Below are 56,846 nucleotides of genomic sequence, written 5' to 3'. Positions count from 1 at the left end.
CGATAAACGCTGCCACTAACCACAACCAGCCATGCAGGCTGCCCGAGGCGATGCCGCTGAAGTACGCGCCAATATTGCAGCCGTAGGCCAGACGCGAACCGTAACCGAGCAGCAAACCACCGATCACGGCTGCGAGCAGCGAGCGCGCGGGGATTTTCAGGCTTGGTGCGAAACGCCCGGCCAGCCCGGCGGCCAATAGCGCACCCAGAACAATGCCGATGTCCATGACGCTGGTGATGTCTTCCCACACCGGTGCGGCCAGGGCTTTGGCGTTGCCCGGGACCTGCCAGAACACCCAGCTAGCGACATCGATACCCAGCCCGCTGGCAACCTTGGCTCCCCACAACGCGAACGCCGAAGTAATGCCCCATGGCCGGCCCGCCAGCGCCAGGGTGGCGTAGTTGAGCAAGGCCAGTGCAATCGCCCCCCATACCAACGGCCACGGTCCGCGCAGGAAGCGCCGCAGGCCCTGGTGCTCGCTGGTCACGCCCGCTTCAAGCTGACCGTGACGGCCCTTTTCCAGGCGCACGGTCACCGCGGCGATGATCCCGAACAAGGCCAGGCTTGCGAGCATCGCCGGCACCACACCGAAGCTCTTGACGATGGAAATCGCCGGGAACGATGGCAATGCAAACCACCAGTCAACGTGCTGGGTGGCGATCAACGAACCGCAGATAAAGAACAACAGGGTCACCAGCATGCGTGCATTGCCGCCGCCCACGGTGAACAGGGTGCCTGACGCACAGCCGCCGCCCAGTTGCATGCCGATGCCGAAAATGAATGCACCGAACACCACCGAAATTCCGGCCGGCGCCACCAGCCCGACCACCGGCTGGCCGAACAGAGTGCCCGCCCCCAACGCGGGGAAGAACAGCACCACAGCCAACGCCAGCATGACCATTTGTGCGCGTAAACCTGCGCCCCGCCGATCAGCTATGAACACCCGCCAGGCCGAGGTAAAGCCGAAGGCTGCGTGATAAAGGGTCAACCCCAGTGCCGCGCCCACCACCAGCAACAGCACCTGGCGCGAGCCGACGCTGTTTTGCAGGAAGGCGGCGCCAAACACCAGCAAGACAAAGGCCACCAGCGGCGCAAACGACTTGCGCGCGGGCGTCATAGAGAGAGAACTGCTCATGAAGAATCTCGGTCCGTTTGATTACGATTAATTGCGAGGGCGCCGAGTATAAACCCGGGCGCGGCTCCGATCTTCGGGTAATTGGTGCCGGGCACCCAAGGCCTGTGCCCGGACAGGTTCAAACCGCAGCGGCTTCAACCCCTGTCAGGCGCCGAATGTTTTAGCCAGCGCGGTTGCTCCCCTGGCGGTCAGGGTGAGTGCCCTGGAGTCGAGATGACGGCTCACCCAGTCGCGTTTGAGCATCAGTTCCAGCAGTGCGGCCCCCAGCGCGCCGCCCATATGCGGCGTGCGCTCGCTCCAGTCCATGCAGGGATAGGCCAGGCGCCTGCGTTGCTGCACCAGGTAATCCACCTCAATCCCCAGTCTGGCCAGCAGCTGCGCACCTTTCTCGGTGAGGTCATAGTCCTGGCCCTGGATCTGGATCCAGCCCTCTGCGAGCATTGCGTCATGCACCTTCACCGCGATTTCGCCGGCGCAATGGTCGTAGCAAGTCCTTGCCTGTTTCAACGCCGAAGGCGTACTGGGCCTGAATACCGTCGCTGCGCGATCGGTGATCGACAGCAGCGCTTCCAGCGCCCGGGCCACTTGCGGACTGTTGAGCCGGTAGTAGCGATGACGGCCCTGCACATGCATCTGCACCAGCCCCTGCTCACGCAGCCGTGCAAAATGACCGCTCGCAGTGGACGCCGCAATATCGGCCAGTGCCGCAAGTTCAGTGGCCGTGCGTGCGCGACCATCCAGGAGCGCGCACAACATTATCGCGCGCGACGGATCAGCAATTGCCCCCGCCACCGCCGCCAGGGAAAGATCCGCAGCTTCAACATCCATAGTTCACTCAATCCCGAAGTGTTGATGTACCGGAGCGCCATACTGAGGCCAAATACCCTGAAGCGATAGATCGATGAGTCAATCAGGGTTCTTTGGCCACAAGGTGGTAGCGGCGACGACTTCGGCACCCTGTTCTGCAGCATGTTCGGCAACCGCTACCAGGACATGCCGCCGCCGGCCAGAGAAGTCATCAGCCAGGTTAAACAGGTTGGGCTGCCTACTAATCTGTAGTGAAGCAATACTAAATATGACAAATTGCCCGAGGATCAAAGAACCTGCGCCATCTGTCCGCAGGCTGCGCTTTCTGGCCATGTATGCGTCAGGCCAGCGCGCACCGAGCCCACCTTCCAGTTGCCAGCGAGGCCTGTCATGAGCACAACCCCTGCCGATAACCGCCCGGTTTACCAGGCTGCCTGCCATTGCGGCACCGTACGTTTCGCGCTACGGCTGAGCGATGGCCTGAACACGGTACGCCGGTGCAATTGTTCCTACTGCCGTATGCGCGGTGCGGTCGCCGTGTCGGCCAATCTGGCAGACATCGAGATAGTGCAGGGCAAGGATGCGCTGACGCTCTATCAGTTCAACAAGAACGAAGCCCGGCATTACTTCTGCTCGCGCTGTGGCATCTATACCTTTCACCAGCGCCGCTCTTCCCCCCATCAATACGGCGTGAACATTGCCTGTATCGAACACATGAGCCCGTTTGATTTCGCAGAAGTACCGGTGCTCGAAGGCCGCGCCCACCCCAATGACCGCGCGGACAAAAGGCCTTTGGTGGCGGGCTGGTTGCGCTATGAAGAGAATCGGCAGGTAACGGGTGATTGACGGCTGCCGGCCAGAACGGCAGTAGCAGCGCTACGGCTGGCGGCTTGCACGACCGGGTCGGCAAGCCTTGAGCCCGGCCCTAGCGCTGAGGCAATAGGTTAACGTCGCCTTTGGCCCGGGTTTCGCGCAGGTACTCGTCCATCGAGTCATCCAGCGCCTGCAACCAGCGGGTATGGTGCGGGACCGCCGCCGTGCCGGTGATCACCGAACGATAGGACTTGTCGCGATAACCCATGATGTCGTGCTTCTTGTCGGTCTTCCACTTGAGAAAAATCCGGTTCACGGCATCGATATCGAAACTTGGATAGTCGGTCTGCTCGATCAGGTGCTTGATGTAACTGCCCTGGAATTCGTACATCGAGGCCGTGGACTCCAGGCTTTCTTCCCGGGCACGCCAGCGGGCGCTGTCGGCCTTCATGGCCGCCGGTGCAGGCAGGCCAATGCGCCCGAGCATGTAGTCGCGGGCATACCAGGCCTGGGCGTCGAACAGGTTGAAGCTGTACCAGAGGTCCTGCATGCCGAGGTAGATCAACTGCGGATTGTCTTCCCATATCACCCCTTGATAGAGCTCTGCGGGCCACAGCCGGTTGCCCGTCTTCAGGGTCAGTTCCTCGGACAGAAAGGGGAAATGGTGCTTGTAGCCGGTGCAGAGGATTATCGCGTCCACCCGCTTGCTGGAGCCGTCGATAAAGTACGCCATGTCGCCGTCCACTTTGCTCAGTTGCGGGCGCTCCTCCCAGTTTTTGGGCCACTTGTAGCCCATGGGCTGGGTGCGGTAAGCACTGGTTATCGAGCGCGCACCGTACTTGTAGCACTGCGAGCCGATGTCCTCAGCCGAGTAGCTGCTGCCCACGATCAACAGGTCCTTGCCCTTGAGCTCGGTGGCTTCGCGGAAGTCGTGGGCGTGCATGATGCGCCCCGAAAAGCGCTCAAAACCTTCGAAGGCTGGCACATTCGGGGTCGAGAAATGGCCGCTGGCAACCACCACAAAATCGAAAACCTCAGTCTTGCTCTGCTGCAGGCTGTAGTCATGGGAAGTGACGCTGAACTCCCGCGTCGCCTGGTCGAAGCTGACATGTTTGACCGCCGTATTGAAGCGAATGTAATCGCGCACACCGGCCTTGTTCACCCGGCCCTGGATGTAGTCCCAAAGCACTTCACGGGGCGGATAAGAAGAGATCGGACGACCGAAATGCTCATCGAAGCTGTAGTCGGAAAACTCCAGGCACTCTTTCGGGCCGTTGGACCACAGGTAACGGTACATGCTGCCATGGACCGGCTCGCCGTGCTCATCAAGCCCGGTGCGCCAGGTGTAGTTCCACATACCGCCCCAGTCGGCCTGCTTCTCGAAGCAAACCACATGCGGCATGGAAGCGCCTTTGGCATGGGCGGATTGAAAGGCACGCAGTTGCGCCAGGCCGCATGGACCGGCACCGATAATAGCGACACGAATAGACATCTGATTCCCTCGACAGTTAAACGCAGAAAAATAAAACACCGCCCCGGACGGCTAAAGCCGCAGGCAACGGGAGAAAGAGTTCAGGCGTTAAGCTGCAGGTGGCGGGAACGAGCGCTTGCGTTTGAATGCCACCAGCACGTCGTGGGGCAGCATTGGCTGGTATTGATAGCGTCTGGAGAGCTGTGCATTGGCACAAGGAGAAGCCATGAACCGAGCGGATTTCAGGTTAGGCCCATGGCCATCACTGCGTTGCGCAGGACGGGGGGCCGAAAAGCGAAAGATACGTGTGTTCTCATGCATGGGGGCTGATCCAGCCTCTTTTAGTTATGAATGCTCTGTAGCTATAAGGGATTGAAACGTTGATTGCAAGAATAAAACCCGTAGCGCCAGCATGGGTAAGTGCCGGCCCGGGACGCTTGGGTTTATGCGGGCAGCCCTGGCAAGGGGCTGCCCGTCAGCACCCGAAACCGCCAAGGGGCGGCTGCCGAGCGACTAGCTGCGCGCGTCGAAGTCACTGGCATCGTGACGCTCGGGCAACTGCTGCGAAGGGTCCCCCGAAATCCGGTTGACCCTGCGTCCTCGCTGGACCGCAGGCCGCGCCTCAACGGCATCCGCCCAGCGCTGGACATGCTTGTAATCCTGCACCGAAAGGAACTGCGCGGCCTCATATAACCGGCCTTTGAGCAGGCCGCCGTACCAGGGCCAGATCGCTATGTCGGCGATGGTGTATTGATCGCCGGCGACGTATTCGTTCACCGCCAGCTGCTTGTCCAGCACGTCCAGTTGACGTTTGACTTCCATGGCAAAACGGTCGATGGCGTACTCGATCTTGATCGGCGCGTAGGCATAAAAATGGCCAAACCCGCCCCCCAGATACGGCGCGCTGCCCATCTGCCAGAACAGCCAGGACAGGCATTCAGCCCGGGCCGCCGGTTCGGTGGGGACAAACGCCCCGAACTTCTCGGCCAGGTACAGCAAGATCGCTCCCGACTCGAAGATGCGCACGGGCTTGGGCCCGCTGTGATCCATCAGCGCCGGAATCTTGGAGTTAGGGTTTACCGCGACGAAGCCGCTGGAGAACTGATCGCCTTCACCAATCTTGATCAGCCAGGCATCGTACTCGGCCCCTTGATGACCGAGGGCCAGCAACTCCTCCAGTAAAATGCTGACCTTCTGCCCGTTGGGCGTGGCCAGGGAATACAGCTGCAGCGGATGACGCCCCACCGGCAATTCCTTGTCGTGGGTGGCGCCGGCCACCGGCCGGTTGATGCTGGCGAAAGTCCCGCCGTTTTCCTTGTTCCAGGTCCAGACCTTGGGTGGTACGTAATCAGTCATGCTTGATACTCCCGGGATTCAATTGCGCGGTGGACCAGCCAATATAGATAACGCTGCAACCGTGCAGTTCAGAACAGACGAAAAACTCGACCATACACCTTCGAAGAGCGCCGGAGTACCGACGGCTTGCAGCGCTGCAAGCCGGCCCGGACCTTGACCCGCAGACTGGCTGAATCTTCCAGCGTTGATATTTTTTCCAGTTAGCTGCATCCAGTTGCTTCTCCCGTGGGTAGTACAGGTAGTAGCCATAGCTGCTGAACTGATTACCTTTCTGGAGAGATTTGCATGAACGCTAAACGATTCCTGGGCATTGTCAGCACTACGCTTGCGGCTACCTGCTTGTTGGTCACAGTGCCAGCTGCGTATGCCCAAACAGATTTGCCCGACAGCATCAAGGTTCCTGACGGTCACAAGGTCGCCCTGGAGACTGTGGGCGTAGGCGAAATCACGTATGAGTGTCGCGACAAAGCGAACGTCGCAGGTCAGACCGAATGGACTTTTGTCGGGCCCAAAGCAGTGCTTAATGATCGCAGTGGCAAACAGGTCGGCACCTACTTCGGACCACCTGCCACCTGGCAAGCCAAAGACGGCTCTAAAATCACCGGGACGCAACTGGCGGTTGCAGACTCAGGTACTGGTGACCTTCCCTATCAGTTGGTCAAGGCCAACCCTGCGCAAGGCAACGGCGCGATGAGCAATGTCAGCTATATCCAGCGAGTGGCCGTAAAAGGCGGCGTAGCCCCCATGACCGAATGCACCGCTGCAAACAAAGGCAAGCGCGAGGTGGTGAAATATCAGGCTGACTATATTTTTTGGGCAGCTAATTAAGCCAAGGATTCAGAACAGGCGGTTAGCGCGCAAAGTCGTCTACTCTCCTTCGACGAAACCCCGGCCCGATGGCTGGGGTTATTTACCAACTGCCGGCGGCTGAAAACTTTGTCTCTACCTGAACCCTGTTTTGACTATGAAGCCTGTCTGGCTGCTTGCGCCCGAGGCGAGCAGCAGGCATTGCAGGACTTGTATCAGCAGGAAAGTGCCCGTCTTTTAGGGGTTGCCAAGCGAATCGCTCGCGACAACGCCCTGGCCGAAGACATCGTGCACGATGCCTTTATCAAGATATGGACTCGTGCCGCCAGTTTCGATCCTGCACGAGGTTCTGCACGTGGCTGGATCTTCATCGTGACACGGCATTTGGCGCTGAACTTCATGCGAGATAACGCCCGGGAAGTGCAGGTCAGCGAGCACAGCGAAATGGCACTGCACGATTTAGCGTCCATGCAGACATCGTCAGGGAATGTGGACAGCTTCGATTATCGAGCCCGTTCAGGACGTATTTATGTGTGCCTTGAGCAACTGGAGCCGGCGCGGCGCAACTGCATTCTTCATGCATATGTCGATGGCTATTCGCATTCGCAAATATCGCAGAAACTGGGCACCCCGCTGGGGACTGTCAAAGCCTGGATCAAACGCAGCCTGGTGGTATTGCGGGAGTGCATGGGATGACCAGAAGCCCTGAGGGTGAGAGTCCCGACAACATTGATGAATTGGCGAGTGAGTATGTGCTGGGCACGTTGCCGGCCGAGCAACGCATCAAGATTAAAAAGCGTCTCGCTCAGGACGCCGATTTGCAAACAGCTGTCGATGCGTGGGAACAACGCTTGCTTGCCTTGACCGAACTGGCTGAACCGCAGCCCCCCTCTGCCCTGCTCTGGAGGCGAATCGAGCGCAGCGTGAACAGCACTGACCGGCGAGCATCAGGAGTGGCAGCCACCGCGAAGCCAACTTCATGGTGGAACCTTCTTCCTCTATGGCGTGGGCTCGCGGGAACAAGTCTTGTCGCAACGCTGTTGCTCGGATCAATACTCCTGACACGAACAGCTGTGGTAAACCCGACCACCTACCTGGTCGTTCTGGTAGCTCCGCAGAACCAGGCGCCCGGCTGGGTTATTCAGGCGAGCAACCCCAGGGAAATCCAACTGATACCTTTGGAGGTAGCGCAAGTCCCGGCTGATAAAGTACTTCAGTTCTGGACCAAAGCGGACGGCTGGCAAGCACCGGTATCCCTTGGCCTGGTCAAGCCAGGGCAAACGTTTTCAGTCCCTTTGGATAACCTGCCCCCTCTGGAACCCAACCAGCTCTTTGAGCTGACTCTGGAGAATCCCAATGGATCGCAGACCGGAAAACCCACAGGACCGATTCAGTTTATTGGCCGGGCCGTTAAAGTGATCTGAACAGGGGTTGAGTCGCCCCAGGTTCCGTGGACACCTTCGAGACACTGCCTGTAACCGAGAGCTGTCACTCCACTATCCAAGATGCATGAGAATCATTGAGACAGTTTTTCAGACTTGCAACACGACTGGTTTCAGATAGAGGCTCGTGGCAATGACGGTCTCTGAACGATCCAGTGAGCAAGGCCTGGAGAGCAAAAGGGCCTAGGGCTCAATCATCTTCTCATCGATGGCCATTGTTCTTTGGCCAGGCGAATGATCTCAAATCCGTATATGGCTGCGCGCGTCCCTCATTCGCAATGACAAGTACGCACTCAGCCTTTATGGAGCGGGTATGAGAAAGCGCTGGATTAACATTGTCGAACGCCGCAGATGCAAAGCCTATGTCTGCAAGGGTCTGCTCCAAAAGCAACCGAGCTACTGGATGTCTTCAATGCAGAACATTAATCGGTAGAAATTCCAGAACAGGCGATACGCATAAAGTTAGCCAGCTATATCCGGTAGCGTGGTATAGGCTCATCGCTCGAACGTTTCACTTCATGAGAGAAACACACAATGCGCCTGGCAGATTTCATCCTACAAAACATGGAGCCAATCCTTCAGCATTGGGAAGACTTCGCCAAGACGCTGACGCCTGCCGCAGAGGGGATGGATGCGCTGGCTTTGAGGGATCATGCTGAGCACATGCTGCGGACCATTGCTGCTGACCTCCAAACCTCTCAGAGCCCTGAAGCAAGAATTTTGAAGTCTCACGGAAATGCGCCTCAATCGAACAGTATTACATCAGCGGAAATACACGCGGATCTTCGCCATGCTTCGGGCTTTACCATAGGACAAGTGATTGCAGAGTACAGAGCCTTGCATACCAGCGTACTTGCGTTGTGGCTGCCGCCTGATTACGTGTCCAATGATCAGGAAGTTTCCGATATTATTCGATTTAACGAAGCCATTGATCAGGCGCTCGCAGAGTCGGTGGTGACATATACCAAAGCTGTAGAGACAGCGAGGAACGTGTTTCTCGGCGTGCTCGGTCACGATTTGAGAAGTCCGTTGGGGGCCGTATTGCTCAGTGCTGAAGTTCTTATGCGCGCCGGAGATCTACCGCCCAAACCTACCAAGAATGTGTCGCGTATTTATATGAGCGCGAAGCGGTCTATAAAGATTGTGGGTGACCTCCTGGATTTCACACGTACTCAGCTAGGTTCGGGAATTCCGGTTCGCATCGAACGCGACGATCTGGCGCTGACATGCAAGGGAATGGTGGAAGAAGCTACAGTCCATCATCCGCATCGAAAGATTGATTTTCTGTCGGAAAATACGCTGCCCTGGAACTTTGATAAATCCAGGATGGAACAGGTAATTGCCAATCTCATTGGGAATGCAATTCAACACGGTGAGGCCGATACCCCAATCACCGTTACTCTAAAAACCGTCGATGAACGTGCTTTATTGTCTGTCCATAACTGTGGCCTGCCAATTGAAGACAGTGTAAAGGCGAGCCTCTTCAACCCTTTGATTCGACATCTGCAAGGCGGCGTGGAGTACGGCGCTGAAGCGGGGCTCGGGCTCGGCCTCTACATAGCTTCAGCCATCGTAAGCGCTCATCAAGGTAGCATCGAAGTCGAGTCTGAAGCCGGCAGGGGAACCACTTTTACAGTCCGCATTCCGTCGGTCGCCACCTGAGTGACATAGGATGCAAGCCTGCGGGCGAGTGGCTGTACAGGGTGGCGACGCATAGCTGAGCATTGCCACAATGGGATTGCCACATGGCTCCTCAGCTACCAGATAATCAATGCCCAAGGACAGTGCCATGTCATCCAGAAAAGCAGTGTTGAGCCATGTTGCGAAAACGTTCGATATCCAGCCTGATTACCCCTGGATCAAATTCCCGAAATACGCCGTCCTGAGGCACCCGGGATCTGAGAAATGGTTTGGAATAGTGATGAACGTACCCAAGGAAAAGCTGGGGCTCGCAGGCGAGGGAGAGGTTGATATTCTGGATGTGAAATGCGATCCGGACAAAGCGGGTTCACTTCGTCAAATGGAGGGTATTCTTCCGGGTTACCACATGAACAAAGAGCACTGGATCAGTGTGGTTCTGGACGGCTCGGTAGCAATCGAACACATACACGAACTCATTCAAGATAGTTACGCGTTAACTGAGTAGCGGTTCGAACTGACGAATCATGGTTATTCGGTTGCACAGATTTTATCTGCGCTCCCCCATCGGGTGGTGTTTGGCTATTTTGACCGATTGCAACCTTGCACGAACGTCTGCTCCTGGCCGATTGTAGTCCTTCGCGACAGGCTGCTATCGGCCAGAAGCTGCCGCTCGACGGAGTCCTGGTCTTGAGCGATTCGCCTGTTGCAGGTACTAAGTAAAAAGCCCCCACACTTAATCAAAATGTGGGGGCCTTCTTTGGCTAACGTCTCTCTCTGCGCACCATCGACGCTGATTACATCCAGAGCCAAATGGCACCGGCAGCAATGAGCAAGGTCGACACAATAATTACGATTACAGAACCGCGCTTTCCGCCTTGCAGTGTCTCTCCCACCCCCATATCCATGATCAGGTGCCGCACGCCCGCCACCAAATGATAGATCAAAGCTGAATACAGCACCCACACGATCAGCTTGCCAAGCGGCGATAACAGCATCCCTTTGATCTCGTTGAAACCTTCTTCTGAGCTCAATGACTTGCCCAATGCGTAAAGCATCACGAACAGGCACAAGAAAAGCAGGATCCCGGACAGACGATGCAGGATCGAGGTGAGTGCCGTCACAGGGTATTTCATTGAACCCAAGTCGAGATTGACTGGTCGCTTCTTGTTCATTTTCACTCCAAATCCGTAATTTCACGTCAGGCCAAACACTGTCAGCTGACAGCGCGGTCGGTTGGCAAGTCCTAAGGCATGCCAGCGTCGGATTCTAAACTAAACCACCTGGTCTAGTTTAGCTTTTGGTACGAAGCTGACGACTGATGGACTAGGATGGGCAAACTTTTGAACGAGGCCGCTTATGCGAACGAAATCCGAGGCACGCCGATCAGCGATCTTAATGGCCGCCGGGCAGATTTTTCATGACCAAGGATTTGAGGGCGCTTCCATGGCTCAAATTGCAATGAGTCTCGGCTGCTCTAAAGCAACACTCTATGCGTATTTTGAATCTAAAGAGGTGCTGTTTTACGAAGTGCTGATGACGGCGGCAGGGTCGCAAATGCGCGAAACGTTTAATGCCATTGAGAACCTGTCACTGCCAATTCGTGAAGCTCTTCAGATCTTGGGGGAGCAAATTATTTCTTTGCTTTACTCAGAAGAGGTTATGGCTGTGCGCCGGTTACTTTTGTCCGCAGCTGGCCGCAAAGCAGGGTTGGGCAAAGCTTGCTATGAAGCCGGACCAGCACAATTTTTAGAGGCGACATCGCTTCTACTCAAACATTACATGGACACAGGGAAACTTCGCCAATCTGATTCACGGGTCGCAGCTTTACACTTGCGCGCACTGCTGGAGTCCGAATGGATTGACCTATTCCTGTTTTCCACCATGCAGGGTTTCGACCAGGCCTTCTGTAAAGAAACGGCTACCAGAGCGACAGATGCATTTTTAGCTGCGTACAGCCCAACACAGTAATCCCCCTCTAGCAGCGCTGCTTGGCCAGCGATAGCCCATTACGAAGTTAACGCAAGCAGGCGAATACAGCATAGGGCCGGTTTCAATCTATCTCCAAGGTCCGCTAAGGGGCGGAAACGGTCGCATATGAGTGACTGCTTCTGGCCGATTGCTGCCTGTCATAGGGGCAGCAAAGAAGCGTCGTCATCCATCCTGTAGTGCGGCACCTGCCAGCCACAGCAGGAAAGCATTCACATGCACCTGCCGCTCCCACCCTGGCACGCACACAGCAACATAACGCGGCCCGGGCAGGCTTACTTCTGGTCTATAGGTCACTAATTTTCCATGCCTGAGGCTATCGGCCACCAGTACATTGCTTGCCAGCACCAGTCCATGACCCGCGATAGCAGCGCTCAAAGCAAAATGCTCATCGTCTAACTCACGCATCTGCGCCGTTTCAAGCCAGGCCTGGCATTCTGCGGCCGCGCACCAGCTTTCCCAGTTGATTGAAAATACGCCCGGAGTTTTCCAGTGCACGTTGATCAGTTCGATCTGATTTACGTTTAGCGAGGCAACCAGATTCGGGGCACCGTAAACCGAAAATTGCTCGTTCATGAGTTCCTGACGGAACAACTTCGGGTCATCGCGGCTGACCGAGCGAATAGCAAGATCGATACTGGAATCACGCAGCAGATCGACTAGTTCGTTACGTGTATCAAGCCTCACATTGTATTGTGGAAAGCTCCGATAGAAACCACCCAACCGTGGAATCAGCCAGGCTGCCGCCAAGCCCGGAGTAGTAGAAATGGTCAGGGTTTGGGGAGCAGTGTCCGGATAGAAAGCCTCCAGACTGCGGCGAATGTCTGATAATGCGCGATGAGTCTGGCGATATAGCATCTCGCCCTCTTCGGTCAACACCACACCTTGTCCAGATCGCATGAACAGCATTGCTCCGAGGCGGGCTTCCAGTGTCCTGACCTGATGGGAAATGGCCGCGGGGGTGACTGAGAGCTCCTCAGCTGCCGCTTTAAAGCTACCCAGTCGCGCAGCCGCCTCGAAGGTGCGCAGCGCGTTGAGTGGAAGAGTCGAAAACACGCCTAGTTTCCTGGATGAATTGAATTGATGAGTATTAAATTTATCTCATTTTCCGTGGTGCGTACGGAGCGATACCGTCGCAGATATTCGATCCACTGACCCTTCGGAAAACACCATGCAAGGACCTTCGCGGAAAATTCTACAAGCCATCCTCTATGAATCAATCGCTGTTGCGGTGCTGTCGCCCAGCATCTCGTTTATATACGACGAAGGTCTGGCTCATGCGGGTGCGCTGTCGTTGATGTTGTCTGTATGTGCGCTGCTGTGGAACGTGCTGTTTAACTATGCTTTTGAGTTCTGGGAAGCGCATCAGCTACAGCGTGCTCGCACGTTGGGCAGACGTTTGCTCCACTCACTGGGTTTTGAGGGGGGGCTGGTTCTGCTGTTGGTGCCACTGGTGGCATGGTGGCTGAAGATTTCTTGGTGGGCTGCACTGGTCACCGATCTGGGGCTGTTCGTTTTCTTCTTTTTTTACGCGCTGGTGTTTCAGTGGGTCTTCGACAGAGTATTCGATGTACCAAACTCCGCGAAGGGGGAAGCTTCGGTTAACCCATAATCCGCTCGGAATTCCGATTAGCCTACCTGTAGCAAGACTAGGATTTGAGTATGAATAATGCCACTAAAGCGATTGAACACTACATCTTCGGCAAGGACGGAAATCGGCCTGACTTGTTGCGGCATGCTTTTAGTCTGGACGCATCTCTTAACGTGAGAGTGCAGACAAGCACCATCCTGTTTCCCCCTTGCGTCAGCGGGCGCGAAGCTATTGCTGAAGTACTGGTGCGCAGCTTTAGCCAGCAATATGAGAACGTTTATACATTCTGCTTCGGAGACCCTCCAAAGCCCGAGGCAAATGTTCATAAGTGCAAATGGCTGGTTGGCATGTCAACAAAAGCGACTGGAGAGTTACGTGTAGGCTGCGGGGAATATCATTGGGTCTTTTCACCGCAAAGCGGCCTGGCCATTCAACTGTCCATCACTATCGAACACATGCTGGAGTGCCCTTCTGAACATAGGCGAAAAATAATGGATTGGCTTCAAGGTCGCAGCTATCCATGGTGTGAGTCTACCGACATGCTTGATACGGCACCTTCGCTCAATTGCCTCCAGCCGGTTCTTGTCTACGTTGCTACTTGACCCCTATCAATGTAAGCGTGCGCGAGCATACGTGCTTGGCCGAGAACTGCCCATCACGAAGGGCAACTCGCGGCCAATAGCGGTCATTCAGCACAGCTGAAAATGGCCGGGAGCTGCCAATCGCAGCCCCATTGGCCTTGCTTTACGAATACGGGATTTTGGGTAGTTGCAGGCCGTGCATACAGTCATTGGCAACGTTGATGCACAGCGGTTAGCCAACGGGAAACTACCTCTAACTCCTTGTCGGTAAATTCTTCCGTCAATCTCGCGTTCAATGGGCCTAATTCGGTCGTCGCCAATAATGCTGCTTCTAATCCTGCCTCTGTTAGCCAGAGCCGGTAGCTGCGCTTATCTTGTCCATCGACTCGACGATCGATCAACCCTGACTTCACCATTCGATCCGCTAACCCCGTCATGGCCGATGGCGCGATATCCAAGGCAGATGCCACTTCTCCGCTAAGTGCCCCATCTTGGGCGCGGATTACAAACAAAGCTCCGGCTTGAGTTGCACTGATGCCTGCGGTATTGGATACGTGCCGCTCAATATGCCTGGATAAACTTTTTTGAGCTGAGTTCAATAGATAAATGTAGCGACGATCATGTCTCATATTGATTTTCCGGCAATTGGGTATTCAGCCAAGCGACTACTATCGGCCACAGTTTGTCAGCATGCCGATGACGGAAGAACCCCAAATGGCCGATAGAAAATCCTTCACTGTCTTCGGGGCCTAATTGGCGGCGTTCAACAGTGCACTTAGTTAGATGCCCCATCATCAGGTCGATAGCTTGCGCCGGTGCCCAAGGATCATCATTGAAACCTAACGCCAGAATAGGTAACGAAGGTCGAGAAAATCTGGCAGCTGCGTTAACTGATGGGTCATCAAAAAAGTAATTGCGAAGGCTTGTCCAGCGTGACCACTCGAGCATGACATTCGCAGGAATATCCTCTCCGAGGCCCAGTCTGCGACCCGGAACGTAACCGAAGAGTTTGGCGGTTAGAGGCCCTATGATTTTCAGCAGAACCGATACTTTCAAGCGCTCCATGCCTGGCTTTATAAATCTGAGACAGCCTGCATGTGAGCATATAGTCACAGCTGCACGCAGCTTGCGACTGCTAGCACTCAACCCGATGGCGTGGCCACCAAAGCTGTGGCCTACAGCCAAATGGGCAAGGCTTGGGTAATGCTCAGACACCCACTGCGTTACGGCCTCGACATCGTTGTCAGCCCACGACGTAAATCCGGCTTTAACATCCTTCGGATGTGGCCCATCCCTACCGACGCCCCGGTAGTTGTATGTGATGACAGTGAAGCCATTCTCTGTCAAAAATTGTGCAAAAGCGAAATACATTCGTTCGGTGACAGCCGTCGCAGGATTGATTTGAACGACTGCTTTAGCAGCGCCAATCGCCTCGTGAACATGGAGCTTTACAGGACTACCATCAGGGCAAATAGCTGTGTTTTGTACTGGGCTCATAGGATTATTTCGCATGTGAAATAATATACTTAACATGCGAAATACACACTCATCAAGCCATTGCTACATGTCGCGCTTGTCTTAGGGCTGTGGCAAGTTAGATCTGGCTAGTTTTTCTCACGACGGTTGCCGTTTGAATTGATCGCGGAAGGGCGTTGGTGACCGCTTCTGGCCGATTGTAGTCCCTCGAGACAGGCTGCTATCGGCCAGAAGCAGCCATTCGGTGCGCCTACAAAAGCAGGGTCGATTCAGTAACTCCAACCCCGTTTCAAAATCCGGTCGCTAATGTTGAAAAATAATGGTGAGATTACGGTTTGGCCAAAAGTGTTGACCTGAGCAAACAAACTAAGGATGGCAATGAACAAAAGTACAGTCCGTTTTGCACCGTGGATCGGCCCCCACTATGAGCGCGGCATTCACGGTCTACGCATTCTCGTTGTCTGCGAATCTCACTATGGGGCCAAAGAACATGAACGCCCGACAGTCACACCCGAGGTATTGAAGGCCCTAGCCTTAGGTCAGAAACACCCTCAAGCCACAGCTAAGCTTCGGCAACATGCACATTTCACCAAAATAATGGCTTCTATCCTGAATGCTAGAAAGCACTTTTCCAAAGCAGATAGGAGTGAATTTTGGCATAGCATTGCCTACTACAATTTCATCCAAGAGTTTTTACCCAGCATCCGCAAAGCGCCGTCGGGCGCAGTTTGGGAGAAAAGTAAGCGATCGTTTACTGAAGTCTTGGAGGTGTTGGCACCAGAGTTGATCGTCTGCTTCAGCAAACGAAACGGAGATCGAGTTACCGCGCTAGCGGGTGGTGTGCCTGTGGCAGTGGTTAATCACCCGTCTTCGCAGTTTGCTTACTCCGAAGTCAATCCCATTATCGCTGAACAGATCGAGCGGGCATTGGTGCGCAAGGCGCAAGTAGCAGATTTCGCTAATACCAGCGTTTTGTATTCACGTTGGTGCGAGGCCACAGCTTCCGCCTTGCCCACACCAGGAAAACATCTTTCGGGTTCAGACAGGCTTAAGCTAATTACGAAGCGGATGGAATCGATGGCTGCGGTCGACGAAGCTGCACTGGCGTAGGTCAGCTGACTAAGCGTGGGACGCTTTAACTGTTAAAGCTACTGCTACCACGTAGTTATCGCGTGGATTTGTTCCGGCGCGAGCGACTTTCATAGTCAGAAATCGGCAAGAAGCGCCCCCTCCCCGCACGGCGACTGCTCACGGCCCGTCGCGGCAGTCAGTAAATCGGCCATTCCACGCTTTCTTATCACGGTTCGACGCCCACCACCTCTCAAGGCACACATTTCGCCAGTGCCGCCCATCCTCGTCTAGCTAAGAGCCACCGGTGGAAAAACTAGTGGCAAATAGATAGCGTCCATCGCGGCAAGAGACGTGACATAGCAGTTATGTGTTCAAAAAATCATCTACCGATGGGTTGAATAATTGAAAATGAACTACCAAAAAAGCGTCGAGTTGGCCCTAGCTCTTGGGTATGAGGGGATACCTGACGAGAGCGCCTACAAAGGTATCTATTACAGTAAAAATGGATTGATATGGATTCATGACATTGAAGCGTTGAAGGCGTCTTTGGGTTCGACTTCTAGCGAAGAACTGGAGAGTCTTAACTACGACGTTGATGCATATAACAAGTACAAGAACCATACAAACGAAATGGCTGATCATGAAATGAAATCTTTATATTCAGACCTTAGCCCTAGCGAAGGTGAACCTGCATACTTGATGGACGGCATGTATCTTTTCCCAGATGGCAGTATACGTGAGATGTAAAATCCCTCGTTCTTTGACCGTGCCGGTTCGACTCTGGCTCCGGGCACCATATGAAACAACGATAGCGGCCCTCCGCGACGGGCAGCTATGGGTCGATAACTGCCCATCACGAAGGGCAACTCCCGGCCAGAAGCAGTCACTCAAGACTTTACAAAAGCAGGGGCGATTCACTTCAGGCCCACACTGAGTGAGTAGCGTATCTGCTGGTCAGCGTGCCTCCGTTATGCCCGCTCTTGCATGAACCCACTCGGTTATCGTTTCAAGGGCACCAGGGGCGTAGGCATGACGACCCTCCATCAGGAATCTCAGCATGGTTAGCCAGGGCCATTCGCTGGTTAGTTGTGTGTTATAGGGAACCGCCCTCAGGAGTCCATGACTTGCATCCGGTATGACTTCTATCCGATTGGCGGGATGGTTGCCCCCTACAGTCTTTCGGTAAATATCTGCATTGACCTCAGGATTAACATTCAGATCGTCCGCCCCCCACAACGCGAGCACTGGAACCTCGAGCTCTTTCAAATCTTGGGTTGCATCTTCGTGAAGATTTCGTCGCACAAAAGCCCACCGCTCCGGGCTCATATCGCCCAGAAGGGTTGCTGACGGCACTTGCGAAGAGGCAAACAAACGTTCGTCAGCTTCGGCCATCTCCGCCATCGCCCGTTCAATGTCAGCCGCAGACATCCCTGTGCGCTGCAACCGCTGCCTGGTGTAATAGTCTCCTTGCCGTTGCCAAGATACGGCGTCTCCGACAAGTACAATAAAGTCCGCACCATTGGGCCTAAGGCGGGGCACGACCCAACCGGCTTGCGAAAACCCAAGAACACCAACAGGGATCCCTTGCAACTGGCTGCGCAGGGTAGAAATCGCGCTGCGCACGTTAACAGAGCGGTCAGTCATCGACTGATTGAGCCAATTCCCCTGCGAGTCGCCAATGCCCGGTTTATCCCACGATACAACCGCAATGCCTGCATCAAGAAGAGCGTTGATGAGTGGATCGTAACCCTGCTGCGATGTGCGATCTTGTGGGCCATCACCGTGAACCAGAACCACTGCCGCGGTTGCAGTTTGGTCAGGCAGCCAGAGCGTACCCGCCAGGAGCAGTCCATTTGCTTCGAATGTAAAAGGCTCACTTACTCTGCGATCCAGACCATAGGTATCAAGACGGGATAGAACAAAAAAAACGATGACCGTGGCGAGGCAAACGACAGAAATCAACCATCCGCGATTACGCTTCGTGCGGATTACTTTATGCATAGTCACTACCTTTTCGTTTCATGAGCTGCGGCCAACTTGCGCAGACTTCAGACCCACTGTATCTACACCAGAAGAGCGCCCTCTCTACCCGGCTTTGCGCAATGCGTTGGCAACCAGTGTGAAGGCGGGAGATGGCTGTCGACGGCTGGGGTAATACAAATAGTAGCCAGAGAACGGTGGGCACCAATCTTCCAGCACCCGCTCCAGCCTCCCTTCACGCAGGTGCGGCTCAAACTCCTCCTCTGGCAGGTACGCAATGCCCAGTCCGGCCAGGGCCGCATCCACGATATGGCTCGACGTGTTGAAAATAAGCTGGCCGTCTACACGCACGTTTACCTGCTTGCCGCGCTGCTCAAAGTCCCACACATAGAGCCCTCCAGATGTCTGCATACGCTGGTTGATACAGCTATGGTTCATCAGGTCGCGCGGGTTTTCGGGAGTGCCACGGCTGGCAAAGTACCCTGGCACGGCGACAACAGCCATCCGCAATGGCGGGCCTATCGGGACTGCGATCATGTCTTTGTCGATAGTGTCACCCAGGCGCACGCCTGCATCAAAACGATCCGCCACAATGTCCCTGAATCCGTAACTCACGTCGAACTCAACGTTGATGTCCGGGAATTCGTGGAGCAGCGCGGTGAGCTTGGGTAGCAACGTGGTACGCAGAACATGATCGCCGCAAGTGATGCGTACGGTGCCCGCAGGCTTGTCGCGCATTTGCGTCAGGTTATCCAGTTCTGCCTCTATTTCATCGAAGCGATTACCGATTGCTTGCAGCAGTCGCTCGCCCGCGACAGTCGGCGAAACGCTGCGGGTGGTGCGCGTCAGTAACCTGATTTGCAGGCGCGCTTCCAGACCACTGATGGCCTGGCTCAGTGCCGACTGGGTAACGCCCAGTACCCCGGCGGCACGGGTGAAGCTACCTTCGCGCGCCACTGTCACGAATGAAAGCAGATCGTTGAGGTTTCCTCTGACCATGGTATGCAGCACCTTTCACAGCTATTAATTAGCTCAGCTTATAGCCTTGTTAAGTATTCATTAGCTAGTCCCGGGAGTGATCGTTCGTCACCATTACCGCTATGAATACGAATAACCGCGAGGCCCCGATGGGCACTGTTTCAACAAGCAACCAGGCGCCTGCCTACTGGAGCGGTGTCTTTGCGATGACGCTGTGTGTTTTCGCCCTGATCGCTTCTGAATTCATGCCTGTCAGCCTGCTGACGCCGATGGCCGTTGATCTTCAGATTAGCGAAGGGATGGCCGGGCAAGGCATTGCGATTTCCGGGGCATTTGCCGTGCTGACCAGCCTGTCGATCTCGTGGCTTGCCAGAACCCTCGATCGCAAGCTGCTGCTGTTGGCACTGGCCGGGTTGATGGCTGTCTCGGGCTTGATCGTCGGGCTGGCACCCGACTATCAAACTTACATGGTCGGCCGTGCGCTCATCGGTGTGGTCATTGGCGGTTTCTGGGCGATGTCCGCGGCGACGGCCATGCGCCTGGTACCCGCTGCGCAGGTGCCGAAGGCATTGGCCATCTTCAATGGCGGTAACGCGCTGGCGACCGTAGTTGCCGCACCGCTGGGCAGTTATCTGGGCTCCATTATTGGCTGGCGCGGGGCTTTTTTCTGTGTGGTACCCGTCGCGGCGATTGCTCTGGTCTGGATGCTCATCAGCCTGCCGCCCATGCCGGTGGAACCGCGCAAACCAGGCTCCGGAAATGTATTCAAACTGTTCAAAAATCGATCCGTGGCGCTGGGCATGGCCGGTTGCGCAGCCTTCTTCATGGGGCAGTTTGCGCTGTTTACCTACCTGCGGCCCTTCCTTGAAACGGTAACGCGCGTCGATGTATCCACGTTGTCGTTGATCTTGCTGGTGATCGGTGCGGCAGGCTTTATCGGCACCCTGATCATCGGCCGAGTTCTGAGGGGCCGCCTGTTCCAGACGTTGACAGTCATTCCGCTCTTGATGGCCTTGATCGCGCTGGCACTGATCCCTTTTGGCCACTCGCTCATCGCTGTTGCTGCACTGCTGGGCTTATGGGGGCTGTTGGCGACTGCGGCCCCGGTGGGCTGGTGGAGCTGGATCGCACAGGCCATGCCGAATAATGCCGAGGCTGGCGGCGGCCTGATGGTAGCCGTGATTCAACTGTCCATTGCTCTGGGCTCAACCGTGGGTGGAATACTGTTCGACAGTCACGGCTATCAGAGCACGTTTGTCGCTAGTGCAATTGTGCTACTGCTGGGTGCCGCAGTGACCGTACTGGCGGCTACCCACGCTCGAACCGCTTGAACCACGCAACGATCCTGGAGACGGGTCATGACCGGGAGCATTCACCCCGCAGCAAATACCCCGCAGCGCGAAGGCTGGGGCAAGCGGTCATTTGGTTGGCCTGGCGTGCTGTATTCAGCTCTCGTGCTTGGCAGTTACATCCTAATGAATGATGCCGCGTCGGCGTCCTCGATCACGGAGAAATATCCCATGTGGATGACAGTCGGCGAACAACGCTTCGCCATCACCTTGGCCGACAACGCAGCCGCTCGGACGTTTGCCACGCTCCTGCCACTCACGCTGGAGATGAACGATCTCAACAGCAATGAAAAATACGCCAGCCTTCCTGCAGCCCTGCCCTCCAATGCGAGCAAGCCGGGAACGATCCACGCGGGTGATCTGATGTTGTATGGCAATGACACCCTGGTTGTTTTCTATATGACCTTTGAATCGACATACGCTTACACACGCCTTGGACATGTGGACGAAAACGCGAACCTTGCACAAGTGCTGGGCCGACATGCCGTGAAAGTAACTATCTCCCAAAACTGACTACTCTGCTTCGATAGGGCTACCAATGAAAAAGCTCATGGTTTTACTCACCCTTCTTGTCAGTTCACTCTCAGCAACAGGAGCCGATATGTCCAGAGGCGCGGATAATTTCTATACCAGCGACAAAGTGACAGTGCAGAAGGTCAATTTCAAAAATCAGTACCAGATGAACGTGTCGGGTAATCTCTTTGTCCCCAAAAGCCTTGACGCCAACACCAGAAGTCCTGCGATTGTTGTTGGTCACCCGATGGGCGCGGTCAAGGAGCAAAGCGCTAATCTGTATGCCACTAAACTGGCAGAAAAGGGCTTTGTGACACTGTCACTGGATCTTTCATTCTGGGGCGAAAGCGAGGGGCTGCCACGCAATGCAGTTTCGCCGGATATTTATGCCGAAGACTTCAGTGCCGCGGTGGATTTTCTTGGCACCCGGCCTTTTATCGATAAAGAGCGGATAGGCGCACTCGGCATCTGCGGGAGCGGCAGCTTTGTTATCAGCGCAGCCAAGATCGATCCACGCATGAAAGCCATCGCAACGGTCAGCATGTATGACATGGGCGCAGCCAATCGTAACGGCTTGAAGCATGGGCAGACGCTTGAGCAGCGCAAAGAGACCATCGCGCAAGCCGCACAGCAGCGGTATGTAGAGTTCACCGGCGGTGAAACGCTCTACACCAGCGGCACGGTCCACCAACTGGACGAAAATACTCACCCGATTCAGCGTGAGTTCTATGATTTCTATCGCACACCCCGTGGCGAATACACACCAGCCAGCTCGTCCAGAGAGCTGACCACGCACCCAACGCTTACTAGCAACATCAAATTCATGAACTTCTACCCTTTCAATGACATCGAGACGATTTCACCTCGTCCGATGCTATTCATTGCCGGAGCCGATGCCCACTCCAGAGAGTTCAGCGAAGAAGCTTACAAGCTTGCGGGTCAACCCAAGGAGCTCGTCATCATTCCTGGCGCTGGCCATGTTGACCTTTATGATCGCGTCGATCTCATTCCTTTTGAAAAACTGGCGAGCTTTTTCCAGAGTAATTTGAAGTGATGACAGTGAAGTCGAATTAACCATTCGGCTTGAACGGTGTTTGTCCAAGGTCCGCTTCTGGCCGATTGTAGTCCTTCGCGACAGGCTGCTATCGGCCAATAGCGGACAGTTAAGATACGAGTTCAGCTACCGTTTTGCAGTAGTGCGGACAGCGCAATATGCCGGCTTGATCTACGCACTTGAGTGAGAGGTGGCGTCCTATGAAAAGGGGACACATTTATTTTTCTAACGGTTTTCGATATCAGGACAGGGATCATTGCCGACCAAGCAGCCTTGAGAGCGGTGCAGACGTATACCAGGGATGTCTGCCAGCGCCCCTAAAAGGCCCGGGTTTCGCTTTGTCTTTTGCGGCCAGTTCATTTTGACGGTTCTTCTTATCCAACTGGCAGCCCAACCAGAGTGTTGCGATACCGAAAACAAACAGTAGTACTACCTGATATATGGGCACTATTTTCTCTCTGGAAAATTAGATGCGCAGAAAAATTTGGCTGCATCGTGCACTATTTTTTCGAAGCGCTCAAATGAGTGACGAGTGAGCAGCGTTTTGATGGTGGGCTGATAGGGCTTAAAGAAAATAAAGACCTGCGAGCAGGCCATGATGGCCTGCTGCAGTAATATTCAGGAGTAGCGAGAGCAATAGTGTTTTTGTTTTTGTAGAGTCCTGGGTCGCTACTCTCTTGTGTTGCTTTATTGTTTTTAAACTGCGCTTCGGCAGCTCTCGCAGCGCCATCCCTTATAACTTTCGGAATTCTCAAGCGCTGTAACCAAATCACGACCGCCTATACTATTTTTGCAGTTGTTATGTTTTTCATTTGGTTGTTTTATCCCCTCGCATTGTTTTTTCAGGAAGGGGTTTACCACCGCTTGCTGCCTTGACGAAAGTGCTCTAAATCCCTTGTCTACCGCTAGCTGGGCGAAGCTCTGTACGCTTGGTTTTTCACCTTGAAATGCGTTCTGCGCGATAAGGGCCGAGAAAATCTCTCGCTCGATAGTCATTCGTTAATCCTTTATTCAATCAACAAGTTTGCTCATGTTTTTTCTTGTTCTGAGCAATGCGAAAGCATACGTTACCATTGGGTGTGGTTTTATTGAACTGGGTTTCCATCCAGCTATAAAAGGCAAGGCTTCTCCTTTTTGGTCGGTAAATATTGGCTTCTTGGTGTTTAGAATATTTCAACAGGTCTTTGTTGCAATTTATTTCTTGTTCGAGAGAGTGAGGAAGTTTCGCTTAGCACACAGTACCTGCCGTGGGAGACTCCTGTCTGTCGCACTAAATTTATGAATGACGATACTGCTTATGAAGTTCTATAAAGTTCGGCGATTCCCTATTCCGGGCTGTCGACAAAATCTCCACGGCAGGTACTGTGTGCGAAGCGACCTAAACGGCCTTGACTAACTAACAGGGGGGCGAAATTCTCAAGTCTCCACAGAAGTGGCGGTACGTTTGTGGCTAGAGGCTGAGTCTCTGGTCGAGTCGGTTCGGGAGTGCCAACACAAAGCCTTAAGCGATGAGGGCGCTACTCATCATTTAATCGGATGGATCCGCTCAGGATGAATTGCCCCGACTTTCCTGGACGCCTTTGAGCGGCTGCTTCTGGCCGATTGTAGTCCCTCGCGACAGGCTGCTATCGGCCCATATCTGCCGGTCGCAGCCGGCAGATATTTACCCAACGAACCGTCGATGGATTTATGCCCCATTGGCCTCAAACCGCTCTTCGTCGCGACCTCAAAGCGGACTGCTTTCCTTGACCTGCCCTTTCCACTCGCGGACTTCATCCTTCGCCTTGGGTGCCTTCACCTGAGATATGAACAGCGCCGCCAGAACTGCCGGAATAGCGCTGAGGATGAAAATTTGACTGACCGGCATCTGCATACCGATAAACAGGCTGCCGAACAGTGGCCCCAGAATCGAACCAAAGCGCCCTACTCCCAAGGCCCAACCGGCCCCAGTAGCGCGGCAATGGGCCGGGTAGAAGTTGCTGCTGAACGCGTTAAGTGTCAGTTGTCCGCCTATCACACACATACCGGTGGCGAAAACCAACCCGATCATCACGACCTTATTGTCGTGAAACAGACCAATCAGGAAGGTGAACAATCCAGCTGCGGCAAGCACCACACACAACAGTTTTGCCTTGTTGGTGACACGGTCGGCAAAGTAGGACATCGCGCCTGCGCCGATCGTCCCGGCAAACAGGAACAATGACGTGATCAAGTTTGCTTCACTGAGGTTGACGCCGTTCTGTTTGAGCAAGGTCGGCAACCAGCTCACCATGAAGTACAGCAAGATCAACGCCATAAAGAACGTTGCCCAGATCATGAGCGTGGGGCGGGCATAGCCATTGCGGAACAGCTCGACCACGGCAAAGCGACTGGGGAATTGAGACGCCTTCGACTGCGCATCCCATACCGGCAACGGCTCCCAGTCGAGTTTCATTCTGCGCGTCAACGCGCGCAACCGAACAAAAGGGGCTCCGTCTTTGAGCAACCTTGGCAACGACTCCGGCAGGAACAAGAGCAACGCCGGCAAGAGCATCAAGGGGGCGATACCTCCGGTGAGAAATACCGACTGCCAACCAAATCGGTCGATCAATGCTGCGGCCACGAAACCGCCCATTGCCCCGCCCAGGGAGAAGCCACATGCCGCCAGCGTTACCATCAATGTGCGCTGGCGAGGTGGCGAGTACTCGGACATGAGCGCCATTGCGCAGGGCATGGCACCACCCATGCCGATTCCGCAAATGAAGCGAACCCAGACCAACCCCTCGATGGAGTTGACCAGCGCCGTTGTCAACGTCAGCAGGCCATAGACCGATACGCAGCCTATGAGTACAACGCGAATGCCGATTCGATCGGCCAGGGGCGTGACCAGCAGTGATCCAAACGTCAGTCCCAGCAAGTTAGCGCTGAACACCGGGCCGAACAGTACTTTATCTACGTTCCATTCCTGAGCCAGTGCCGGCACGACGTAACCAAGCCCGAGCGCGTCGTAGCCGTCGGTGATCAACAGCAACGTCAGTAACAGTAATAGCCGCCATTGAAATCCTGAGATCGGGTGGCGATCCAGGGTCGCACGAAAATTCGAGATCTGATCCTGCATGGTTGTTTACCTGATTATTATTGTTTGGGTAAGCAATGGGTGACAGCGCGCGGGTGTGCGAATGCCACCCGCGCCTTGAAGCCCTAAAGCTTCAATACCAGTCGGCCGGTCCTGGCTCTTGAACAGCAGGCCATCATTCGATCGTTTACCTGCCGTTCCGAGGGGGTCAAGACCTGATCCCGGTGATCCACTTCACCCTGAGCAACGCGCACCTCGCATGAGCCGCAGAGGCCTTCGCCACAGTCACTGGGAATATCCACGTTGAAGGCTTGAAGGGCCTGCAAAAGCGTTTGCTCGGGGGCCACCTGGATGGTCAGCCCGGAGTCTTGCAAATCGACCGTGAAGCCCTTTTCAGTGCTCGCATCAAGCGGCTTGAGCGCGGCACTGAAATGTTCGATGCGCAAGGTCAGGTCTGGCCTACAGAGCACCTGCTCTTGCAAGTGAGTCAGCAGCCGCTCTGGGCCGCAAGCGTATAGCTGGGTCCCCGCCGCAGCCGTATCCAGCAGCGAGCTGACCTGCAGGCGCCCCCCTTGTTCCGCGGAATAAAACTGCACACATTCCAGGTGGTCACGCGTGAGCCTCTCGATAAAAGCCATTGATTGCAGTGAGCGCCCGGCGTAATGAATGCGATATCGCTTACCCAATTGTTTGAGGCGGTCTGCCATGCTGATGATCGGTGTAATGCCGATACCGCCTGCTATCAGCAGGTAGTCATCCGCCGTCTCATCCAGTCGAAAGTGGTTCCTCGGGCCGCGAATTTTCAGCGCCATGCCTTCGGTGACCGTTTGATGGATAAAGGCAGAGCCGCCTCTGCCGCTTCCCTCCTTGAGAACAGCAACTCTCAGTTCGTGGCCATTGTGCAAAATGCCACACAACGAATATTTACGAACATAGTCACCTGCGATCACATCGATGTGGGCGCCCGGCGTCCAACCCGGCAGCTTACTCCCGCCTGGATCGGCCAACGTGATACCCAAAACGCCGTCGGCTTCCTCCTTTACTTGCGTAACGATCACATGGCGGTAAATATCGGCCCGCGCGGGTGGACCTATTTTCAGTGGAAGGTGACTGTCAACGATCCCTGGTACGGCCCGTTCCGGATTGCGCTCTGGATCCCACTCAACCCACAAGTGCTCCGGCCCGTGGAATGAAATATTCGGGATACCTTCAAACTTCTGGTTCTCCACCAGCCGCATGTGAGGCAGACGCTTGGTGAATTCTTCAATGAAAATGCGCATTTCCATACGCGCCAGATTCTTGCCCAGACACTGGTGGCTGCCATAACCAAACGATAGATGGTCGGTGGTGTTGTCTCGGTAGATATCCAGCTCGTCGGCGTTTTCGAAGTGTCGTTCATCATGGTTGGCGGAGGCCATGACCACCATCAACCTGGCACCTTTGGGGATCTCGACATTGCCAATGCGCGTCGATTCGGTCGCCAACCGCCGCCACGCGACAATCGAGCCGGAAAAACGCAGGCACTCCTCCACCGCATTGGGAATCAATGCGGGATCGGCGCACAGTTGATCCCAGGCCGTACGGTGGGTCAGCAATAACTTCAAGGCATTGGCTGAAGCATGCGCGGTGGTTTCATGCGCAGCGACGATACCGGCCATCATCATGGAGTGCAGATAAGAGTCGGTCACGATCTCGGGGATATCCTTCTGCCGCTGAAGGGCATAGCCCATCCAGCCTTCGCCCGAATCTTCCTTGCGCATTTTTTCCAGTACCTGGCCGGCATACCGCCAGAATTGTCCAACCGCTTCGGCGACGGCCACCTGCTCTTCCGGAGAGGGCCTGCCCCATGTGTTCACGGTATGGGCGATCGAGTACTTGCGCAGAGTGTCCATGTCCTCTTCGGGGACGCCCAGAAAATGCAGCGCTACCGTCAGCGGCAATTCCCAGAGCATTTGATCCACCAGATCGGCCTTGCCGGCATTGATGAAGCGATCGATGTAATCGCGCGTTAAACGCCGCACCATTGGCTCATGGTGGGCCAACTCCTCTACCGAAAACGACCCCATCAGCGCCCGGCGTCTATCCATGTGCGCCGGTTCATCTTCATTGACCAGTGTTCTATCCATGGCGTAACCGTGACCCATCAGCACGTCCTGTGCCTCCTGGGCAAAAGGTGTGACCTTTTCCAGTGCGTTGGCGGGCGAGTAAATCCGATTGTCACGAAATATCGCTTTCACATCCTCGTAGCGGCTGACAATCCAGTGACCCATCTTGTCACTGTAAAACACCGGCTCCTGATCCCTGAACCAGCGCAAGGCACTGGCAGGATCCAGCTGATACGGCTCGTCGAAAGGATCAAAGCTGGCCGCCGCTGCAGAGAACGGACACCCCGCACTTGCAGCGGGTTTCATCTGGCCATGATCGAACGGACATTTTCCGGCACTGACTGATTGACCGGCTTCACGGGATGCAGTCTTTTCCGGCGCACTGGGCTGAGACATGGTTGACCTCTTATTGTTTTACTTTTATCGCACAACTGTGTACTAATACAGAAAAAGAGCATATGCCGTTCTTTTGTTTGCGTCAAAGAACCTGGAGCGTCCTCCTATGGAAAAGAGCAAGAACACCCTGCAAACCCTCGATCGAGGGCTTCAGGCTTTAAGCATCATTGCTCAACAGGACAGCGGTATATCCATCGCCGAACTGGCCGCTCGCCTTGAGGTGCATCGGGCCATTGCCTATCGAATTGTGACCACGCTGGAGGATCACTTTCTGATCAGTCGCGGGGCTGAAGGTGTTATCCGTCTTGGCGCTGGAGCAACTCTCCTTGCCGCTCGCTTCGAACCCCGGTTGAGGGCTGTAGCACAGCAACCGCTGTTCGACCTGGCCAAACAGTCTCAAGCCAGTGCTTTCATTTCCGTTACTCAGGGCAATGAATGCATGGTGATCATGGTTGCCGACCCCGAAGAGTCGTTGATGCGCGTCGGGTATCGAATCGGTAGCCGCCACCCTCTTCACCAGGGCGCGGCCGGGATTGCGATTCTTTCTGGCCGCAAGGCGCATCCCGAAGACTCGGAGGCCGTCATACAGGGGCGTGAGCTGGGCTATAGCCTGACTCACGGTCAATTGCAGCCCGGGGCCATTGGCGTGGCGAGCCCGATCAGTCGCCCTCACAACCAGCATTTTTTTGAAGCCTGCGTGGGTGTTGTTGCCTTGAACTCGCTGGATCTGGATATCGCCACTCAAGCTGTACCTGAAGCGGCGGCGATCATTAGTCAATTGCTCGGTGCTGCCACGGCATAAGCTTCACAGACGTAACTCGGCAAGGCCGCGCCACGGTCTGTCAGAGAACGCTTCTGGCCGTAAGCAGTCCTGCGTGAAAGGCTGCTTGCGGCCAACAGAAGACGTTCGCAAAGCCGTAGAAGCGCGCTGGCTAAATCCTTACACTTGAAGCCAGCTACAACAGCGTCCCCACCCAACCGGCCCAACGAACTTGAACTGGCGGTGGCGCGTTTCAGAATGCAACGCGTGCCCGATACTCTCCGAGCAGTTGTTGAGACGAACTGTGCTTGATTGATCCTTCTTGAGGCAGTGAACATGCAAAAATTATGGATGCGCTACTCGCAATTGCTCGACAAGGATCTCAATGCCAAGATCTTCGACAATTTCAAAAATATGGTTCTGTGCGCGCTTCTGTTTGCAGCGGGTACGAACGCTTTGCACAGTGATCACAAGCTCTTTATGAGCATCACGGCCACCAACATGGCTGGGTGGGGGGTGATCACCATCTCTGGAATACTCATGCTGCTGAACGTCAGTGATGGTATTCGCCGCCTGGCCCAACTGCGCTACCACCTCGTCTTTCAGCTTTTGATAGTGCTGGTCTATATATTGATTTCCGCACGGGTGGTGGAAATGGTCTGGAGCTACCGCGCGTAACGGATGGAGCTCTCCCGGCCCCGAGATTTGAAGTGCAGCACACTGCTGTGTGGGTGGCTGATTAAATCCACGGGCCCCCTCGCAACATCAAGAGCCAGAGCAGATTCAACTCTGCCCCTCTCTGCGACCATGGTTGACCCAAAGGCTGACCCTGCCACTTCAGTCCGCCCATCCAATGATGCTTCACCCTGATTTGCAATTCCCGGCATCTCCCCCCGACCTTTATGAACAGTTTGCCCAAGATGCAGTCAAACAGGCCTTGGGCTGTGAACGCCATTAGAGCTAGTCTTGCAGACGCAGTACGCAATTGGCCAAGCATCAAAAGTTGTTTCTTGCCCCTCGAAAAACGCTTTCCAAAGGATAGATAAATTGAGAAAACTCATTTCGGTGGTTGCTGTAGCGACTACATTTGCCATGGGTACTGCATTCGCTCAAGCACCCGCGAAACCAGATGTGAACCCAATCGCAAATAGCGCTATCAATACCGCAGTTGCGCCTGGTACTGGCGCAGCAAAAATTGCAGTGGCCAACGATGCTCAAACCGGAGCACTGAACGAATGCAACAACTCCATTGGCGATCAGCCCCGGACAGCGTTGCAAAGCTGCCTTGAGGGCAAGACTCGCGAAATCACGTCACAAATGAATATCGCCTTCAAAAAACTGGAAGCTCAAACAAAAGAAATCGATTCGAGTGCGACGGCCAAAGCCCTTGAATCGCTGCTCGCCTCTCAGAAGGCCTTTGAAAAATTCAAGGATGCACAGTGCCAATGGGAAAGTGATTCCATGATGGGGGGATCGGGCTCTGGAGATATTTTAAGTGCTTGCAAAGTCGATTTGATGCGCTGGAGAACGAAGCAACTTTCCGAGCCAGGGGCGTAGTCAAGCTCACAGGTCGTGAGCCACTCCATGCGGGCATGGCCAGTATCGCAGTCAAGGCTCAACTCAATCCATCTGCAGTCAGGTGACTGTCAATACTGGTCCAGGGCAAATAAACCGCATTCAATCAAGGGCAGCAGCAGCTGGTCACACTCAGTTTTGCCAAAAGCGGCAGTCGTACGGGGTATTAAAGCCGACCCTGACTGCTGCAACAGAGACAGCGCCTACTGAACGATTGGGGCCAGTGCTGCTGGAAGGACTTCACTTGCATTGCCAGGTATATTCCTGACCCGAAGCACATCTTCAATTATTTCCTTGAAAATCGGCGCTGCAATAGCGCCCCCAAAGTAACCATTTGCAGTTGGCTCATCCACGACTACAGCCATAATGAATTCAGGCGCGTTGGCCGGAGCGATACCTACGAACATGGCTCTATATTCATTACTTTTATATCCACCGCTGGATGCCTTGCGTGAGGTCCCGCTTTTACCCGCAATGACATAACCTTCGATTGCTGCGCGCTTTCCACCTGCTCCAGGTCCATCCACGGCATGTACCATCATGTCCAGAATGTTGTTGGCGACCTCCGGGCTTATGACATTGCGTGGCGGCTGCTTCTCACCCTTGATTAGCGATAGCGGTATAAGATCCCCATCATTGGCAAATACGGTATAGGCTTGAACCAGTTGCGCCAGGTTGACCGACAAACTATACCCGTATGAGAGACTCGCCGTAGCGATATCTGACCATACCCTCCTGACGGGAACTGTCCAAATACTTTCCCCTGGAAAGTAAATCGCAGTATTGTTTCCGAACCCCAGATCAGTAAGCAATTGCGAAATCACTGCTCCTCCTGTCGGAATAGCAACCTTGCTCATGCCGACATTTGAAGAACGACGGATGATTCCTGCCAAGTCCAACTGGCTGTCTCTGCCTACATCCCGAATGGTATATCCATTGATTTTTATGAAACCCGGCGCTATTGGGATAATGGCATTTTTGTCAATTATATTGGCTGTGAGAACGGCGGCCATACTGAATGGTTTTATTACCGAGCCTGGCTCATACACATCAGTAAACACACGATTTCGAATAAGCTCCGCGTTGAAACCTCTACGTGCGTTTGGATTGAAGGAAGGCATCGTAGACAGTGCCAGTATTTCTCCTGTTCTGGCGTGTATGAGAATTGCACTTGCCGACCTGGCTGCATTGTTCTTTACCCCTTTGAGCAAAGCTTTTTCAACATAATATTGAAGTGTCGAGTCAATTGTTAAATGCAGATTTTCTCCGGGGGTAACGGGCTTGTGCACCAGGATCTCACGGGTGACTCGCTTGTGTAAGTTCAAGGTGCGTTCTTCCAGGCCAGGCTTGCCAGAAAGCTTTTGGTTGTACATCAATTCGATGCCTTCGATACCCTGCTGGTCAATATTAGTGAAGCCTAATGTCTGGGCAAGCATCGACGTTTGAGGGTAAAACCTTTTGTATTCCTGGCACTCATAAACACCTGGAATAGATAACTTCATGATCTTGTTCGCGCGCTCAGGATTAATTCTTCTGGCCAAATAGGCAAAAGATTTACCTTGTTCATTCAATGTTAACGCCCTGATCCGCGAGGCATCAATATCAAGCTGTTCATCCAGGATGACTGCCTGCCGATTCGTTGGGGCAAACTGCCCGGGATTTACCCATAAGGTACTCACGGGTGTGGAAACTGCCAGGGGCTGATTAAACCTGTCAAATATAGTACCGCGAACGGGAGCTGTTTCAATCAACCGCATTGAGCGTTTACGACCCTCATTGCTCAAGAACTCATGAGAAAAAACCATGAGGTAAGTTATTTTGGCCGCAAGCGCCATTGAGAGGGAACAAAAGATAGCGATCACGATGGTAAATCTTGGATTTGTTGCTAGGGAACTCACGCTGTACATCCTGATTTATACGTTCAAAACAAAACCACCCTAACTAAATTATTATCATCCTGCTTTGTAATATTAAGAAACATCATTGCGTGAGCGATTGATCTCCAGTGTATTCGGTGGAAAATCTGGCTGTGAGATTTAGCACCACTGGATAGTTATCATTGGCGCGACTGTTGGCAAAACAAGCTCCTTGCCAAGTTTTACTAATTCTCCTGATTTTCCTGGCCCCTCCAATCGGCCAATCGCGGACTTTCAATATTCGCCAGCCGAATGTGAGTCGTTCACCTGCGCCGAAAGAACCACATCAAAAAACGATGTAATGAGTCGACTGGAGCGCCGCTCGGCCAGGCAATAAAGATAGGTTTCGGTGTAGAGCGGATCCCCCTCGATGCGGATCGTGCGAATACGGGGATCGGCGATGAACTCCGCTTCGGAGACCACCCCCAGCCCGATCCCACGCACCACAGCTTCGCGCAATGCCTCGCGGCTGCCGATTTCCATGGCGATGCGGGGCACAACTTGTGCCGCCAACAAGGCCTGTTCCAGGACCAGACGAGTAGTGGAACCGGGCTCCCGTTGCAGTAGCCGCTGGCCGTCCAGTTCCTCGAGTCGTACTGACTCGCGTTTTGCGAAAGGATGCTCATGGTGGGCAAACAGGATGATGGCGTGACGTGCGTAATGCACGGCGCAGAGTCCTGGATCTTCGTGCCATCCGGCCAATACCGCAATATCGGTCACGTAACTCTCAAGATCGGCCAGCACCTGCGCCGAGTTGCCAACCCGTATCGAAACATCGATACGCGGATGCTGCTGAAAGTAATTGTCGACCATCTCGATCACATGAAAAGGCCCCACCGCCCCTATCTTGAGCTGGCCACTGTCAAGCCGCCCGGAGTCACGCAGCAAGTTGTGCGCGTCCAGATCCAGCGCAGCCATCGCTTGAGCAATGGGCAGTAATTGCCGGCCGACATCGGACAACTCAATGCGCCGCCCGCGACGGTGAAACAGCTCCAGATTGTATTGCCGCTCCATGCTCTGGACTTGTGTGGTGAGCGTCGGCTGGCTGAGCCCAAGGGCCCGTGCGCCGGCACTGAAACTTCCGTGACGTGCCACGGCGAGGAAGGCACGCATCCTGGCGGTCGACATCCATAGACTCCATCAATACTTAGCTGCGAAAACCTATATTGAATTGATCGTATGACTGTCACGTGACATTTCTAGCCTGAGGTCACTCCAACCAATCGCCTGGAATGCCATGAATAATTTCTCCGGATTTTTGCGTGTCGCCGCTATTGCCTGCCTCTCCATAAGCGCTGTCTGCCAAGCAGGAGCGAACGAGAAATTGAGAATTGGCCTGATCCCGTCGGAAGACTCCCAGGCGATGATCGAGTCGAGCAAGCAAGTGCTCAGCAGCCTTGAAGCCAAACTGGGCATGCCCGTCGAACCCTTTGTCGCCACGGACTACAACGGCATCATCGAAGCGCTGCGTGCAGGCAAACTGGATGTGGCCTACCTCGGCCCTTTCTCCTATGTTCTGGCAACGTCGGTAGCAGACGTCGAAGCGTTCGCAGTAGCCGTCACCAAAAAAACCGGGCAAAGCGCCTACAAGAGCGTGATCCTTGCGCGCAAGGACAGCGGCATTCAGCAATTGTCCGATCTGAAAAATCACACCTTCGCGTTTGTCGACCCCAGCTCTGCTTCTGGCCATCTGTTCCCCAAAGCCGGACTGGAACAGGCCGGTTTTGATCCCGCAACATTGTTTTCGCGAGTGGTGTTCTCCGGTTCCCATGACGCAAGCATCCTCGCTGTAGCCAACGGCAAGGTAGATGCTGGCGCCGTCGCCGACCGCATTCTGACCAACGCCGTGGCCAGAGGACTGGTGAAGCAGGATGACTTCCAGGTGGTGTGGAGTTCGCGTCCGATCCCGGAGTCTCCAATGGTCTGGCGGCAAAACCTCGACCCGGCACTCAAGAAAAAAGTCGCTGCCGCCCTGGCTTCGGTGAAGGACGTGCCTTGGGGTGACCAGGGCCAACTGGATGGCTTCCAGCCCACTACCGATGCGGCTTACGACGTCGTCCGCGAAACCGCTAAGGTGCTCAATCTCGATTTGCGGAGGCTCAAATGATCAGCATCCGCCAACTGACCAAGCACTACGGCCCAAACCCGGTTCTACGCGGGATCGACTTGGAGGTGGCAGCAGGAGAATTCGTGGTGGTGCTGGGCCAGTCCGGTGCGGGTAAATCTACTTTGCTGCGGTGTATCAACCGACTGGTCCAGGCCGATTCCGGAACACTCTCAGTGGCAGGCATTGACGCACTGGCCTGCCGCGACACCAGCGTTCTGCGACGTCAGGCGGCAATGATTTTTCAGCACCACAACGTCGTACCGCGTCTGAGCGTACTGAAGAATGTACTCACCGGATGCCTGGGCGCGGTGTCAACGCTCACCTCCATCATGCAGTTGTTTCGGCGCGAGGACGTGGCGCTGGCCATGCAATGCCTGGAGCGCGTCGAGCTGGCGCACAAAGCCCGCGAACGGACCGATTCGCTCTCCGGGGGGCAGATGCAACGCGTGGGCATCGCACGTGCCCTGGCGCAACGCCCAAAAGTGATTCTGGCCGACGAGCCGGTGGCCAGTCTCGACCCGAAGACTGCGCGCCTGGTGCTGCAATATTTGCGCGACGCCACGCGGGAGCTGGGTATCACGGTGTTGTGCAACCTGCACCAAGTCGATTACGCCCGGGAGTTTGGAGACCGGATCGTAGGCCTGGCCCACGGAAAACTGGTGTATGACGGTAGCGCTTGCAGCATGACCGAAGACGACTTGCAGCGCATATACCCCGGCCAGACAACGGCCCCCCAGGGCGCCACTGCGAGAGCGGACGAACTGATAACCCCCGTCGCGCAAGTGAGGGCTCAAGCATGAAACAGCAAAGTTATCTGTGGACCGTGAGCCTGCCTCGCGGACCGCGTGGGTGGCTGTCCACTGGCGCAATCGTGCTGGCGGTCATTCTGACACTGCACTGGAGTGCCACTGGCGCGCAATTAAGCGTGGCTGAACTGGCGGCAGGGTTGCCACAAATTGGTGATTTCCTTGCACGCACCGTCCCACCCGACCTGAGCATTGTTCCTCGACTGTTGGCCCCTGCCGTGGAGACTCTGCAAATTGCCATTTGGGGCACATTGCTCGGCGTGTTGATGGCCATTCCGCTGTCATTTCTTGCGGCCCGCAATCTGAACAAAAACCGGTTGGTGTTCCACGCAACCCGGCAGTTTCTTAATTTCACTCGCAGCATAAATGAGCTGATTCTGGCCCTGATATTTGTCTCGGCGGTAGGCCTTGGGCCCTTCCCCGGCGTGCTGGCGCTGGCGTTGCATGGCCTGGGCATGCTTGGAAAATTCTTTGCCGAGAGTATCGAGGAGATCGACCAAGGCCCGATTGAAGCACTCCAGGCCACCGGCGCACGGCCCTTGCAGGTCATCGTTTTCGGGGTACTGCCGCAGGTCATCACGGCCTGGATTGCAGTGGTCCTTTACCGCTTCGAAGTCAATTTACGCTCGGCGACCGTACTCGGCATGGTGGGTGCGGGGGGGCTTGGTTTTGAGCTGGTGAGCAGCCTGAAACTGTTCAAGTACCAGGAGACTGCCACCTGCATCATCGTCATCACGCTGATGGTGATCGTCGCTGATGCGGTGTCGGGTCGATTGCGCAACGCGATCCAGCGTGGCGCTCACAACTGAACATCCCTGCCCCAGGCACTCACATTGAATCAAGTATCGGTTCAGCCGATTAATGCCTGCGAATTATCGATTTGAGCTGTTGGAGAAGCCCCCCGAGTATGGGGCCACTTCCAACAACAAAAATAAAGGACCCGCCATGATTGCCCGATTCCACAATCCCGTTGATACACGATTCGGCTGGGGCAGCCTGCTTGAGCTTGCCGACATCACTGAAAACCAGAAAGTCGCGCTAGTGACCTTTCCCGAAGCGCGCGGGCTGGGATTGGTTGATCGCATTCAGGATCTGCTGGGCGACCGTCTGGTGTATGTAATTGAAGATGTCCAGCCTAATCCTGACGTGGCCCGGCTACGGGACACCTATGAGCGATTCTGGCAGCAAGCCGGCGATTGCCACGCGGTCATCGCAGTAGGCGGCGGCAGTGCCATCGACACCGCCAAGGCGCTGATCGTGGGCACTGAATCGGGGCACTTTGATGAATTGCTCGTATTGCTGGCAACCGGCAAACCCTTCATCCCGGCGCGCAGCAAAATACTGATCGCGGCGCCCACCACGGCGGGTACCGGCAGCGAGGTGACGCCCTGGGCGACGATCTGGGATTCGGCCAGCCATAAAAAATACTCGCTGCACCTTGAATGCACCTGGCCGAAAGTCGCGATTATCGACCCGCAACTGATGCTGACCGTGCCTGGCGGCGTCACCGTTTCTACCGGGCTGGATGCCTTGTCCCATGCGCTGGAGTCGGTCTGGAACATCAATGCCAATCCGGTTTCCGACACCTTCGCCATCTCCGCCATTGCGGACATTTTCGAATGCCTGCCGCAGCTGCGTCGTGATCTCACCAACAAAGAACTGCGTTCGCGCATGGCGCTGGCCGCCCTCAAGGCAGGACTGGCGTTTTCCAACACCAAAACCGCCCTTGCCCACTCGATCTCTTACGAGATGACGCTGCAATACGGCCTGGCGCATGGCATTGCCTGTTCCTTTACATTGCCGCTGGTGCTGGGCCTGGCCTGGGGTCACGACGCAGCGCGCGACCGTACTCTGCAACGAATTTTCGGCAACGACCTGGACAAAGCTCAGGATCAGTTGCGCGAATTCCTGCATAGCCTGGGCGTGAAAACGGAATTTTCCGACTATGGCGTAACGGCGGAGCAAGCCGAGCAAATGATTCTGTGCGCCATGCAGGGCGCAAGGGGCAAAAACTTTATCGGCTCTCAAGCCGCCTGGCCCCTGCCAACACTCGACAAGTACTGTCAGCGGCATGACGAGCCGCGACGATTGCCTGCTGCCCTCGCAAAAGAGAGCGGCCGCTAATTGACAGTGGCCGCCCCCGGACAGCTGCAACCAAAAGCAGCAAGCGAGGTGCGTCATGCTCGACGCCCCTCCTTCTCCCCGGCGCCATTGGCTGCCACTCGTTACTGAGGGCATCGGGGCCTGAGTGTTTAAAACGCTTTCTCGAACACTGCTAAGATTCCTGAAGGGCGCATTCCGAGGAAAGCGTCACCCCTGCCAAAACCCGGCAGGCGTTGGTACGCAGCCAGGTAAAAGTTGAGCCCTCTGCGGGTTGCAACAAACGGCCAGTCTTTGCTTCACCTCAGCTACTGCCACACCTTTCGACCCATAAGGGGCCAGTCTTGGAGAGTGCAATGAGCCCTCGATCTCTACGTACCACCGCACTGGCTGTCACTTTTACCCTCGGCTTTTTTCCCGGAGCTGATGCCGTCGAATACACCCACGTCAATCCCGCCGCCAGCACCATAAGTTTTACCTACCACCAGATGGGCTCGAAGGTGTATGGCACGTTTGGCAAGTTTGTCGGGACCCTCGGTTTCGACACCGAACACCCCGAGGCGGCTCAGGCCAAACTGACCATCTACCTCGACAGCATCGACGCCGGCAGCGAAGACGCCAACACTGAATTGCAAAAGCCTGCCTGGTTCGACACCACTGCTTATCCAGTGGCGACCTTTGAGTCGACGCGCATTAAAGACCTGGGCAACAACCGCTACCAGATCATTGGCAACCTTACACTCAGGGGCCTTACCAGGGAGGTAACAGTGCCGATGCTTCTGAAATCAGAGCGAAGCATCGGCATTTTCGACGCAGAGCTGGTGCTCAAACGCAGTGATTTCAACGTCGGGGCTGGCGAGTGGTCTGACAGTCTGGTTTCCAACGATATAGACATACAGTTTCGGATGGTTGCGCCGGAACATTGATTCGACTGCGGCCTGAGTCTCAGGCTCGCGTTCTTCAAGTCAATATCCCTTGATTTGTGGTGGCTGGCGTCCGGTCTCTGCTGCCCTCATCACCGGCAGTATCAACTGCCTGCAATGAGGGCAATCCTTCAGCCTGCTTTTTGCCAGGCGCATATATCCAGGGTTGCGCCCCGGGAGATTTTTTGTTGCGCCACCTCTTCAGGCAGCAAGAGTGACTGCCCCTGATCACAGATCAGCAGGCGCTTACCCTGATAAGCGATGTCGCTGAGAATCTGGCCCCAGTGCCGGTACTGCACGTCATGCCCCTCCCCCGGATAAGCGCGTACGGCAGCAATGTTTGAATAATGCCCGGCCCAGAAATCCTTGTGCTCCATGGGCACTACGCTATCGGCGGTGCCCGCATAAATGAACACCGGTGACTTGACTGCCGCCCCGGAAGCCACCGGTTGCTCGCAATACAGGCGCCACTCATGCAACAGAGGTTTCACGTCCTGGGTGCCTTTCATGAAGAAGGTGCGCAGACCATCATCGTAGGCCGCATCTTGCCAGCCGCGGATGTGTTTGATTGAACTGTCGGCAGGCATGGCCCACCACTGCGTGGGCACCGTATAAGCCAGGGCAGTCGTCGCCAATTGCTCATCGGACAGCTTGCAACGCTCAGCGGGCTTGCCCACCCCCGGTTGGGAATAGGCCGCAGCGTAGTGAATCGAACGCACCCGGGGCGCAAGGTCGGCTCCAATCCGGGCGACATAAGGACCACCACCGGAGATCGCCAGCAAGGAAAATTCATGAACGCCCAGATGGTCAAGCAAGGCATGGACATCGGCACTGTAGCTGCCGTAATCGCCTTTCGGATCGAAGGCACTCTGGCCAAAACCGTTACGTTCCAAGGTGATGAACCGCAGCTTTAATTGCTCGCGGGTAGAGCGCAGAAAATTGGTCAGTTCCAGGGCTCTTGCACTGGTGCCGTTGCCCCCGACAAACACAACCGCGATCCCGTCTTCAGGGCCCTCGTCGATATAAAACAGCTCTTTTCCCTTGTCCGACCATTGATGCACCGGGGTCGCCATCTGATCAAAATCGCTCTGTACGACAACTGGCTGCTCAGTGCTCGCGAGTGCAGCGCAGACGGTAAAAGGCAGGCAGAGCACAGTGACAAATCGCTTTTTCAACATGACATCCTCTTGTACTTATTATGAAAGCCGAGCCCGACTACAGGCGCGAACACCGCCCCTCAGGGCACGCACTTGCCGCTGCGTCGCACAACGCAGTGATCGGTACCGCCATCCTGCAAGGCACCTTTACTATACGCATCAGGTCCCGGGGGTCTTTGTCGAGAACGGGCCAGCCACCAGAAGTCAGTAACTGGAGCGATAGCAACCGCGCCGGCAAACCTTCCGGGAGCCTGTAACAGAGGGGGGGTCTAAGATTTTTTCCGGCGTAACAGCAAAATTAAAAAACCGACCACCTGCATCGCGATCACTCCTGCCACCAGTCCCTGTACCCACGGGCCCAGGATGCTCAGCCATTGCAGCACATAGATCAAAAACACTGCCGAAACGAGGATCCAGCAAATGTTGAGCACACTGCGGATCAATTTTGGATGGCGTCGATACCATCTGGAAGGGCCTTGTGCTCTGACCCCGGAATCAATCAGGCCCAGCAATTCGAGGATGGCGCAGAGAAAGTCGATCATGTCGTCCTTTAACGCAACGGGGTTGTTTGCAGGGCACGGAAGCCGTCAGGCGGATTAAATATAGCAGCCGGCCGCGCAAAGTCTTTTGCACAGCGTCGGGACGATTTTAATTGCTTGTTTTTTACAACTTCCTGTACATGAACACCAGCACCAAACCAACTCCCATAAACAACACTGTATAGATGGTTTTCCTCATTGCCCTGGCGTCTGATTCAACCACCTTTATTTGACACTCCCAGGAAGTAAAGCACTGCGGTATACAAAACTCCACACCTTCTATACGACACGCTATAACCCTGCCTTCGTAATGCCTGACCACAATAGCTTTACCAAGATTAGAACCAAACCCCTTGATGAGGCGGGTATAATCAGGCACCGCCGTTAACTTGATCAGCTTGCCACTGTTTTCTTTAACCAGAAACGAGGTCGAATACTGAGAACTGTCCGCATACGCATACAGTGTACCTTCCGTCGTGACTAATACCCTTTCTACCGGCCTTGGTTCATCCCAGTAACAGTACAGATAAAAAACGCTCAGCGAACATGCGATCACAAAGCAATAGCCCGCACTGCCAAGCAATTTACTGGATTTGAAATTTTTCCAACAGGCGCCAATCACACCACCCCCCGGGCCACACAAGCCTCGTTAAAAAAATCACTCCCGCTCGCTCTGCCCCCGCCCACCATCATGTCTTGTGCACGCCTTGCATAATAGATCAACCTGCCGGGAGCCCTTTGTTTTTCAATGCATCTGCCATCCGTGATCACGACTCACAGAAAAAATTGCACCGCTGTTTTATAAACAGTTTTTTTTCTGTGACATCCGTCACACTCTATAGAAATAGCCCTATGACTAATGACGATAATCAACTTCAGGTTATCGGCAATATCATCTAGTCCGCACGGACGATGCTGCCCCTCTTCAAATATTTATAGTCAAGGCCGCCATCCTGTGGCCCGACTTATTTCAATGTCTGCAGTAACTATTGACAGCCATTATTGATTTATCTTATCAATCAAAGGTTATTTATAAACATGCATAACAATTATAAGAAAGCATTACTGGTAATGGGTTTGAGTGTGATCGCGGGGGGGCTGCAGGCTGCGCCTCAAGTGCCAATATCTGCCGCACCGCCAGACCCTAAAGCCATTGAACGGTTTGAACTACGCACCGACCTGATGAAGCAATACCCCAACATATTGAATACCCTGCGTTCCAATCCGAACGCCGGTTTTGGCGGCCCTGTATCCGCGGCCATTGCCAATCATATGTACAGTAGAACCAACCAGGCCGCGATTGACGATGCGCGCTCAAAGCTGACCATAGAGCCACAGGGCAAGGGGACCTGGTTGTTACGCCTGCCCTTTGTCAATGTCGCGGTATTCGAAACAACCGAGGGCCTGGTGCTGGTCGATAGCGGTTATGCACCCGCAGGGCCGGCTCTGCTTGAGGCGCTGCGCAAGATCAGTGACAAACCGGTTAACACCATTATTATCACCCACCACCATGCCGACCATGCATTTGGTGCCTGGGCGCTGCTCGCGGCCGGAGAGAAGCCGCGCATCATTACCACTGACACTTTTCTTTCCGAACTGGCCACTGACATCAGGCTGGTCAACTTCTCCATGGTGCGCCTCAACAACCAGGACCCGCGGGATGTTCCGCGGCGCATGGAAGATACCATCCTGCCCACCGAAACCTTCCACGGCACCAAAACCCTTAGCATTGGCGGCGAAGACTTCGTATTGACCCAGGCCCGCGGAGAGTCTGCCGACCAGCTTTGGGTGAGCGTACCTTCACGCAAAGTGGTGGTCAGCGCCGACTTTTGGCAACCCTTCCTGCTCAATGCCGGCAATGGCAAGCGCCGTCAGCGCCATGTCGCCGAATGGGCACAGGCATTACGCGATATGGCCGCAACCAGACCGCAACGGGTACTGCCCATGCATGGCGCGGCAATGGTCTCTGGCGCTGAAGCTCAAGACAAGCTGCTGGCAGCTGCCCAGATGCTGGATTCGGCTGTCACCCAAGTGGCCAACGGGCTCAATGACGATAAACGTCCAGATGAAATCGTGGATGCCGTCAAGCTGCCTGAAAAACTGCAAGGGCGCACGGACATGGCGCAGACATACAACCGCTTTCAAGACGTTGCAAAAATGGTCTTGAAAGAAGATGGCGGCTGGTGGAATGGCGTGCCTTCGGATTGGTCCCCTGCCCCGCTCTCGGCCTTTGGCAGTGAAATAGTCGACCTGAGCGGCGGAATCGACAAATTGACCGCCCGAATTAGGGTATTGCAGGACGTAAATCCGGCCCTGGCCTGCAAACTGGCAGACATGGCCTACTTTGCGGCACCGGATAATAAAGACGTCCTGCAAGCATCTCTGGATGCGTACTCCAGACGCATTGTGCCAGGCGTTCCCACTCAAGAAGTGACGGTTTACCTGGAACACATGCTCACGCTCAAGCAACGTTTGAAGCATCTGAATAACCCGCCAGACCAGAGTATCGCATCCCTCTGACCCACCTCTTTTTCAACGCACCAGTTCCTGCAGGTTAAAATGAAAACCAATAAAAAAAATATGGCATTGACCTTATCTTTACTGGCCGGACTCACCGCCTCTTGCACTGCGTTTTCCAAAGTCACACCTGAGGAAGCCGCTCAACTGGGGAAAAACCTTACCTGCCTGGGGGCAGAACGTGCAGGGAACGCTGCCGGCAGCATTCCCGCATTTACCGGCGAGTATGTAGATCAAGTACCGGGCTGGAATCACACCTTGTATTCCGGTGACCAACCCGTAGACCCGTTCAAGGATGAAGTGCCCGTTCTGGTGCTCACTTCAAGCAACTACAAGGAACACGCGGCCAATCTGACCGAGGGCCAGAAAGTCCTGTTCGAGAAATACCCTGACAGCTACAAAATGAACATTTATGCGGGCAAGCGGATCTTTGGAGTACCCGATTATGTCTGCCAGCACGCTCAGTGGAATGCCCTGAACGCCGAACTGGTGAATGACGGAATGGGTATCAAGGGCCTGGGGCAAGTGCCCTTCCCTATTCCTAAAAGCGGCCTGGAATTGCTGTGGAACCATATGCTGATCGCCGGGCCCTGGACCCAGGACATCACCCGTTCAAACGCATCGGTACTGCCTAACGGCAGTATTGGCTGGGGTAAAACCCGTCTTCGCGGCTTGTCACCTGCCAATAATCCGAACGAGCTACCGGTCTCCGAGGGCGTGCGTGCATTTTCCTGGAACTTCACCATGCAGCCACAACGGGATGCAGGTGTCAGCACGGTTTCACAGGACTACTACGACTGGAGCAAACAGGGACGTCTGGCCTGGAGTTATAACCCCGGGACTCGACGGGTTCGACAGTTGCCCGGGTTTGGCTTCGACCAGCCGATGATTGGCACCAATGGCACCATGGTCGTGGATGACGACCGCCTGTTCAACGGCTCGCCTGAACGTTACGAGTGGAAAAACCTGGGTAAAAAAGAGATCTACATCCCGGTCAACGCCTTTCGCGTCAACAGTGGTGCAGTTAAATACAGTGACTTGCTGACCCCCTCTCACCCTGATCCTGAGTACCTGCGCTTTGAGCTGCGTCGAGTCTGGGTGCTGGAGGCCAACTTGAAAGAAGGCTATCGCCATTTGTACAGCAAGCGGGTCATTTACCTGGATGAGGATACCTGGGCCGGCACACTGGCGGACAACTACGATGCCCGCGGAAAAATCTGGAAGCACGCCATGATGAATTACTTCCAGCATCCGGACGCCAAGCTGGCGATTTCCGGGGTGCAGTTTTTCTATGACCTGAGTTCGAGGCAGTACACCGCTTACGGGCTGACCAACGAAGAGCGTAAAGGCCCGATCATGAACAATCTGAAGCTGACGGCCGATATGTACACCCCCGATGCATTGAGAGCGAGCGGCCGCTAAGCCTGCTCCCGGCCACAGAGCACTGCCTGCCCGTCGGTAAATGCGGGCATTGGCACTGCTCTTTGTACGCCTGCCAATCACCAGCCGTGAGCGGATTGAAGCTCACCCTTTTCTTGCACCGTCCGGTCAAGGCACTATGCATGGCGACGACTTTCAGTCAGACACCAAGCCGGGATCTTTTTCAGGGACGACGACATGACCAGGGTCTACCAGGGCAGCTGCCTTTGCGCAGCCGTCAGCTATGAACTGCTTACAGCGCCAAAGGCCGTCAGTCATTGCCATTGCAGCCAGTGTCGCAAAGGCCATGGTGCCGCATTCGCGTCTTATGCCAGCGTGCCCCGCAGCGCACTGCGGATACTCAGCGGCAGCACCAGCATCACGGGCTATTGCTCGTCGGCCTCGGTGCTGCGCGAATTCTGCATGCACTGTGGCTCGACCTTGTTCTGGTCACGCTCTGAAGGCCAATTCAGCGAATGGGTCTCCATAGCGCTGGGCACTCTGGACACGCCCTTTACGCCGCCAAAGCAACAACACCTGTATGTCGCTTCTGCCGTTCACTGGTACACACCCTTGCAAACATGCCCCCGGGAACCCATCGACGGGCAGACCTTCAACCAGCCCGAATGACCGGCCAGTGGCGTCAGCTTGCGAACTGCAAAGGTGCGAACGGGTCAGCCGGGCTGACCCATGGTGGCTACTGCCCGAGTCGCGGCAAATAGATAGCAATACGGATAACAAAGAGGGTCAGGGCGCATCCGGCAGAAATACCGGCTGCTCCCTGACCCCAGGATGCCTGCATCCACAACATACAGGTGGTTTGCTTGACGAGGGCTAAGGAGTGGCGGGGCAAATATGCTCAAGCTATTGCAAGCACCGCGAACGGATCATGATTCGCGAAGGAACAATCCCTTGGGCAAGCGTGACCGCCGCCACTTGATCCCACTCCGACAAATTAAACTTTATTCAACATCAAATAATTATGGGTGGACACCAGCCCGACTCGAAGGCGGTGTTCGGTGCCATAAATATCCATCACGTGGAGCGGCATCATCATTTTATTCGGCACCTGATGCTCGGCCCCGTTCTGTGCCCGATAATAAAATTGATGATTCTGGTCAGTGAGAAAATGCCCGATCACAACTTCACCGGCACGCGGGTGAAAGATACGCGGTGTAAAGTTTGGGAAGGCCGTGGCCAAGAGACTGTGCACCCGATAAAAATAGCCATCGGCGCCATACCAATTAGGTGGCTCCTGCATTCGTACGTGGGTTTCGCCAGGATAGGAAATATAGGTAAACGTTGTTTTTGAGCGAGTCACAGGGCCTCGAGATGCCCACATCATCTCGCCCCCTATCGCTCCATCAGCATCGCCCGGATGAGAAGTGACCGATTTGATTGGCACTTTACGGCCGTTGGGCATGCGGATATTAACGTGTTGCTCAAATGCACGAAACTCGCCAAAAGAAAACTTATTCGATGCAACCAGCGTATCCCTCAGATAACCTGAGCCGTCGGCTTTTCGATCACCAAAGTTCTCGTTCGGCAAGGACGGGAAGCTGACAGGCTCCACCTCGAACGAAGAGTTGAAGCGCCCGCGTTTATCACCCTCACCCAGGTCGTCGGTCACATCGCTGTAGTTGCTGCGAAATACCGTGCCATCACCGTTGGTAATGCGTGCCGCCAATCGGCGCGCAGCGCGGGCGCCGGTTGAAACATAAAAAGTGACGCACTGGTAGCCGCCAGGGCAGTCCGCCAGGGTTGCGTCCATCGAAGGAGAGATTAGAACCGGGCCGAAAGATTCAGATGTTTGCTCAATAGGCTCGGAGACTTTCGCGTCTGGATCATCTGCATAATCTGCATCATCTGCGCTGCTGTCACTGGTTTCAAACAGCTGCGGCTGTTCCAGCCTCAGGGATCTGATTGAATCAAGAAAGCCTCGATCCCAGATAAAGCCTCGATGGTGCCATGAACTGGTCCAGTCTCCGGAAAAGTTATCATTATAATCAATCAGGGCCGACGTGTTGTAATCAATCAGTCGAATCTGATCCAGATCACTTTTCGGGATAGTTGCAACATTACCTGCCGCATCTTTCGCCGCCAGACGCACGGTAACGCGTAACTGCTGGCGCTTATTGTTCAGCAGCGGATAACGGGCATTTTGCAGGTGCGCGTCGTTCTCGACAAACACTCGGAAGTACGAAAGCTGTTTCCAATTAGTCGCCTGTGTTGACGACGAGTCAATAATAGACATGGGTTCATCCTTTATAATGAATAACCTAATTTAAGTAACGGACTGAACAATAAATATCCTGGCTGCACCCAATCCATCAGCACATCAAGATATCAATACACCTTGCGAGGGCAGCCACCTCTTTATGCAAGTTACGAAATAAAGTGTATAGCGGCCTGTTTACGTCGAACACAACCAGCCCGTGTAGACGGCGACATTACAAAAGCCATAGGGTCTTTATCTGTTTGTGAACACAGTGGTTAATTCGAACTTTGTTGTGGCCCGCGAAGGTACATAACTATTGGGGAGCCGGCCCGGGGTAAAAAAGCTGCTCTTGAGCCGGGAATGGAACTGCGCTGAGCAAGGGCCTGGTTCGATGTCATGCGGGCCACTGGTACTGGCCCGCGCTGGATCCGGCGGATTCAAGCCAGCAGTTCGATGATCCACTGCGCTTGCCGGGCGATCTCCTGCACCTTGTGCTCTGGCACGGCCTGCTGCGCCCGTGCCAGGTTGGCCAGGTTCTGCTGCTTGTGGCGCAGGATGCGCTGCCACTTGAGCAGGAACGCCGGGCTGCGGGCCTGCATCTGCAACGGTCCGAAGAACAGTTGCTCAGGGCTGTACAGCACCGGCCCGTCGTGTTCGGCAACGATGATTTCGTAATCGAACCGGTTTTCCTGGAGCAATTCCTCGTGATGGATCCGGTAGCCGTTCTCCATCAGCCATTGGCGCAATGGTTGTTCGCCGCCGTTGGGCTGCAGGATCAGCCGTTCCTGGCCGCTGAGGCGCGCCTTGCCACTGTCGAGGATGTCACGGATGGTTTCACCGCCCATGCCACAGATACTGATGGCAGTGATTGCGTCGCCCGGGGCGATTGCCGCCAGCCCGCTGGCCAGACGCACAGTAATGCGTTGCTCCATTGCGTTCTCGCGCACGGTACGTTCGGCCGCACTGAAAGGCGTCAATGCCACCTCGCCGGCCACCGCAAAGGTGATCAGGCCACGGCGCATCAACGCCACCGGCAAATAGCCATGGTCCGAGCCGATATCGGCCAGACGCGCACCCGCCGGCACATGCGCCGCGACACGCTCCAGGCGCATGGACAATGTATGTTGGTTCAACTGCAGTTCCTTATCACCACGAATGTCCGACCCCTCTGGCTGGCTCACGCCTCTATCGGGGGAGCAGCTTTGCATGCCAGCGTTGGTCGTCATGCCCCCTGCCCATTGTGACAAAAGCTGAGCGCCAAGCATAACCGGCGTACTGGCCGCGGGTGGCCAGTGCCCATGATTTTGGCGGTTTGATTAAAGCTGACGGGAGCAAGGGCTCGAGCGCCTTGCATAGGGAGCGCCTGAACCAGCCTGCAGGGCCGGTACCGCTCGAAGTCGCTAGCGCCTGGCGATAGATACGGCTTGCCCTTTCGCGCTCGTTGCGCGCTATGTAATATCAGCGCAGGCTGATACTGCCTGCCGCTCGCGTCCGCAAGGAAAGGTGAAAGTATTGTTTCTGTTCCCGAATCCTCCCGTTTCTTTTGACAGTCGAGGTTTGGCAATGCGGGCACCGTGCGCCTCGACCTCAGGAGAACAACCATGATTTCGATCGAACAAGCCAAACAGATGGCCAGGCGGCTGCGTGCCTCCCGGGAACTGCTCGCGCAAGAGCTGACTCATGCCACGGCGCTGGAAACGGTGGCGCACTTGCTGGGCTACAAGGACTGGAACACTGCGTCAGCAATACTGCCCGCCGAGAATCCCTTGCCGGTCATCAGGTTCGACAAGGCCATCCCGATCCTGCGGATGTTTGACGAAGCCAAGGCCCGGGAGTTCTATCTGGATTTTCTGGGATTCAGCGTCGAATTCGAGCACCGCTTCGAAGCGGATCTGCCGCTGTATCTGGGGATCAGCCGCAACGGTCTGCAACTGCATCTCTCCGAGCACCATGGCGATGCGAGCCCCGGGGCGACCCTATTTGTGCCGATGCACAATATCCAGTTGTTGCATGACGAACTCCAGGGCAAGCGCTACGGCTACGGACGCCCGGAGATTGTTCAGCAGGGCTGGGGGCAGGTTCTGGAAGTCCATGACCCCTTCGGCAACCGCATCCGCTTCTGTCAGGACTAAGACGTTGTCGGATTGAGCGTGGGCTTGGCGATGCGGCTGCCGGGCACATGATTAACTGTAGGAGCGAGCTTGCTCGCGAGCTGTTCGGGGTGCATCGGAAAAGCTCGCGAGACAAGCTCGCTCCTACAGGGGTGTGGGCTATCGATGCGGCTGCCGGGCACATGAATTATCTGTAGGAGCGAGCTTGCTCGCGAGCTGTTCGGGGCGTTTCGGAAAAGCTCGCGAGCAAGCTCGCTCCTACAGGGGTTGTGGGCTATCGATTCGGCTGCCAGGTACATGAATTATCTGTAGGAGCGAGCTTGCTCGCGAGCTCTTCGGGGCGTATCGGAAAGCTCGCGAGCAAGCTCGCTCCTACAGGGGTGTGGGCTATCGATTCGGCTGCCGGGCACATGATTAACTGTAGGAGCGAGCTTGCTCGCGAGCTGTTCGGGGTGCATCGGAAAAGCTCGCGGGCAAGCTCGCTCCTACAGGGGTGTGGGCTATCGATTCGGCTGTCGGGTACATGAATTATCTGTAGGAGCGAGCTTGCCTCGCGAGCTCTTCGGGGCGTATCGGAAAGCTCGCGAGCAAGCTCGCTCCTACAGGGGTGTGGGCTATCGATTCGGCTGTCGGGTACATGAATTATCTGTAGGAGCGAGCTTGCCTCGCGAGCTCTTCGGGGCGTTTCGGAAAAGCTCGCGAGCAAGCTCTCTCCTACAGGGGTGTGGGCTATCGATTCGGCTGCCGGATACATGAATTATCTGTAGGAGCGAGCTTGCCTCGCGAGCTGTTCGTGGCGTATCGGAAAAGCTCGCGAGGCAAGCTCGCTCCTACAGGGCGTGGGGTTAGCGCTTGAGCTTGCGCTTGTTGCGGTACTGGTCGATCACCACCGCCACCACGATGATCAGACCCTTGATGATGTCCTGGATGTAGGCATCAACCCCGACAAAGGTGAAACCACTGGCCATGACGCCAAGGATCAGTGCGCCGATCACCGTACCGGTAATGCGCCCTACTCCGCCCGCCAGGCTGGTGCCGCCAATCACTGCCGCGGCAATTGCATCCAGTTCATAGGACATGCCCATGCCCGCCTGCCCGGTGGCAGCCCGTGCCGACGCCACGACGCCGGCCAGACCCGCCAGCAGACCGGCGATGCTGTAGACGATGATCAGGTGACGCTTGACGTTGATCCCCGAGGTACGCGCCGCCTGCATGTTGCCGCCGATGGCGTAGGTGTACTTGCCATATTTGGTGTAGCGCAGGGCAATGTGGAATATCAGCGCCACCACCAGGAAGATGATGACCGGCATCGCCCCATGTCCGATGGCGGTGTAGGAGTCCGAGAGCATGCTCACCGGCTGGCCTTCGGTGTAGTAACGCGCCAGGCCACGGGCCGACACCATCATGCCCAGGGTGGCAATAAAGGGCGGAATCCCGGTAATCGCAATGATGCTGCCGTTGATCGCCCCCGCCAGCAGCCCCACGCCAAGCCCGGCCAGCACCGGGATCCACACCGGCAGGTCGGTCAGCGACGGGAATACCGCCCGGGTGAAATCAGAGGTTTGCGCCAGGCTGGCGGCAATCATCGCCGACAGCGCCAGCACCGAGCCCGATGACAGGTCGATACCGGTGGTGATGATCACCTGAGTGACACCAATGGCCAGCAAGCCAATCACCGACACTTGCAGGATCATCAGCACCAGACGCTGGGAGTTCATCAGGAAACTCTGGTCACGCACGATCCAGCCAAATACTTCAAACACCAGACCAATGCCGATCAGCACCAGAAAGATGCTCAGCTCGGTGGGGAACCGACGACGGCTTTTGGTTTTAGGCGGGGCCACGGCAGGCTTGTTTTCAGTTATTGCGTTCATGGACGTTTTCTCTCTTGTTCTGCTGCGCCACTGACCCTGTCGGGCCGCTGCACTGAAGTCATTAATGAATCGCGGTAATACCGGAGGCCAATTGCATGATTCGCTCCTGGGTCGCCTCGCTGCGGTCCAGGGTGCCCATCAGTTCACCTTCGTGCATGACCATGACCCGGTCGCTCATACCCAGCACTTCAGGCAGTTCCGATGAAATCATGATCACCGCCATGCCTTCGCTGGCGAGGAAGGAGATCAGCCGGTAAATCTCGACCTTGGCCCCGACGTCGATACCCCGGGTCGGCTCATCCAGAATCAATACCCGGGGGTTGGTCATCAGCCAGCGGGCCAGCAAGGCCTTTTGCTGATTGCCGCCGGACAGGGTGTCGATGCATTGCTCAAGGGAAGGGGTTTTGACCCGCAACTTTTTGCACATGTCTTCGCACAGGGCGCGCAGGGCTTTTTGCTGGATAAAACCATTGCCGGCGTAATGCGGCAGAATCGCCATTTCCATGTTTTCCAGCACCGACAGGCAGGGGAAAAGTCCGGTCAGCTTGCGGTCTTCGGTCAACAGGGCGAAGCCCTTCTCGATGGCCATGTTGGGACTGGTTATACGCACGGGCAGCCCGTCCAGCTGGATTTCTCCACCACTGCTCGGGGTGATGCCGAAAATGGTTTCGGCGATGTTGGTTCGTCCCGAGCCCATCAAACCGGCAATGCCCATGATCTCGCCTGCGTGCAGGTCAAACGAAACCCCCTTGAACACGCCGTCCAGACTCAGGTCGCGGACCGACAACAGCAGTTCGCCCAGCGGGTTTTCCCGCACCGGAAACAGCTGGTTCAATTCGCGCCCCACCATCATCGAAATCAAGCTGTCGCCGTCCATGCTATCGGCCCGCTGCAGGCCGATATAGGCACCATCGCGAAACACTGCCACTTCGTCGGCGATGCTGAACACTTCGTTCATTTTATGGGTGATGTAGATGATGCCTTTGCCCTGGGACTTGAGGTCGGCAATGATCGAAAACAGGTGGGCGACTTCCTTGTCGGTAATGGCCGAGGTCGGTTCATCCATGATCAGGATGTCCGAGTTGTACGACACGGCCTTGGCAATTTCCACCATCTGCCGCTCGGCGATGCTGAGGTTGCCTACCAGTTCCTGGGGGTCGAGGTTGATGCGCAGACGCTCCAGCAGTTGCGCAGTGCAACGGAACATCTCGCGATGGTCGATCATGTGCAGCGCGTTGAGCTGCTCGCGGCCGATCCAGATATTTTCCGCAATGTTCATGTGCGGCATCAGGTTCAGTTCCTGATGGATCATGGCTATCCCTGCCTGCAAAGCCGCCAGGGGACCGGCGAAGGTCACGGGTTTGCCCCGCAGTCGCAACTCGCCGGAGTCGGGTTGATAGATACCGGCGATGATTTTCATCAGGGTCGACTTGCCGGCGCCGTTCTCCCCCATCAGGGCCAGAACCGAACCCGGACGTACCCGCAGTTGCACGTCATCAAGCGCCACTACGCCGGGAAAACCCTTGCTGACGTTGACCACCTCCAGCAGATAAGGAACCTCTTGAGGGAGAGCCGCAGGCGCGGGCGCCATGGTCGAGGTGCTTGAAACAGTCGCTGACGCGAGCATAGCCAGTACTCCTCAGATGCCTCGGTGAATGTCCGAGACAGCGGGCAAGGCTTGAGCCCTGCCGCATATTGTTGTTATTGGATTGAGATGACGACTACTTGAAATCCTTGGCATTGTCTTTGGTGATCAGCTGGAAAGGCACCCAGACCGCCTGCTCTACCGGTTCTTTCTTGATCATTTTCAGGGCGGTATCGACCGAGCCGTAGGCCTGGCCCTTGGCGTCCTGGAACACCGTGAGCGCCAGCTCGCCCTTCTCCACCGCACGCACACCGTCGGGGGTGCCGTCGACACCGGCAATCAGCACAGTGCCGGGCTCGATGCCGGCCTGCTTCAAGGCCATTGCCGCACCGATGGCCATCTCGTCGTTGTTGGAGACCACCGCATCAAACTTGCGGCCCTGGGTCAGCCAGTCGTTGGTCAGGGTCATGCCTTTGTCTCGCAGCCAGATCCCGGTCTGCTCCTGGTCAACCTTGATATCGGGGTACTTGGTCAGTTCCTCTTTCACGCCTTTGGTGCGGTTGGTGGTGGCGTTGTTGGCCAGATCGCCCAACAGGATGACGATATCGCCCTTGCCGCCCATTTTTTTCGCCAGGTATTCCATCTGCATCTGACCGGCTTCTATATCTTTGGAGGCCACGGTGGCAACGCCCGGCGGCAGTTTTTCATCATCCGGGCGGCGATTGACGTAGACCAGCGGAATCCCGGCCTTGACCGCTGCTTCGGTGATTTTGCGGGTCGCGGCGGTGTCCACCGGGTTAACCACAATGGCGTCGACTTTCTGGCTGATAAAATTTTCGACCTGACTCAGCTGCTTGACCACGTCAGCGCGGGCATCTTCAAACTGCAACTGCACGCCTTCGGGGTTGCTCTTGGCTCTTTCGTTCATCGACTCACGCAAGTAAGTCAGATACGTGTCATCGAACTGGGACATGCTCACACCGATTTTTACGTCGGCCATGGCTGCGCCGCTGGCCAGCATCATCGACAGTGCAAGGGAAGCAAAACGTAGGCGGTGTTTCATTAGGGCAGTCTCCACATTCTTGTTGGTTTTATAGATGCGGTACGTACTTGAATGACAGCTGAGGTCAGGTCTCGCTGACCTGGAATTGACTCTATTGGAAAATAATTTCTATATCAACCGTATTTAGAATTTATTAAAAAAATAATTCTATTTTAGCTTGCCTGATCGAGCCGGATGACTTGCCTGCGCTCGGCACTCAGGCGTGCCGCGTCCAGCACCCGCAGGGCTTGCAACGCATCCTGCGGGTCCACCGGCACTGCCCCCTGGTGTTTTACCGCGTCGATCATTTGCAGATAAAACTGCTGCCAGCGGCCATGTTCGGTGGGTACCCGCTCACGCTCGGCCCCCTGCTCGAACCAGCCCCAGCGCCGATGCTCTTCGGCGCCCCAACGCTCACCTTCGGTTTTGGGCGACAACCCGGCGAGCACTGCCGCCTCTTGTCCGTCAAAGCCTTCAACGCTGTAGCTGCCCAGGCTGCCGGTCACCCGAAACCTGGGGCGTGGACTGCTTTGCAGGCAACTGCCACCGATGTGGGAAACCACGCCATTGGCATGGGTCAGGGCGATGAAGAAAGTGTGATCGATGCCGGGGTGCCCGGGGCTATCGGCCAGTTCGGCGTAAACCGTCTGCACCGGGCCGAACAGCTGCAGCGCCTGGTCAACCAGATGGCTGCCCAGATCCCGCAGCCAGCCACCGCCGCTGACATCCCCCACCGAATCGGGAGCAAAGCGCTCAACGAATGATTCAAAGCGGGTGACCTGGCCCAGGGCAGCGGCATCCAGCAATTTGCGGATGGTCAGAAAATCCGAGTCCCAGCGCCGGTTTTGATACACGCTCAACAGCACGTTCTGACGTTGAGCTGCGGCCACTAATTGTTCGGCCTGATGGGTATCGGCGGCGAAAGGCTTGTCACTGACCACCGGCACACCCAGCTCGATGGCCTGCATGACCAGCTCCGGGCGGCCTTGCAGCGGGGTAGAAATCACCAGTAGATCAACCCCGGCTTCGACCATCTGGCCCAGGCTGTCCCAGGCCTTGACCCCGGGGTATTCGCTGGCCAACAAGCGGCGCCGCTCAGGCGAGCGGGTAACAACCCCGGCGAACGTGATGCCGGGCAAACTGGCAATCAGCGGAGCATGAAAAAAACGGCCACCGTGGCCAAAACCGACAAGTCCAATACGCATAAAGCCTCCATGTACCCGGGCGAACCTGTCTCCTGCAGGAGCGAGCTCGCCTCGCGAGCTTTTGATCTTGAAGAACTCGCGAGGCAAGCTCGCTCCTGCAGGTTTTTCTGGTATTTGGTTTATTGGGCGTGTGGGCCGTAAAACCCCGGGCGCTCCGGCAACTGCACTTTGACGATTGCCCCGCTCTGCTGCGCTTCGATGCAGGCATCGGCTGCCACCGCAGCAGCAAAACCGTCCCATGCCGAGGGGCCGCCTACCCGGCCTGCACGCACGGCGTCGATGAACGCTTGCAACTCAACGTCGTAGGCGCCGATGAAACGGTCTTTCCAGTCCATCAAAATGGCGTTGGACAGCTTGGCGCCGCTGCGCAGTTGCACTTGCGACGGCTCCGGAAGTTTGGCAATCCCGGTCTCGCCCACCACTTCGCACTGAATGTCATAGCCGTACTGGCAGTTAACAAACACCTCAACATCGATCCGCGTGCCCTTGGCCGTTTCCAGCAGCACGATTTGCGGGTCTTTGAGATGGGCCAGGGCTTTGCTGGTCTTGCGCGGGAACACCACTTGCACCGAAACGTAGTCGTCATCCAGCAACCAGCGCAGCACGTCCAGTTCATGGATCAGGGTGTCGGTGATCGCCATGTCTGTCTTGTAGTTCTCGCCCACCGTCGGGTTGCGGTGCGCGCAGTGCAGCATCAACGGCTCGCCGATCTGGCCGCTGTCGATCACGGCTTTGAGTGCGCGGTAGCCCTCGTCATACGGACGCATGAAGCCGACCTGGACCAGACGCTTGCCATGGGCAACTTCTGCATCAACGATGGCCCGGCAGCCGGCGGCCGTCACTGCCAACGGCTTCTCGCAGAACACCGGCTTGCCGGCCTTGATCGCGGCCAGCACAAACTCTTCATGGCTTGGCCCCCAGGATGTCACCAACACCGCATCGACTTCCGGTGCATTGATCAGGGCATGCCCGTCCGGGTACACCTCGGCGCTCAGCCCCAGATCAGCCACCACCTGGGCGGCTTGCAGCAGATTGATATCGGTGACGGCCACCACCTGGCTGTTGAGCAAGGTCTGGCTGCACCGACGGATATGGTCACGACCGATGGCGCCGGTACCGATCACGCCAAGCTTCAGGGAATTAGTGTTCAACGACATATGCCTGCTCCTGTTGGATTTTTTGTCAGAGGTTTGCGATCAGTACTGCCGGGCTTTGGAAAGTGCGAGGTTGAGCTTTTGTGCCGCCGCATCGGTCCGCGGGCTGGTGGACACCTGGGCCACACCCACGCGCCACCAGGTCAGGTAGCTGTGGATCATGGTTTTGGGCAGCACCTTGATGTCGATCAGGGTCGAGACCGTTTGCAAACGTGCATCGGCCAGTGCCATATGCAACTGTTCAAGGGTGCTGACCTTGTAGGTTTTGCAACCGTAGGCCGCCGCGCTCATGGCGAAGTCCACCGGCACAAAACCACCGTCGAGCTTGCCGGTTTGCGCATTGCGATAACGGAATTCGGTGCCGAAGCTGTCCATCCCGTTGCCCATCTGCAAGTTGTTGATGCAGCCGAAGGTCATGTTGTCGAACAGCACCACGTTGATCTTGCGCCGCTCCTGAATCGAGGTCGGCAGCTCGGAGTGCAGCATCATGTAGGAACCGTCGCCCACCAGCGCGTAGACCTCACGCCCGGGTTCTGCGAGCTTGACCCCCAGCGCCGCGTTGACTTCGTAGCCCATGCACGAGTAGCCGTATTCCAGGTGATAGGTGTTGACCCCCTTGCTGCGCCAGGCCCGCTGCAGGTCACCGGGCAGACTGCCTGCCGCGGCCACGATCACCGCGTCGTCGGCCAGGCTGTGGTTGAGCACGCCCAGCACCTGGCTTTGGGTCAGGCATGAACCGGTCAGCTCGATAAACTCGCGCAGCACCGCCGGGTCAAGGTGGTCAGTGATCTCGGGGGCGAAGTCCGGCTGCTGATAGTCGACCTGATAAACACGGTCGACTTCCGCGTCCAGTTGCGCCCTGGCCAATTCGGGGGCATCACCCCAGTCTGAGCGATAGCCCTGTTGCCCGAGGATCTCGCCCAGGGCTTGCAGCGCGGCCCGGGCATCGGCCAGCACTTGCACGCCATCGAGTTTCAGGGCATCGCAAGGGCTGATATTGAGGTTGAGAAACTCCACCTCCGGGTGCTGAAACAAGGATTTCGACGAGGTGGTGAAGTCGGTATAGCGGGTGCCGATGCCGATGATCAGATCGGCTTGTGCGGCCAGCAAGTTGGCGGCCAGGCAACCGGTCTCGCCGATCCCGCCGACGTTCAGCGGGTGCGCCGAGACAATCGCGCTTTTGCCGGCCTGGGTTTCGGCGAACGGAATATCAAAGCGCTCGGCAAAGGCCTGCAGGGCTGCGTTGGCTGCGGAGTACTTGACCCCGCCCCCGCAGATGATCAGCGGCTTGCGTTTACGCGCAACGATGGCCTGGGCGTCGGCCAGCATCGCCGGGGTCGGCAAGCGACGGTCGATGCGGTGCACGCGTTTTTGCAGGAAGTAATCCGGGTAATCGTAGGCTTCGGCCTGAACGTCCTGTGGCAGGGCCAGGGTGACGGCGCCGGTTTCAGCCGGGTCGGTGAGCACGCGCATGGCCTGGATGGCCGCGCTCATCAACTGCTCGGGACGGTTGATGCGATCCCAGTATTTACTCACGGCCTTGAATGCATCGTTGGTGCTGATGCTCAGGTCGTGGAACTGCTCGATCTGCTGCAGTACCGGGTCAGGCTGACGGCTGGCATAGACATCGCCCGGCAGCAGCAGCAACGGGATCCGGTTGGCGGTGGCAGTGGCCGCGGCGGTGAGCATATTGGCAGCCCCGGGGCCGACCGACGAGGTGCAGGCGTAAATCTTGCGTCGCAGGTTCTGCTTGGCGAAGCCGATGGCGGCATGGGCCATGCCCTGCTCGTTGCGGCCTTGATGCACCACCAGATCGCCGCTGTCCTGCTCCAGCGCCTGGCCCAGCCCCAACACGTTGCCGTGACCAAAAATGGTGAAAATCCCGGCGATAAACTTGCTCTCGACCCCATCCACTTCTACGTATTGGTTATCGAGAAATTTCACCAGGGCCTGGGCCATGGTCAGTCGTGTCGTACTCATGTTTTCACCCTGAAAAAATACCTGTCCCGACTACTTGCTGCCCGCTGCAGGAGCAAGCTCGCTCCTGCAGGTCAGGTGGGGGGTTGTGGGGTTGGCTATTTGGCCGTCGGCATGCTGAATTCCGGACCCTTGGCGATGCTGTCCGGCCAGCGCTGCATCACGCTTTTGTAACGGCTGTAGAAGCGGATACCTTCTTCGCCGTAGGCGTGGTGATCACCAAACAACGAACGTTTCCAGCCCCCAAATGAATG

The 56,846-nt window shown here is 55.8% G+C and carries 54 protein-coding genes (2 of these 54 only partly in view); 26 read left to right on the top strand and 28 right to left on the bottom strand.

Going from position 1 to position 56,846, the window contains the following annotated elements; all coding sequences use genetic code 11:
• On the bottom strand, window positions 1-1,135 hold the 5' portion of the coding sequence (locus JQ845_RS08900) for a YeeE/YedE family protein (protein ID WP_203008902.1). The gene continues 77 nt to the left of window position 1, outside the view; the window shows 1,135 of its 1,212 coding nt (coding positions 1-1,135); its start codon is at window positions 1,133-1,135; its stop codon lies beyond the left edge, outside the window.
• A 144-nt stretch (window positions 1,136-1,279) separates the two neighbouring features.
• Complete coding sequence (locus tag JQ845_RS08895; protein WP_003447717.1) at window positions 1,280-1,963, bottom strand: ArsR/SmtB family transcription factor; 684 nt, start codon at window positions 1,961-1,963, stop codon at window positions 1,280-1,282.
• A 369-nt stretch (window positions 1,964-2,332) separates the two neighbouring features.
• On the opposite strand from JQ845_RS08895, the gene JQ845_RS08890 reads away from it, so the two are divergent.
• Window positions 2,333-2,788 carry a GFA family protein gene (locus JQ845_RS08890; protein WP_003447716.1) on the top strand — a complete coding sequence of 152 codons (456 nt, stop codon included), beginning with the start codon at window positions 2,333-2,335 and terminating at the stop codon, window positions 2,786-2,788.
• Between the two features lie 79 nt (window positions 2,789-2,867).
• On the opposite strand, the gene JQ845_RS08885 is transcribed toward JQ845_RS08890, so the two are convergent.
• The 3 genes from JQ845_RS08885 to yghU all read right to left on the bottom strand — a co-directional run bounded on the left by JQ845_RS08885 (window position 2,868) and on the right by yghU (window position 5,582).
• A complete protein-coding gene (locus JQ845_RS08885) occupies window positions 2,868-4,247 on the bottom strand; it encodes an NAD(P)-binding domain-containing protein (protein WP_203008901.1) in 1,380 nt (459 codons plus the stop codon).
• Window positions 4,248-4,334: 87 nt separating this feature from the next.
• Entirely contained in the window at window positions 4,335-4,547 is a 213-nt protein-coding gene (locus JQ845_RS08880; protein WP_127196685.1) for a hypothetical protein, read from the bottom strand.
• Window positions 4,548-4,739: 192 nt separating this feature from the next.
• Window positions 4,740-5,582, bottom strand: a complete 843-nt coding sequence (gene yghU, locus JQ845_RS08875; protein ID WP_003447712.1) for a glutathione-dependent disulfide-bond oxidoreductase — start codon at window positions 5,580-5,582, stop codon at window positions 4,740-4,742.
• A 285-nt stretch (window positions 5,583-5,867) separates the two neighbouring features.
• Between yghU and JQ845_RS08870 the strand changes: the two genes are divergently transcribed.
• The 5 genes from JQ845_RS08870 (at window position 5,868) to JQ845_RS08850 (ending at window position 9,977) form a co-directional block, all read left to right on the top strand.
• Window positions 5,868-6,410: a DUF3455 domain-containing protein gene (locus JQ845_RS08870; protein ID WP_003447710.1), complete on the top strand. Its 543-nt coding sequence runs from the start codon at window positions 5,868-5,870 to the stop codon at window positions 6,408-6,410.
• A gap of 108 nt (window positions 6,411-6,518) precedes the next feature.
• Window positions 6,519-7,085 (top strand): sigma-70 family RNA polymerase sigma factor, encoded by a 567-nt coding sequence (locus JQ845_RS08865; RefSeq protein ID WP_029612448.1) that lies wholly within the window; start codon window positions 6,519-6,521, stop codon window positions 7,083-7,085.
• Complete coding sequence (locus tag JQ845_RS08860) at window positions 7,082-7,813, top strand: anti-sigma factor (protein ID WP_003447706.1); 732 nt, start codon at window positions 7,082-7,084, stop codon at window positions 7,811-7,813. The genes JQ845_RS08865 and JQ845_RS08860 overlap by 4 nt, the downstream gene beginning before the upstream one ends.
• A gap of 552 nt (window positions 7,814-8,365) precedes the next feature.
• Window positions 8,366-9,493 (top strand): sensor histidine kinase, encoded by a 1,128-nt coding sequence (locus tag JQ845_RS08855; protein WP_203008900.1) that lies wholly within the window; start codon window positions 8,366-8,368, stop codon window positions 9,491-9,493.
• Between the two features lie 127 nt (window positions 9,494-9,620).
• Window positions 9,621-9,977, top strand: a complete 357-nt coding sequence (locus JQ845_RS08850) for an MmcQ/YjbR family DNA-binding protein (protein WP_203008899.1) — start codon at window positions 9,621-9,623, stop codon at window positions 9,975-9,977.
• Window positions 9,978-10,266: 289 nt separating this feature from the next.
• Here the strand turns inward: JQ845_RS08850 and sdhC are convergent, their stop codons facing one another.
• On the bottom strand, window positions 10,267-10,644 hold the full coding sequence (gene sdhC, locus JQ845_RS08845) for a succinate dehydrogenase, cytochrome b556 subunit (RefSeq protein WP_203008898.1): 378 nt from the start codon (window positions 10,642-10,644) through the stop codon (window positions 10,267-10,269).
• 184 nt (window positions 10,645-10,828) lie between these two features.
• Here sdhC and JQ845_RS08840 point away from each other — a divergent pair, with 184 nt between their 5' ends.
• Window positions 10,829-11,440 (top strand): TetR/AcrR family transcriptional regulator, encoded by a 612-nt coding sequence (locus JQ845_RS08840; RefSeq protein WP_203008897.1) that lies wholly within the window; start codon window positions 10,829-10,831, stop codon window positions 11,438-11,440.
• A 183-nt stretch (window positions 11,441-11,623) separates the two neighbouring features.
• Here JQ845_RS08840 and JQ845_RS08835 read toward each other — a convergent pair whose 3' ends face one another.
• The gene (locus JQ845_RS08835; RefSeq protein ID WP_003447700.1) at window positions 11,624-12,514 is read right to left on the bottom strand and encodes a LysR substrate-binding domain-containing protein; all 891 of its coding nucleotides are present in this window, start codon (window positions 12,512-12,514) and stop codon (window positions 11,624-11,626) included.
• Window positions 12,515-12,629: 115 nt separating this feature from the next.
• Here JQ845_RS08835 and JQ845_RS08830 point away from each other — a divergent pair, with 115 nt between their 5' ends.
• Both JQ845_RS08830 and JQ845_RS08825 read left to right on the top strand, forming a co-directional pair.
• Complete coding sequence (locus tag JQ845_RS08830; protein ID WP_203008896.1) at window positions 12,630-13,070, top strand: PACE efflux transporter; 441 nt, start codon at window positions 12,630-12,632, stop codon at window positions 13,068-13,070.
• Between the two features lie 50 nt (window positions 13,071-13,120).
• Entirely contained in the window at window positions 13,121-13,651 is a 531-nt protein-coding gene (locus tag JQ845_RS08825) for a hypothetical protein (RefSeq protein ID WP_203008895.1), read from the top strand.
• A 185-nt stretch (window positions 13,652-13,836) separates the two neighbouring features.
• Here the strand turns inward: JQ845_RS08825 and JQ845_RS08820 are convergent, their stop codons facing one another.
• Complete coding sequence (locus JQ845_RS08820; RefSeq protein ID WP_127196689.1) at window positions 13,837-14,259, bottom strand: MarR family winged helix-turn-helix transcriptional regulator; 423 nt, start codon at window positions 14,257-14,259, stop codon at window positions 13,837-13,839.
• Window positions 14,249-15,127: an alpha/beta hydrolase family protein gene (locus JQ845_RS08815; RefSeq protein WP_003447693.1), complete on the bottom strand. Its 879-nt coding sequence runs from the start codon at window positions 15,125-15,127 to the stop codon at window positions 14,249-14,251. Before JQ845_RS08815 ends, JQ845_RS08820 begins: the two co-directional genes overlap by 11 nt.
• A gap of 357 nt (window positions 15,128-15,484) precedes the next feature.
• Between JQ845_RS08815 and JQ845_RS08810 the strand changes: the two genes are divergently transcribed.
• Together JQ845_RS08810 and JQ845_RS08805 are read left to right on the top strand one after the other, a co-directional pair.
• Window positions 15,485-16,216 (top strand): hypothetical protein, encoded by a 732-nt coding sequence (locus tag JQ845_RS08810; protein ID WP_236010202.1) that lies wholly within the window; start codon window positions 15,485-15,487, stop codon window positions 16,214-16,216.
• Window positions 16,217-16,585: 369 nt separating this feature from the next.
• Window positions 16,586-16,924, top strand: coding sequence for a hypothetical protein (locus JQ845_RS08805; RefSeq protein WP_203008893.1), 339 nt, complete (start codon window positions 16,586-16,588; stop codon window positions 16,922-16,924).
• 207 nt (window positions 16,925-17,131) lie between these two features.
• Here the strand turns inward: JQ845_RS08805 and JQ845_RS08800 are convergent, their stop codons facing one another.
• Both JQ845_RS08800 and JQ845_RS08795 read right to left on the bottom strand, forming a co-directional pair.
• A complete protein-coding gene (locus JQ845_RS08800) occupies window positions 17,132-18,178 on the bottom strand; it encodes an alpha/beta hydrolase family protein (RefSeq protein WP_203008892.1) in 1,047 nt (348 codons plus the stop codon).
• Between the two features lie 84 nt (window positions 18,179-18,262).
• Complete coding sequence (locus tag JQ845_RS08795) at window positions 18,263-19,156, bottom strand: LysR family transcriptional regulator (protein WP_203008891.1); 894 nt, start codon at window positions 19,154-19,156, stop codon at window positions 18,263-18,265.
• A 128-nt stretch (window positions 19,157-19,284) separates the two neighbouring features.
• Here JQ845_RS08795 and JQ845_RS08790 point away from each other — a divergent pair, with 128 nt between their 5' ends.
• Genes JQ845_RS08790 through JQ845_RS08780 form a run of 3 tightly spaced genes read left to right on the top strand, consistent with a single transcriptional unit; the run spans window position 19,285 to window position 22,051 of the window.
• Window positions 19,285-20,466, top strand: coding sequence for an MFS transporter (locus tag JQ845_RS08790; RefSeq protein ID WP_161719733.1), 1,182 nt, complete (start codon window positions 19,285-19,287; stop codon window positions 20,464-20,466).
• Between the two features lie 27 nt (window positions 20,467-20,493).
• Window positions 20,494-20,997 carry a cyclophilin-like fold protein gene (locus JQ845_RS08785; RefSeq protein ID WP_161719687.1) on the top strand — a complete coding sequence of 168 codons (504 nt, stop codon included), beginning with the start codon at window positions 20,494-20,496 and terminating at the stop codon, window positions 20,995-20,997.
• Window positions 20,998-21,022: 25 nt separating this feature from the next.
• Window positions 21,023-22,051: an alpha/beta hydrolase gene (locus tag JQ845_RS08780; protein WP_202210516.1), complete on the top strand. Its 1,029-nt coding sequence runs from the start codon at window positions 21,023-21,025 to the stop codon at window positions 22,049-22,051.
• Window positions 22,052-22,747: 696 nt separating this feature from the next.
• Here JQ845_RS08780 and JQ845_RS08775 read toward each other — a convergent pair.
• The 3 genes from JQ845_RS08775 to JQ845_RS08765 all read right to left on the bottom strand — a co-directional run bounded on the left by JQ845_RS08775 (window position 22,748) and on the right by JQ845_RS08765 (window position 27,607).
• Complete coding sequence (locus tag JQ845_RS08775) at window positions 22,748-23,047, bottom strand: hypothetical protein (RefSeq protein ID WP_202210515.1); 300 nt, start codon at window positions 23,045-23,047, stop codon at window positions 22,748-22,750.
• A 730-nt stretch (window positions 23,048-23,777) separates the two neighbouring features.
• Window positions 23,778-25,148: an MFS transporter gene (locus JQ845_RS08770; RefSeq protein ID WP_203008890.1), complete on the bottom strand. Its 1,371-nt coding sequence runs from the start codon at window positions 25,146-25,148 to the stop codon at window positions 23,778-23,780.
• Between the two features lie 83 nt (window positions 25,149-25,231).
• Window positions 25,232-27,607, bottom strand: a complete 2,376-nt coding sequence (locus JQ845_RS08765) for a cytochrome P450/oxidoreductase (protein ID WP_161719680.1) — start codon at window positions 27,605-27,607, stop codon at window positions 25,232-25,234.
• Between the two features lie 106 nt (window positions 27,608-27,713).
• Here JQ845_RS08765 and JQ845_RS08760 point away from each other — a divergent pair, with 106 nt between their 5' ends.
• The 3 genes from JQ845_RS08760 to umoC all read left to right on the top strand — a co-directional run bounded on the left by JQ845_RS08760 (window position 27,714) and on the right by umoC (window position 29,924).
• Window positions 27,714-28,409 carry an IclR family transcriptional regulator gene (locus tag JQ845_RS08760; protein WP_003447676.1) on the top strand — a complete coding sequence of 232 codons (696 nt, stop codon included), beginning with the start codon at window positions 27,714-27,716 and terminating at the stop codon, window positions 28,407-28,409.
• A 294-nt stretch (window positions 28,410-28,703) separates the two neighbouring features.
• A complete protein-coding gene (locus tag JQ845_RS08755; RefSeq protein WP_003447675.1) occupies window positions 28,704-29,045 on the top strand; it encodes a hypothetical protein in 342 nt (113 codons plus the stop codon).
• 369 nt (window positions 29,046-29,414) lie between these two features.
• Window positions 29,415-29,924 (top strand): lysozyme inhibitor LprI family protein, encoded by a 510-nt coding sequence (gene umoC / locus JQ845_RS08750; RefSeq protein ID WP_203008889.1) that lies wholly within the window; start codon window positions 29,415-29,417, stop codon window positions 29,922-29,924.
• Between the two features lie 221 nt (window positions 29,925-30,145).
• Here the strand turns inward: umoC and JQ845_RS08745 are convergent, their stop codons facing one another.
• Window positions 30,146-31,849, bottom strand: coding sequence for a peptidoglycan D,D-transpeptidase FtsI family protein (locus JQ845_RS08745; RefSeq protein ID WP_236010201.1), 1,704 nt, complete (start codon window positions 31,847-31,849; stop codon window positions 30,146-30,148).
• Window positions 31,850-32,092: 243 nt separating this feature from the next.
• Window positions 32,093-32,986 carry a LysR substrate-binding domain-containing protein gene (locus tag JQ845_RS08740; RefSeq protein WP_003447660.1) on the bottom strand — a complete coding sequence of 298 codons (894 nt, stop codon included), beginning with the start codon at window positions 32,984-32,986 and terminating at the stop codon, window positions 32,093-32,095.
• A 109-nt stretch (window positions 32,987-33,095) separates the two neighbouring features.
• Between JQ845_RS08740 and phnD the strand changes: the two genes are divergently transcribed.
• The 5 genes from phnD to JQ845_RS08715 all read left to right on the top strand — a co-directional run bounded on the left by phnD (window position 33,096) and on the right by JQ845_RS08715 (window position 37,797).
• On the top strand, window positions 33,096-33,965 hold the full coding sequence (gene phnD / locus JQ845_RS08735; RefSeq protein WP_160627264.1) for a phosphonate ABC transporter substrate-binding protein: 870 nt from the start codon (window positions 33,096-33,098) through the stop codon (window positions 33,963-33,965).
• Entirely contained in the window at window positions 33,962-34,765 is an 804-nt protein-coding gene (gene phnC, locus JQ845_RS08730; RefSeq protein WP_010656068.1) for a phosphonate ABC transporter ATP-binding protein, read from the top strand. The genes phnD and phnC overlap by 4 nt, the downstream gene beginning before the upstream one ends.
• Window positions 34,762-35,580 (top strand): phosphonate ABC transporter, permease protein PhnE, encoded by an 819-nt coding sequence (phnE, locus tag JQ845_RS08725; RefSeq protein WP_010656069.1) that lies wholly within the window; start codon window positions 34,762-34,764, stop codon window positions 35,578-35,580. The genes phnC and phnE overlap by 4 nt, the downstream gene beginning before the upstream one ends.
• Window positions 35,581-35,716: 136 nt before the next feature.
• Window positions 35,717-36,895, top strand: coding sequence for an iron-containing alcohol dehydrogenase PsrA (gene psrA / locus JQ845_RS08720; protein ID WP_203008887.1), 1,179 nt, complete (start codon window positions 35,717-35,719; stop codon window positions 36,893-36,895).
• Window positions 36,896-37,227: 332 nt separating this feature from the next.
• Complete coding sequence (locus JQ845_RS08715; protein WP_003447651.1) at window positions 37,228-37,797, top strand: YceI family protein; 570 nt, start codon at window positions 37,228-37,230, stop codon at window positions 37,795-37,797.
• Window positions 37,798-37,925: 128 nt separating this feature from the next.
• On the opposite strand, the gene JQ845_RS08710 is transcribed toward JQ845_RS08715, so the two are convergent.
• The 3 genes from JQ845_RS08710 to JQ845_RS08700 form a co-directional block, all read right to left on the bottom strand.
• Window positions 37,926-38,972: an alpha/beta fold hydrolase gene (locus JQ845_RS08710; protein ID WP_203008886.1), complete on the bottom strand. Its 1,047-nt coding sequence runs from the start codon at window positions 38,970-38,972 to the stop codon at window positions 37,926-37,928.
• A 248-nt stretch (window positions 38,973-39,220) separates the two neighbouring features.
• Window positions 39,221-39,493, bottom strand: a complete 273-nt coding sequence (locus JQ845_RS08705; protein WP_161719672.1) for a hypothetical protein — start codon at window positions 39,491-39,493, stop codon at window positions 39,221-39,223.
• 121 nt (window positions 39,494-39,614) lie between these two features.
• Window positions 39,615-40,112, bottom strand: coding sequence for a hypothetical protein (locus tag JQ845_RS08700; RefSeq protein WP_203008885.1), 498 nt, complete (start codon window positions 40,110-40,112; stop codon window positions 39,615-39,617).
• 416 nt (window positions 40,113-40,528) lie between these two features.
• Here JQ845_RS08700 and JQ845_RS08695 point away from each other — a divergent pair, with 416 nt between their 5' ends.
• From JQ845_RS08695 to JQ845_RS08685, 3 genes are all read left to right on the top strand, one after another.
• Window positions 40,529-42,010: an MBL fold metallo-hydrolase gene (locus JQ845_RS08695; protein ID WP_203008884.1), complete on the top strand. Its 1,482-nt coding sequence runs from the start codon at window positions 40,529-40,531 to the stop codon at window positions 42,008-42,010.
• Between the two features lie 39 nt (window positions 42,011-42,049).
• Complete coding sequence (locus JQ845_RS08690) at window positions 42,050-43,429, top strand: DUF1329 domain-containing protein (RefSeq protein WP_161719665.1); 1,380 nt, start codon at window positions 42,050-42,052, stop codon at window positions 43,427-43,429.
• A gap of 195 nt (window positions 43,430-43,624) precedes the next feature.
• Window positions 43,625-44,056: a GFA family protein gene (locus JQ845_RS08685; RefSeq protein WP_203008883.1), complete on the top strand. Its 432-nt coding sequence runs from the start codon at window positions 43,625-43,627 to the stop codon at window positions 44,054-44,056.
• A gap of 325 nt (window positions 44,057-44,381) precedes the next feature.
• Here the strand turns inward: JQ845_RS08685 and JQ845_RS08680 are convergent, their stop codons facing one another.
• Complete coding sequence (locus JQ845_RS08680; RefSeq protein WP_236010200.1) at window positions 44,382-45,680, bottom strand: hypothetical protein; 1,299 nt, start codon at window positions 45,678-45,680, stop codon at window positions 44,382-44,384.
• Window positions 45,681-46,081: 401 nt separating this feature from the next.
• On the bottom strand, window positions 46,082-46,777 hold the full coding sequence (locus JQ845_RS08675; RefSeq protein ID WP_003447634.1) for a tRNA (adenine(22)-N(1))-methyltransferase: 696 nt from the start codon (window positions 46,775-46,777) through the stop codon (window positions 46,082-46,084).
• A 468-nt stretch (window positions 46,778-47,245) separates the two neighbouring features.
• On the opposite strand from JQ845_RS08675, the gene JQ845_RS08670 reads away from it, so the two are divergent.
• Window positions 47,246-47,776 (top strand): glyoxalase superfamily protein, encoded by a 531-nt coding sequence (locus JQ845_RS08670; protein WP_003447633.1) that lies wholly within the window; start codon window positions 47,246-47,248, stop codon window positions 47,774-47,776.
• A gap of 824 nt (window positions 47,777-48,600) precedes the next feature.
• Here the strand turns inward: JQ845_RS08670 and JQ845_RS08665 are convergent.
• From JQ845_RS08665 to JQ845_RS08635, 7 genes are all read right to left on the bottom strand, one after another.
• Window positions 48,601-49,629 (bottom strand): ABC transporter permease, encoded by a 1,029-nt coding sequence (locus tag JQ845_RS08665; protein WP_003447631.1) that lies wholly within the window; start codon window positions 49,627-49,629, stop codon window positions 48,601-48,603.
• Between the two features lie 61 nt (window positions 49,630-49,690).
• Window positions 49,691-51,256 carry a sugar ABC transporter ATP-binding protein gene (locus JQ845_RS08660; protein ID WP_202210506.1) on the bottom strand — a complete coding sequence of 522 codons (1,566 nt, stop codon included), beginning with the start codon at window positions 51,254-51,256 and terminating at the stop codon, window positions 49,691-49,693.
• Between the two features lie 94 nt (window positions 51,257-51,350).
• Complete coding sequence (locus tag JQ845_RS08655) at window positions 51,351-52,277, bottom strand: sugar ABC transporter substrate-binding protein (RefSeq protein ID WP_003447628.1); 927 nt, start codon at window positions 52,275-52,277, stop codon at window positions 51,351-51,353.
• Window positions 52,278-52,429: 152 nt separating this feature from the next.
• Window positions 52,430-53,461, bottom strand: a complete 1,032-nt coding sequence (locus tag JQ845_RS08650) for a Gfo/Idh/MocA family protein (RefSeq protein ID WP_203008882.1) — start codon at window positions 53,459-53,461, stop codon at window positions 52,430-52,432.
• Window positions 53,462-53,580: 119 nt separating this feature from the next.
• The gene (iolG, locus tag JQ845_RS08645) at window positions 53,581-54,618 is read right to left on the bottom strand and encodes a bifunctional inositol 2-dehydrogenase/D-chiro-inositol 1-dehydrogenase (protein WP_003447624.1); all 1,038 of its coding nucleotides are present in this window, start codon (window positions 54,616-54,618) and stop codon (window positions 53,581-53,583) included.
• Between the two features lie 39 nt (window positions 54,619-54,657).
• Window positions 54,658-56,595 (bottom strand): 3D-(3,5/4)-trihydroxycyclohexane-1,2-dione acylhydrolase (decyclizing), encoded by a 1,938-nt coding sequence (iolD, locus tag JQ845_RS08640; protein WP_003447622.1) that lies wholly within the window; start codon window positions 56,593-56,595, stop codon window positions 54,658-54,660.
• 95 nt (window positions 56,596-56,690) lie between these two features.
• A protein-coding gene (locus JQ845_RS08635; RefSeq protein WP_127196710.1) for a CoA-acylating methylmalonate-semialdehyde dehydrogenase crosses the window boundary here: on the bottom strand, window positions 56,691-56,846 show its final stretch. It continues 1,347 nt past the right edge of the window; 156 of the gene's 1,503 nt are visible here — the last part of the coding sequence; its start codon lies off the right edge, out of view; its stop codon occupies window positions 56,691-56,693.

It is taken from the genome of Pseudomonas paraversuta (assembly GCF_904063065.1).
GTDB classification, from domain to species: Bacteria; Pseudomonadota; Gammaproteobacteria; order Pseudomonadales; family Pseudomonadaceae; genus Aquipseudomonas; species Aquipseudomonas paraversuta.
This window is presented reverse-complemented; position numbering and strand designations above follow the sequence as displayed.

Excerpts from the sequence above, each read along its gene's own strand:
- iolG (WP_003447624.1), bottom strand. The coding sequence starts at position 54,618 with ATGTCGTTGAACACTAATTCCCTGAAGCTTGGCGTGATCGGTACCGGC.
- JQ845_RS08880 (WP_127196685.1), bottom strand. The coding sequence starts at position 4,547 with ATGCATGAGAACACACGTATCTTTCGCTTTTCGGCCCCCCGTCCTGCG.
- JQ845_RS08710 (WP_203008886.1), bottom strand. The coding sequence starts at position 38,972 with ATGTTGAAAAAGCGATTTGTCACTGTGCTCTGCCTGCCTTTTACCGTC.
- JQ845_RS08800 (WP_203008892.1), bottom strand. The coding sequence starts at position 18,178 with ATGCATAAAGTAATCCGCACGAAGCGTAATCGCGGATGGTTGATTTCT.
- JQ845_RS08825 (WP_203008895.1), top strand. The coding sequence starts at position 13,121 with ATGAATAATGCCACTAAAGCGATTGAACACTACATCTTCGGCAAGGAC.
- JQ845_RS08665 (WP_003447631.1), bottom strand. The coding sequence starts at position 49,629 with ATGAACGCAATAACTGAAAACAAGCCTGCCGTGGCCCCGCCTAAAACC.
- JQ845_RS08740 (WP_003447660.1), bottom strand. The coding sequence starts at position 32,986 with ATGTCGACCGCCAGGATGCGTGCCTTCCTCGCCGTGGCACGTCACGGA.
- JQ845_RS08810 (WP_236010202.1), top strand. The coding sequence starts at position 15,485 with ATGAACAAAAGTACAGTCCGTTTTGCACCGTGGATCGGCCCCCACTAT.
- JQ845_RS08695 (WP_203008884.1), top strand. The coding sequence starts at position 40,529 with ATGCATAACAATTATAAGAAAGCATTACTGGTAATGGGTTTGAGTGTG.
- JQ845_RS08685 (WP_203008883.1), top strand. The coding sequence starts at position 43,625 with ATGACCAGGGTCTACCAGGGCAGCTGCCTTTGCGCAGCCGTCAGCTAT.
- psrA (WP_203008887.1), top strand. The coding sequence starts at position 35,717 with ATGATTGCCCGATTCCACAATCCCGTTGATACACGATTCGGCTGGGGC.
- JQ845_RS08715 (WP_003447651.1), top strand. The coding sequence starts at position 37,228 with ATGAGCCCTCGATCTCTACGTACCACCGCACTGGCTGTCACTTTTACC.
- JQ845_RS08765 (WP_161719680.1), bottom strand. The coding sequence starts at position 27,607 with ATGTCTCAGCCCAGTGCGCCGGAAAAGACTGCATCCCGTGAAGCCGGT.
- JQ845_RS08655 (WP_003447628.1), bottom strand. The coding sequence starts at position 52,277 with ATGAAACACCGCCTACGTTTTGCTTCCCTTGCACTGTCGATGATGCTG.
- phnE (WP_010656069.1), top strand. The coding sequence starts at position 34,762 with ATGAAACAGCAAAGTTATCTGTGGACCGTGAGCCTGCCTCGCGGACCG.
- JQ845_RS08885 (WP_203008901.1), bottom strand. The coding sequence starts at position 4,247 with ATGTCTATTCGTGTCGCTATTATCGGTGCCGGTCCATGCGGCCTGGCG.
- JQ845_RS08780 (WP_202210516.1), top strand. The coding sequence starts at position 21,023 with ATGAAAAAGCTCATGGTTTTACTCACCCTTCTTGTCAGTTCACTCTCA.
- JQ845_RS08705 (WP_161719672.1), bottom strand. The coding sequence starts at position 39,493 with ATGATCGACTTTCTCTGCGCCATCCTCGAATTGCTGGGCCTGATTGAT.
- sdhC (WP_203008898.1), bottom strand. The coding sequence starts at position 10,644 with ATGAACAAGAAGCGACCAGTCAATCTCGACTTGGGTTCAATGAAATAC.
- JQ845_RS08860 (WP_003447706.1), top strand. The coding sequence starts at position 7,082 with ATGACCAGAAGCCCTGAGGGTGAGAGTCCCGACAACATTGATGAATTG.
- iolD (WP_003447622.1), bottom strand. The coding sequence starts at position 56,595 with ATGAGTACGACACGACTGACCATGGCCCAGGCCCTGGTGAAATTTCTC.
- JQ845_RS08805 (WP_203008893.1), top strand. The coding sequence starts at position 16,586 with ATGAACTACCAAAAAAGCGTCGAGTTGGCCCTAGCTCTTGGGTATGAG.
- JQ845_RS08760 (WP_003447676.1), top strand. The coding sequence starts at position 27,714 with ATGGAAAAGAGCAAGAACACCCTGCAAACCCTCGATCGAGGGCTTCAG.
- JQ845_RS08840 (WP_203008897.1), top strand. The coding sequence starts at position 10,829 with ATGCGAACGAAATCCGAGGCACGCCGATCAGCGATCTTAATGGCCGCC.
- JQ845_RS08680 (WP_236010200.1), bottom strand. The coding sequence starts at position 45,680 with ATGTCTATTATTGACTCGTCGTCAACACAGGCGACTAATTGGAAACAG.
- JQ845_RS08690 (WP_161719665.1), top strand. The coding sequence starts at position 42,050 with ATGAAAACCAATAAAAAAAATATGGCATTGACCTTATCTTTACTGGCC.
- JQ845_RS08770 (WP_203008890.1), bottom strand. The coding sequence starts at position 25,148 with ATGCAGGATCAGATCTCGAATTTTCGTGCGACCCTGGATCGCCACCCG.
- JQ845_RS08815 (WP_003447693.1), bottom strand. The coding sequence starts at position 15,127 with ATGAGCCCAGTACAAAACACAGCTATTTGCCCTGATGGTAGTCCTGTA.
- JQ845_RS08850 (WP_203008899.1), top strand. The coding sequence starts at position 9,621 with ATGTCATCCAGAAAAGCAGTGTTGAGCCATGTTGCGAAAACGTTCGAT.
- JQ845_RS08890 (WP_003447716.1), top strand. The coding sequence starts at position 2,333 with ATGAGCACAACCCCTGCCGATAACCGCCCGGTTTACCAGGCTGCCTGC.
- JQ845_RS08895 (WP_003447717.1), bottom strand. The coding sequence starts at position 1,963 with ATGGATGTTGAAGCTGCGGATCTTTCCCTGGCGGCGGTGGCGGGGGCA.
- JQ845_RS08870 (WP_003447710.1), top strand. The coding sequence starts at position 5,868 with ATGAACGCTAAACGATTCCTGGGCATTGTCAGCACTACGCTTGCGGCT.
- JQ845_RS08795 (WP_203008891.1), bottom strand. The coding sequence starts at position 19,156 with ATGGTCAGAGGAAACCTCAACGATCTGCTTTCATTCGTGACAGTGGCG.
- yghU (WP_003447712.1), bottom strand. The coding sequence starts at position 5,582 with ATGACTGATTACGTACCACCCAAGGTCTGGACCTGGAACAAGGAAAAC.
- JQ845_RS08745 (WP_236010201.1), bottom strand. The coding sequence starts at position 31,849 with ATGTACAGCGTGAGTTCCCTAGCAACAAATCCAAGATTTACCATCGTG.
- JQ845_RS08650 (WP_203008882.1), bottom strand. The coding sequence starts at position 53,461 with ATGCGTATTGGACTTGTCGGTTTTGGCCACGGTGGCCGTTTTTTTCAT.
- JQ845_RS08660 (WP_202210506.1), bottom strand. The coding sequence starts at position 51,256 with ATGCTCGCGTCAGCGACTGTTTCAAGCACCTCGACCATGGCGCCCGCG.
- JQ845_RS08785 (WP_161719687.1), top strand. The coding sequence starts at position 20,494 with ATGACCGGGAGCATTCACCCCGCAGCAAATACCCCGCAGCGCGAAGGC.
- JQ845_RS08775 (WP_202210515.1), bottom strand. The coding sequence starts at position 23,047 with ATGACTATCGAGCGAGAGATTTTCTCGGCCCTTATCGCGCAGAACGCA.
- JQ845_RS08820 (WP_127196689.1), bottom strand. The coding sequence starts at position 14,259 with ATGAGACATGATCGTCGCTACATTTATCTATTGAACTCAGCTCAAAAA.
- phnD (WP_160627264.1), top strand. The coding sequence starts at position 33,096 with ATGAATAATTTCTCCGGATTTTTGCGTGTCGCCGCTATTGCCTGCCTC.
- JQ845_RS08790 (WP_161719733.1), top strand. The coding sequence starts at position 19,285 with ATGGGCACTGTTTCAACAAGCAACCAGGCGCCTGCCTACTGGAGCGGT.
- phnC (WP_010656068.1), top strand. The coding sequence starts at position 33,962 with ATGATCAGCATCCGCCAACTGACCAAGCACTACGGCCCAAACCCGGTT.
- JQ845_RS08855 (WP_203008900.1), top strand. The coding sequence starts at position 8,366 with ATGCGCCTGGCAGATTTCATCCTACAAAACATGGAGCCAATCCTTCAG.
- JQ845_RS08830 (WP_203008896.1), top strand. The coding sequence starts at position 12,630 with ATGCAAGGACCTTCGCGGAAAATTCTACAAGCCATCCTCTATGAATCA.
- JQ845_RS08755 (WP_003447675.1), top strand. The coding sequence starts at position 28,704 with ATGCAAAAATTATGGATGCGCTACTCGCAATTGCTCGACAAGGATCTC.
- JQ845_RS08670 (WP_003447633.1), top strand. The coding sequence starts at position 47,246 with ATGATTTCGATCGAACAAGCCAAACAGATGGCCAGGCGGCTGCGTGCC.